Here is a 54,707-nt window from a genome sequence, read left to right on the forward strand (position 1 = left end):
ACTTCCGCCACCGGGAGCGGCGTTCGGCCCGCTGGGTGCGGATGAGGTCGGCCAGGCGGGTCAGGGTGTGGTTGGACAGGGGAATCGAGGCACGATAAGACAGCCACGAGGCTCCCGGTTGGGGCATCGGATCTTGGTCGACTGCTGTCTTACCGGGAGCCTCCTCTCATCCGCCATCGCTCCGCGCACACCCACCGCGACCAGTGCCGTCAGGGTGAAAAGAGCTCAGTGTTCAGTCCCCACTCAGCGACGATCACTCAGGGCTTGAGTCGTTAAGGAGTTCGGTCTCGACGAGGCCATCCAGCGCCCGGTGGAGTTTCGCGTCGGTGGTCAGCAGCGGAATCTCTCGATCGAGAGCAAGCTGCGCGAAGACGGCGTCATACATGCGCAACGTCAACCGCACCGCCAGAGCGGCGGCCCGCTCCAACCGGTCGGCGTCCACGGGATAGACCCGGACACCGAGCTCGTCAATGATGCGAACGGCCGCGATGAACTCATCTGCGGATAGCCGGCCCGCGAGCAGACCCTTCTTTCGCAGCACTCCGGCAACTTCAATCCGCGCGAAGTCCGCTGTCTCCAGACTTACCCGGTCGTGCAGGAAGTCGTCCCGGATCTGGCGGGCGTGCTCGAAGCCAGGTTGATCGACGAACCACCGTAGGAACACGCCGGTATCCACAACGTACGCGTCAGCCACGCGCGCCTTCCCGGAGACGGTCCAGCTCCTCGTCGACGCCCGTCACACCGCGCATCCGCTCCTGAACCCGCTCCATAATGGCCAGCGCTCGCTCACGGCGACTAGCCGTCTCAAGGTTCTCGCGGACAAGTGCGAGAACTGGCTGGACGCGGTCTTCTGGAAGCCGATCGACCAGAGCATGCAGCTCTTCACGCATCGCGCTCATGCTCGCATTCTACGCCTCGCCCATGCTCGCCTCCCTGGCTATTTATGCAGGGCGACGCAGACTGGTGGCCGTGTCCGTTGCGTGCCCGTTCGCAGAGCGATCTACGGAGACTCAAGGGGACTCACGGTCACTCGACCGGCATACGCCCAGGTCAGCGGTTCCCCTGCTCAGAGGCCATGATCGCGAAAGAGTTCCCAAGCTGACAGCGCGGGTTCGATTCCCGTCACCCGCTCCAACGTTAAGGCCCAGGTAGGGAACATGATCCCAACCCGGGCCTTGATCTTTTGTGGGCCTGTCTCCACTCGCGTACCAGATTCGTGCCAGATCAGTTGATCTTGACTGTCTAGCCGACCGGTTCCAGCACTCCCGCTTCGCCGTCGTCGCCCTCGTCACCCTTGGGCTTGAGACCTTCCTTGCCGATCTCTCCGAGGGCATCGGCGATCTTCCGGTCCCGGTCCTTCGCCGATCTTCATCTCGGAGACGGACGCGTCGATCTTGACTGCTCTGGCCTCCAGGTCGAGGTTGTTCCGCCGCAGTGCTGCCAGCTCTCCCCACCGCATGCTGCCGCAGGTGGCGAGCAGCACCAGGGCGCGGAAGCGGGGAGGTACGGCAGCTACCAAGGCGAAGACTTCCGCCACTGTCAGCACGCGCCTCTCTTCGGGACGCTCTACGCCCCGTTCTTGATCCGGCACGGGTTCTTCTTGATCAGCTCGTCTCGACTGCGGCGTTGAGAATGCCCCTCAACAGCCGGTACGCCTTGGCCACCGTTGAGGAACCAGGACTCTGCTCCAGAGCTTCGTGTGCCACTGCCTAACGGGGCGCGAGGTGATCTCGACCAGCAGCTTGTCACCGAGCGTCTGGTTGATGTGGAGCCGAAGAAGCCCCTCGTCGAGTTGTGCCGTCTTGAGCGCAAGGTCCACTCGGTCATCCACGCAGCCGCGTACACGCGAAAGAGGATCTTCCCGGAGTCCGGGTCGGTCCACTCCTGGTCGCGGATCTCCGTCTCTTTCCTCGCCGCCTGATCTCCGCGTCCGTCTTGCTCGCGAAGGTGTTCGGTGGCGTGTGTTCTTGATCAAAACTGCTAGGAGCGAGAACCGGCCTATGCCATATGGTGCTGGCTCATGACACGGGGTGCTTGGGGATGCTTAGCGGCGATCTGTGTGCCGCTCGCCGTACTGCTCGTCTTGATCATGATCCCTGTCCGGCGGGACAACGCACGTCTCGACGCCCTGTACGACCGGGCACTCAACTACCCGCTTCCACCGAAAACGCGCAACGAGTTCTGGGGCGACGGTGACGCGACCATTCAGAAGAACATGAGCGGCGGAAGCGGCGACTACTGCGACTACCGGGTCAGGATCACCCTGCACACCTCGCTCACGGAAGCCGAGATCCGCCGCTACTACAGCAAGGCCAAGATCGCGGGAGCCGAGCGCCCAGCCCACATCACCCTGTGGTTCGCGGAACCCGACGAGCGGTACGGGCGCGGATACATCCTGGAGGTCTACGACTCCCACGACAGCGACTGGGACTGGCGTTGCGCTCTATGAGACCGGATAGGCGTCTTCCAGCTCGTGACGGTCGGCCGGGAGAAGAACCTCCACCACGACGAGGGGCCGGCCGGACGCATCCCGGACCGCCCCGAAGGCCGCCAGCAGCGGCGTGTTCTTCGGCATGGCGAGCGCTCCGGCTCCGGAATATCGCCGCGCGGGACTGAGGACTACAGGTGGCTGAGATGGAAGCCTGATCGTGCTACGCAAGCATCCGGGCGGTGCTGGTTTCCTGCGGCTGCCTGCAGGCGCTCAACCTCGAGCACGCCGACGCTCGGCGAGGTGACCCCACGCTGATACGACAGCGATGGAGGCCACCAGCAACACGATGCTTCCGGCGATGTCGAGCACATAGTGGTTGCCTGTGACAAGCACGACTGCCGCCATACCCAGCGGAAAGATCCACGGCAGCAACGCCCATCTCGGATGGGAGCCCCGCAGCGCGCACCACACGGCATACGCGCACCACAACGACCATCCCACATGCATGCTGGGCATCGCCGAATACAAGTTCCGACCGTTCTCGATCTCTCGTGAGACATGGCCGCCCAGGATGTCGTGCGCGGCGATGATGTCGACGACGCCCGGTAGAGCGAACCGTGGGGGCGACATGGGCAGCGCCCAGAAAACGGGCAGCACGAGGACGGTCATCGCGACGAGGGTCCGGCGGACCTTGACGTAGACGTCGGCGTGCCGGACGAAGACCCACACCAGCACACCGATGATCGCGAGGTAGTACAGGCGGTAGTAGTACACCGCCGGCTGGATGAGGGCCGGATGCTCGGTCAGCCACTGGTTCGCCCCCAGCGCGATGTCCAGGTGGACGGCCCGCTCTATGGATTGCAGGGTCAGCGCGTTGGCAGTGGCGGCTGCGACGTCCTTCCCCGCGGCGGCATGGAGCCGCGAGAAGAGAAAGATCACAAGCAGCAGACCAGCCACTTCGACGAGCGGGGCGGGGCGCCCACCCGTCCTCCCGACCAGTACGGCTGACCGGGCATGTGCCATCAAGCGCGATAATCGGTGGGCGGCCACCTCGAGCGGGCTCACGCGGGCACCCTAACTCACCCCGCTTCGGCATGGATCATGTCAGCCGAAAGAGCCTCCGGCGGCGACGCTCCGGCTCCGGGATGATCACCGCATGCGGGGCCAGAGCCAGCCGGTAGCTGAGGTAGAACCCGGTTCATGCTTTGCACATACGACGAGCGCCCTCCAGTCGCTCTACGGCATGGTCTCCGTCACCTCGGTCCAGTCTCAGCGCGTGCCCGCCGTACCGAGTGATTGATCTTGCCTCGGAGCATGACATGCACCTGACTCTTCGCCGTCGCGTGGTCGTCGGCCGCCGGCCACAGCATGCCTTCAACTCAGCCGACGTGCCTTACCTGCCTGACCTGCAGGAAGAGGCTAAGAACCCCAGAGCACCATCGCCGCGACCAGGAGACTGCCCCTTTCGCCGCTATTTGGTCTGCGCCCCAATCTGTGGCCCTACTCCCTCGCCGTGATCTTGTGCTGCCTCGTAACCAGCGTCAGGTTTTCGTGAACGGCTTGCCATCAGGAAGCGGTCTTCCTCCGCCGCGAACGGCCCTCGACCCCGCCCCGTCCTGCCCAACAGCCGGAGAATCCGCTGCAACGATGGAGCCATGAGCACTTTCCTGACACCACAACAGCTCGCCAGCCGTACCTCCGCCGCCGTCGACGCGGCCGTCGCGGCAGGGCGCGTGCTCGGTCTGACTGTCACCGACCCCACGGTGCTCCACGACGTCTTCTCCGTCGTCGTCCACCTGGCGCCCTCGCCGGTCGTGGCCCGGATTCCCACCGTCCTGCCGCACCCAGACGACCTGGCCACCCTCGCGCGCCGCCAGCAGGATGAGCTGGACGTGACACGTTGGCTCGCCGCCCAGGGAGTCCCCGTGATCGCGCCCAGCCCGCTCGTACCGCGGGAACCCGTGCAGCGCGACGGTTTCTCGATGACGTTCTGGTCGTTCGTCCCGGAGGACCGTGACAAGGAGCCCGACTACGTGGCGAACGCCGAGAGCGTCGCTGACCTGCATGCGGCAATGCGCACCTACCCCGGCCAGCTGGAGTTTCTGGGCGCGGCCGATCCGCGGTTCATCGCGGAAAGCCTCGCCCGGCTCGACCACTACCCCACTCTGATCGGTGCGGCCGAGCTGGACCGCGCCCGCCGCGAGTGGCAGATCCTGGAACCCCTCGTGCGCTCACGGACGGCCTTCGAGGCCCGGTTCCCTGGCATCGACCTCCAGCCCATCCACGGCGACTCCCCGCCCGCGAACATCTTCTCCGGGGTGGACGGCGACCTCTACGCCGACTTCGAACTGGTCACGCTGGGGCCCGTCGAGTGGGACCTGGCCGCTCTCGGACCCGAGCACGAATCCGCCTACAACCGCGGTGCGCGGCGCAACGGCACGAGGCCGCTCAACGAGGAGGTCCTGGGCTTCGTCAACGCCCTGGGCATGCTGCGGGTCGTGGCCACTCTCACGCTGGTCCCGCAGTTGCCCGAGCTGATGGAGTACCTCAAGCCCGCCGTCGATCACTGGCAGACGATGCCCTTCGCGGGCGGCATGAACAGCTGACACCGAGCTCTTTCCATCCTGACGGCCCTGGCCATGGGTGGGCTCCCTGATTGAGGGAAAGGCATCGATCCGTCGTCGGGGAGCTAGCTTGTGAGCCACCGAACGACCGGGACTCGGACCATCCCGCCCAGGTCGGCGAGTCACCAGCTCAGGGGCCGTGATCGCGAAAGGCTTCCCATGCTGACAGCGCGGGTTCGGGCGTTCGGCCGCGGGTTTCCGGCTACCGGCGGCTCTCGACCTTTCGCAAGATGCGCGCACCTCGGGGAAGCGCCACTGGTGTGCTGGTGCCGCACGGGTAGAGATCTGGATCCGACTGTCGCCGGTCGACGACCATCCCGAGACAAAGAGTCAGGCGCTGCAAGCTCGGCACGCGCGCAGCCAGTCACCCAAGAAGCGACCCCGTGTTTGCCTCGGTGATGATCTTCCGTATGGTGCACATCGTTGAAGCGATGGCGCTCGCGGATCGGCCATCCGCCGTCCGCCCCGTGGCGCCGTCCATCACCGTGTCCGGTGCCTACCATCGTGATCCCTCCCGGCCGACAGCCAACGTCAAGGGTCGTTCCGGGCGTTGCCGGCGACCTTCGACGTTGGTGGGTGCCGGCCCGCAGCCGCGACGCCAGGCCTACGGTGAGTCAGCGGCGCCCGTACGTCAGCCTCCGCAGCGCCGCCTCAGCCGGCCCCCTTCGCCCTCGGGGTGCCAGCAGCGCGGCGAGCACCACGGTGGCCAGCCAGGCGACCACGGCGATGCCGGACGCCGCGGCGTCTCCGACACGTGTGCCGAGCCCTCCCGCGTACGGCGCGAACACCGCCACGAAGATCACTGACTGGAGGAGATAGCAGGTCAGAGACCACTGGCCGCACGCGACGAGGGCCCTGACGACCGGACCGGGATATCCGCGCCGCATCCGGCTGACGACGAGTCCGATGATCGCCGCGTACGCGAGCCCGCCGGCGATGCCCGTCACGCTGTGCAGTGCGTACGCGGACACGGCGACCATGTCCGATGGCGTCCAGATCCGGGTGTCGATCAGCATCAGCGGCACCCCTCCGACGAGGGCCAGCCCTGCGCCCACGACGGCGACCCGGGAGAGCAGGTCCCGGTGCGGCCCGGGGTCCTCCAGCATGCGGCGCCGAGCCGCCCAGATCCCGAACAGGAAGGCCGGCACCACGCTGGCGGCGAAGTACGTAGGTGTCATCCCGGACCATCCGATGAGCCGCATCACGGTCGCCTCGATCGGGTCGGCCATGGCGGCGGGCGTGTCGCCCTTCGGCGCGGAGATGGTGAGCAGCCCGAAGCCGAACAGCACCACGACGTGCAGCACGAGCCCGACGACGGCGGCCCGCAGCACGGATCGGTCCTCGCGCCGGATGAATCCGACGAGTACGAGCCCGATCAGCCCGTACGCCCCGAGGATGTCACCGAAGAACAGCAGCAGCGCGTGGCAGAAGCCGAACGCCAGCAGCCACAGGCTCCGGCGGCGCAGCACCTTGCGCACTTGTGGCCAGCTTCTGCCGGTGGCGAGCTGCCGGTTGGCGAGTTGCACCAGGCCGTAGCCGAACAGGGCGGCGAACATGGGCAGAGCGCGCCCGTCCACCAGGAGGATCTGGACGCCGCCGACCAGCCGGTCGAGCGAGCCCCCGTTGAGGGCGTAGCCGCGGAAGCCCGCCTCGTGACCCGAGAGGTACATGTGCGCGTGCGCCAACGCGATGAGCAGCAACATCAGCCCGCGCGCCAGATCCGGCGCCAGCGCGCGATGGGTGATGGGAGTGGCTCCGTCTGCAGGAGCCGGTGGGGCGATGGACATGGCTGTCCCCTTGGAATTAGATACATGAATGTAGCTAACCGCCAAGGTAAGCTACATTCGTGTAGCTATGCAAGGGGGTGGAGATGAGCGACCACAGCGCCAGGCCGCGCCGTCGCGGCGAAGAACTGATCAGGGCCATTCACGACGCCGTACTGGAAGAGGTGGTGGAGGTCGGTGCGGGGCGGCTGACCATGGACGGCATCGCCCGGCGCGCGGCCACGCCCCGCACGACCCTGTACCGTCGCTGGTCGGACCCGGTCGAGGTGCTCCTCGACGCGCTCTACCACCAGCACCCGGTCGAGGAGCCGACCCCCGGCGCCGACGACCTGCGCGGCGATCTCATCCGCGCCCTGCGCCTCATGGTCGAGTGGGCTCTCAGCCCGGCGGGCCGCGCGGTCGCCACGATCCTCACCGACCCCAAGAGCGTCGCGCTGATGTCCGAGGCGTTGTTCGAGCGGGTCTTCGCCAACAGGGGCGGCACGTTCACCCGTACCGTGCTGCAGCACTACGCCGACCGGGGCCGCTTCCCGGTCGAGTTGCTCACCCCGGTCGTGGCCGACATCGGCGAGGCCCTCGTCACCAAGCGCCTGATCGACACCGGGACGGCGCCCAGCGACGAGGACCTGTCGGCCATCGTCGACCAGGCGATCCTGCCCGCCATCGGGCTCGGACCGGGAGGGCAAGGAGCAGCGCGCGCCTGAGAAGCTGACAGCGTGGGTTCGACTCCCGTCACCCGCTCCAACCGCTTCGACTTCGCCGTGGAGCGCGCTCACCGGGGCCCCGAACGCTACTCGCTTTCTTGGCTGAAACTCGATGGCAATGAACTCTTGGCCGCCGCCATGATGTCCCGATGAACGAGGCGGCCGCTTACCATGACGCACTCGGCGATTTCTTCGCCACTAACGCAGATACGAGCCCCTACAACGCTTATACCGACAGACCCGCCATGCTCCAACTCGCGGGCGATGTCTCCGGAGCCAGAATTCTGGATGTCGGCTGTGGAGCAGGCCACTATGCGGCCGAACTCGCCGCTCGGGACGCCCAAGTGGTCGGGATCGACGGCAGCGAGACACTACTGCGCCACGCAGAAGTACGCGTGAACGGCCGCGCAGAAATACTTCTCCATGATCTGGAGAAGCCACTGGATTTCGCCGCGGACGCATCGTTCGACGGGGCCATCTGCGCCCTCGTACTCCACCATGTAAAAAACCGAGTGCAACTGCTGGACGAACTACGTCGTGTCCTGCGGCCAGGTGGATGGCTCCTGATATCGACCACCCATCCCACAGCCGACTGGCGCCGCTTCGGCGGCTCGTACTACAGCCATGACTGGAGCGACCGGCCTGTCGCAGGCGGCAAGTTCTCGATCCACTACCAGCGCATGCCGTTGGAGACGTTCCTGGGCGAGCTCTTGACCGCCGGGTTCGTGCTGGAGCGACTCATCGAACCGCGCCCTGCACCCAGCCTCCGGGAGATCGACGAAGCCGCCTACGACAAGCTCCACCAAGCGCCATGCTTCCTCGCCGTGAAGCTTCAACGCCCTTGATCTCAAACATCCCAACCCGTCGGAACAGCCGCCTCCGACCGGGCCGCGGTTGTTCTCGGAGTTGGCGGTAGCCATCAGGAATTCCAACCCGTCGGAACGGCCGCCTCCTGCTCCTGCTCCTGCTCCTGCTCCTGCTCCTGCTCCTGCTCCTGCTCCTGCTCCTGCTCCTGGATGATCACCGCGCGAACCTGACCGTACATGGCTTAAGCGGAAACCTGATCACTCCGCCGCCATCGACCCGGGACGACCCGAGGACGGGCGGAAATCTGATCATTCCGCCCGCCATTGGGCCGGGACGAGCCGAGCGGACCGGGGCCACCGGGCCAAGGAGCCGTCGCCGCGTGCGCGTCCATAGAAGGCGATGGGCAGCGGAAGGCCCCGGTTAGCCGTGACCGGATACGCTTTCAGCGGCGTCAGAGCGTGCTGCGGGCCTCTGGCCGGAGGAGGAGCGGTGGTTCGGCCGTTGGGAGCCTCGTTACGCGCCTGCTGTCACGCGGCGCACCCGGCGATCGCGCACCGGCGGCCGGCGGTGTGTGAGCCGCCGGGGCCGTCCAGGAGGCCACCGGCGCGCATCCGCAGGCAGGGTGCCGGCCTGGTGACGGCGGAGACACGGCCGGCGTCGTGCGACGTGCGCCGATCAAGGACGGTGTGATGTCGCATCCTTGGCGCGGCTGGTGTGTCCTTCGACCCGGCCTCATGCTGTACGGCGGGACGGTCGGCAGGAATGGCCTGCACGCCCACCACGCGGTTCAGTTGATCGTCTCCGCCGAGCCCTTCACCATGGCTGACGCCCACGGCGAGCGGCTGACCACGCGGATCGCCGTCGTTCCCCCCGACACCCGCCACGCGATACTCGCCGGAGCTCGTGAGACCCTGCTCGCTCACCTGGATCCCCGCAGTGCGCCGGGCCGGTCCCTGCTCGCGCGCTTCGGTACGGGGTACGGGGCTTCGGCTTGGTCACCGTCCGTCACGCGAACCAGGGATCTGCCCGTCTACGGCTCTCCGGCTCATGCGGTGACCGAACCGGTGCGCACGAGCCCGACATCGGGGCACCACAGGGGACGGCCCCTCATGTTCGCGGAGCCGCCGATCGGTCATGCGCGCTCAGCCGAGGTGACGACCGCGCTGCGGGTTGTCGAGGTGTGGACCGGCCACAGCGCCGCCGACAGCGTGCCGCTCCACCCGGCGGTGGAGGCGGCGATCACCGTGATCCCCGCGCTCCTACGAGGAGGACCGGTGCGACTGCGTACGGTGGCGGACGCGGTCCACCTGTCGCCGAGTCGGCTGGCGCACCTGTTCAGCGCGCACGTGGGGATCCCGCTGCGGCCGTACGTGCGGTGGCTACGCCTGCAGCGTGCCATCGGCCTGGTGGCCGAGGGAGAGACGTTGACGGTGGCCGCCCACAGCGCCGGGTTCACCGACAGTCCACACTTCACCCGGGCCTTCCGGGACACCTTCGGGAACGCGCCTTCCGAGCTTGCCGCCGCGATCGACTGGTTGCCCTGAACCGGAAGGCCGCTCGAGCCGCGCCGGAGCTCTGGGGTCGCCACCGGCGCCGGCCATGAGAGCCGTCGCACTGCCTCGCCGGGTGCGGAGCTCCGGTGTGTCACCGAACGGTGGCCGGCTACGTCTGGCGTAGCTCGCGCTTGAGGATCTTGCCGGTCGCCGTCATCGGCAGTGAGTCGCAGAACTCGATGGTCCGCGGGTACTTGTACGCGGCCATGTTCTCCCTGCACCAGGCGATGAGCTCGTCCTCGCTCGCCGTCGCGCCGGGCGACGGGATGACGTAGGCCTTGACCTCCTCGCCGTGCGAGGCGTGGGGCACGCCGACCACCGCCACCAGCGAGACCGCCGGGTGCGTCATCAGCACCTCCTCCACCTCACGCGGGTAGACGTTGAAGCCGCCCCGGATGATCATGTCCTTCGTGCGGTCGATGATGGCGTAGTAGCCGTCCTCGTCGCGGGTGGCGATGTCGCCGGTGCGGAACCAGCCGTCGCGCAGGACCTCCTCGGTCGCCTCGGGCCGTCCGTAGTAGCCCTTCATGACGTTGTGCCCGCGGATGGCGACCTCGCCGGGGCCCTCGCCCTCGATGGTGTTCCAGTGGTCGTCCACCAGCCGCATCTGCACGCCCCAGACGGGGAAGCCGACGGTGCCGGGCTTGGTGGGCCGCCCGAGCTGGTTGAAGCTGGCCACAGGGGAGGTCTCCGACAGGCCGTAGCCCTCCAGGATCGGGATGCCGAAGGTGGCCTCGAAGTCCTTGAGCACCTCGACCGGGCAGGAGGCCCCGCCCGCCACCGCCAGCCGCAGCGTCGAGGGCGCCTCGGCCCCGTCGGCGTGGATCTTCGACAGCAGCGCCCAGAACATCGTCGGCACCCCGGCGAACATGGTCACCCCCTCCCTGCGCATGAGTTCCAGCGTCTCGCCTGGCTCGAAACGCGGCTGGAGGACAAGGGTGGCGCGGCGGCGCAGGCTCACGCACATGCCTGGGATCTGGCCGAAGGAGTGGAAGAGCGGCAGCACGATGAGCGAGACGTCGCCGTCGGGGTCGGCGGGGAACATCTCGTCGCTGACCATGGTGTTGATCAGGATGTTCAGGTGAGTCAGCTCGGCGCCCTTGGGCCTGCCGGTGGTGCCCGAGGTGTAGAGGACGACCGCGGTGTCGTCAGGCGCGGTCTGCACCGTCTCGAACTCCCCGGACATGCCGTCCAGCGCCGCCCAGAACGACTCGCCGTGCTCCGACTCGGTGGCCAGCGGCGTGGCGGGCAGGACGAAGAAGTGCTCGCAGCTCTCGACGGCGTCGAAGGCCTCCCGCCCGCGCGCGCCCATGGGCAGCTCGGGGGAGCCCTCGAAGCAGAAGAGCGCCTTGGCGTCGCTGTCGTCCAGGTGGTAGGCGATCTCTCGCGGCTGCAGCAGCACGTTGAGCGGGACGACGGTCGCCCCTGCCTTGAGGATGCCGAAGTAGACGAAGGGGAAGTACGGCAGGTTCGGGCAGAGCAGCGCGACCTTGTCACCCTTGCCGATCCCCCGGGCCACCAGCAGGCTGGCCACCTGGTTGGCGACGGAGTTCACCATGGAGTACGGCAGGCGCAGGTCGCCGAAGACCAGCGCGGCGCGGTCTGGAACATGGTGGGCGCTGTCTTCCAGAATGATCGACAGGTTGAGCATCGCGACCCTTTCCTCAGGATGTGGGAGGGCCACTCAGCTCGCGTCGAACCCCTCGTCGCGCAAGCGCATGGACCGCTGCCACGCCCGGCGTACGCAGGGCTGTGTCCCCTGCCTCGTCCGGGACCGGAACGTCTTACGTCCCTAGGATGCGCTGAGGGATCCGGGCAGGACTTGTACGAACGTGTCGATTTCCCCTGCGGGTGCCCAGGTCAGGTCCACCAGCCTCCGACGACCTCGACGCCCTCCTTCTCCAGGGCGTCGTGCCACACCGGATCGCGCAGCAGCCGGGCCTCCCATACCCGCACGATGCCGTCAGGTCCCCTGACCGCGTCCTCGCGGGAGGGGTGCAGGAACAGCTCGCTCGTGCCCTCGGGCAGGGCCGCGAGCCGACGGAGGTAATCGTCCCGCAGTTGCTGGTAGGTGCCGAGTTCGTGTGCCGTGCGTCGATTGGTGGCGATCGTCTGCGGAATGGCCACGCCGAGAGCGTCAGCGAGGGCGACGGCCTTGGCGTGCTCCGCCGCGAGTTGCGGCGGCAGCGGCCCGCCGACGTACGGCTCCGCGTCACGAGGCAGCCGGAAGGCCAGACCATGGCGCGCACACCATTCCAGCGCCTGCGTGAGCCAGGATCGGCCGTGCAGGCCGTACAGGGTGCCGGCATGAGAGTCCGCCGCCACGGGAGCGAGGCCACGATCGCGCATCCAGCGCAGCTGGGCGTCCGCCTCCCCGATGACCTCCCGAGCCTCGCCTCGGGCTCCGAGAACGAACGGATCGTCACTGAGAGTCCCGTCAGGGTCGACGAGGCTGGCCGCGCCGTCGAGAGGTCGCCAGCGCGGGAGTCCGTGCTCGCTCGTCAGGGTCACGTGCAGCCGGGGCACCACGCCGAGCTTTCGGACGTGGTTCGCGGCCTGCTCGGCGAGCGGAGAGACGGGGATGAGGGTCGTCGCGCTGACCTGTCCTTCGGCGAGCAGGGCGGCGATGACCTCTGTGGTACCCGGCTCGCGGCCGAGATCGTCGGCCGTGATCACGAGGCGCCGGGTCACGGGGTGCGCTCCACGTCTGGCTCGTTCGCGGGACCGGCCGGCGGCGGTTCGACCGGCTCAGCAGCCTCGGGCGGCGGCTCGACCGGAACCGAGACGAGTCGCGCCGCGACCGCACCGACCGCCGTCAGGACGAACGGGTAGACGCACAGGTAGACACGGAACGCGAGCCCGGGGTCGGCGCCGGGGTCATCGCCGGAGTTGTAGCCGAAGAAGACTCCCAGCGACGTGAGGGCGAATCCCGTCACGATCCCGTTGAGCCTGGCGAAGAACCCGAATGCCGACAGGAAGAGTCCTTCACGATGCGCTCCGTTGCGCGCGGCGTCGGCGTCCAGGACACGCGCCACGATGAGGTCGTTCGTCGCGAGCATCCCCGACCATCCGGCGCCTACGAGCACCCCTGCGGCGATCGCCGTCACGAGGTCGGTGGCGAAGAACAGGGCCGCGAAGCTGACCGCCAGGATCGCGAAGGCCAGCCGCCAGGCCCACAGGGCGCCGCGGCGGGCGACGACGCGCGTCCACACCGCGAGGCCGCAGGCCGAGATGAGGATGACGATGCCCTGCAGGTAGAGCGCGTTGGCGACAGGGAGCCCGAGCGAGTAGCGCACGTACAGCTGGATGCCGGAGAGGACGAGCGCCATGGCCACCCCGTAGCAGGCGCCGGTGAGGCCGACCGTCCAGAACATCGGGTCGCGGACGATCGACCACAGGCTGGGCAGCAGTCGCGGCCTCTCGTGCGTGGCGTAGCGCGGATTCTCGCGTGCGCTGAGCGCCATGAACGCGATCACGACGAGCGCGATCACGCCGTAGATGATCGCAGTGGTCTGGAAGCCTTGGGTGGTTTCCTCGGTGCCGAACACCTGCGTCGTGAGCAGCGGGGTGATCGCCAGCGAGATCACGAGTGCCACGAGCTGGAAGCCCTGGCGCAGGCTGTTGGCGACGGCTCGGTCGCGCTCGCGCGGGTAGAGCTCGGGGAGCAGCGCGCCGTAGTTCGCGTTGAGCATCGAGTCGAAGGCCTCGCACAGGATCGCGAAGATCGCGAACCAGAGCACGAGGCCGATGCCCTCCAGCGAGGCCGGCGCGGAGAAGAACGCGACCATGCACGCCGCGAGCATGGGCGCACCCACGAGCAGCCACGGCCGGCGCCTGCCGTACCGGCTTCTGGTGCGGTCGGAGAGGTGGCCGAGCACCGGGTTGTCGACGGCGTCGATGATCGCGTAGATCACCATCACCACGCCGTAGGCGCGTACGTCGAGCCCGAGGATGTCGACGTAGAACAGGATCATCGATCCCTTGATCATGTTGATCGGGATCGACGTGCCGAACATCCCGATGGCGTAACGCCAGGCGGGAGTCCGTGCCGGGGCGGGAGCCGTACCGGACCGGGACACGCGACCACCCCTTTGCCGATGCCGACGCTGTGCGCGGCGTTACCTTCGCACTCACAGGAGAACAGCAGGTGAAGCGGAATCGTGCCGCGCCGGACGTCACTCACCGGGCACGTCGTGTCCCAGTGTTGTCCCAACGAACACCGCGGAGCAAGGCAGTCGAGGGTCAAGGTCGTTCGTCCGGTGGGCGCGCCGCCCTGACCCCGTGGCCTCGGCTCGCTTGCCCTTCGGGCGGGTGGCGGCGGACGGGGATGATCGGACAGGGTGGCGGGGCGGACCGACCGTCGGGGATCGCGTCCGTGCGGCGTCAGTGGTCCGGCGTCTCGTACCGGTCGATGTGATCGCGGAACCAGTCGAGCGTGAAGCGGTGTGAGGCGATGCCGTAGTCGAGTGTCGCGCGTTGATGGGTGACGAGGTCGCGATGCTCCTCGGGAACGTCCAGGGTGTCGAGGTGCGTGTCGAGGGCGGAGAGCGCGGCGAGGTCGGTCTCGATGCGCGCCGTGATGCGGCGGAGCACCGGCAGGCGTTCGGCCGGCTCCAGCAGGCCGAGGAAGTAGAGCCTGGACAGCGCCGCGGTCTCCAGATCGGGCCCGGTCAGCTCCCCGGTCATCCACGCGCGGAACTCCTGACGACCGGCGTCGGTCAGGCGGTACACCTTCCGCCCCCGGCCTCCGGCTTCGATGCTGGCGACCTCGATGAGCCCCCGCGCGAGCAGGCTGTCCAGCGCGCGTTTGATGCTGCCGGAGCTGGCGCTGTAGAAGAGCGCGACGCCGGCCTCGAAGCCTTTGATGAGGTCGTAGAAGGTCTGCGGGGCGATCAGGAGCAGACCGAGGATCACGTGAGCCATTGGTCAAGTCTAAAGTCGTTGACTCTCATAGACATGTCTAGTAGACAGGTCGCTAGAAAAGGGAACGGAGACAAAGGACATTCACGTGACAGCGCCACTCGCCACGACCCGTGCTCATGACAATCACGTTCCCGACGACGTCGACGCGCGGCTGACGGGCCTGCTGGAGAGCCTCGTCGCGCAACGCGGCGTGCACCACGCCAACCTCGCCCTCACCAGCGGCGACGGGAAACAGCGCTGGGCCGCCGCCTCAGGACCCGCCGACGGTCATCCGTCGCGTCCCGACACCCCGTTCTTCATCGCGAGCGTCACCAAGCGCTTCATCATCACGCTGGTACTGCAGGCGCACGAGCGCGGCGAGCTCGACCTGGCCGCGCCGATCAACCGTTACCTGCCGGCGGAGCTGATCGCCGGACTCCATGTCTTCAGGGGGATCGACAGGACCTCCGCGATCACGGTGCGCCACCTCGCGAGTCACACGTCCGGATTGCCGGACTACTTCGAGAAGCGTGGTGAAGGCCCCAGCTTGTATGAGCGCCTCGCCGCCGGCCAGGACCTGGCCTGGACCTTCGAGGACGCGATGCGGATCACGCGCGAGCAGCAGCGCCCGCACTTCGAGCCGCAGGACCTCACGGCCGCCCGGCAGAAGGCCCGCTACTCCGACACCGGCTTCCAGCTGCTCATCCGCATCGTGGAGACGGTGACCGATCGCTCGTTCGCCGAGCTGCTGACCGAGCGGATCCTCGGTCCGCTCGGCCTGACGCACACCTGGCTCCCAGGACATCGTCCGCCGGATCCGGCTATCGCAGCGCCCTCACCGCTCTACGCGAAACAGCGCCGCGTGGAGCTGACCTCGATGATCGAGTCCTGCAACGACCTGTTCAGCACGACCGGTGATCTCCTCGCCTTCCAGCGAGCGCTGCTCGACGGCGAACTCTTCCGTGACGCCCGCTCACTGGCGCTGCTCACCGAGCGGCGCAACCGGCTGCGCAACATCCCCATCCTCCGGTACGGCCTGGGCACCATGTTCTTCAAGGTCGGCCGGCCTATGTCGCTGGGTCGCCGCCCTGTCACGCTCGTCGGCCACTCGGGAGCCACAGGGACCTGGCTCTTCCACTGTCCGGAGCTCGACCTGCACCTGGTCGGCACCGTCGACCAGACCAAGGGACAGGCCATCCCCTTCCGGTTCATGGCGCGCTGCCTGGGCGTCTGGCGAACGTCAGAGGTCGCCCGTCACCGGGCCACGGCCAGGCGGTAGTTCTCGTCGGCGGTGAGGAGGTTCCGATGGGTGTCGTCCGCGGTGATGACGCCGCCGTCCAGGACGAGGACCCGGTCGGCGACGTCCAGGAGGGCCGGGCTGCTGGTGATCACGATGGTGGTGCGGTTCCGGCGTAGCTTCGCGATGTTGCGCGCGATGAGCTGTTCGGTGACCGCGTCGACGGCTGTCGTCGGGTCACGCAGGACCAGGATGTCGGCGTCGGCGGCGAGGGCGCGGGCCAGGGACAGCCGTTGGCGCTGCCCGCCGGAAAGGTTCGCGCCGCGGTCTCGGACGCCGTGATCGAGCCCTTCGCGGTGGAGGGCGACGACGTCGGTCAGCATGGACGCCTCGACGGCCTCGGAGATCATACGGCCGGCGCCCGCCGGGTCGATGTTCGTGCGGAGGGTGCCCGCGAAGATCTCCCCGTCGTACGGGTTCACCAGCAGGTGTTCGCGGACCGCCTCGATCGACAGCTCCCCCGTCTCTCGCCCGCCGACCCGCACCACACCCTCGTACGCGTCGGGCGGGACGTTCATGGCCAGGATCGACGTGAGGTCGGCCGCCGCGCGCGGCTGGTAGGCGGCGATCGCCACGAACTCCCCGGCGGAGACGTGGAACTTCAGCTCGCGCAGGGACCCGTACCGGACGCTGTCGATCTCGAGGTCTCCGCCTGCGGACAGGCGCTCTGTCCCCGGGGTCATCACCGCAGGCGCGGCCAGTACCAGCGCCATCCGCTCGGCCGACGCGCGCGCGATCATCACGTACTTCGGCATCTCCGAGAACAGCCTGAGCGGTTCCATGATGAACTGCGCCAGCCCCACGGCCATGACGAGCTCTCCGATGGTGATCCGGCCGTCGAACGCCAGCCAGCCCGCCGTCAGGGTCACGGCGGCGGCGAGGAGCGCGTTGAGGGCGAGCGCGGCGCCGGCGTACGCGCCGTTCACCCTGGCGACGGTGATCGCCTGGCTTTTCGCCTCCGTGCTGACCTTCCGGTAGGACAGGAAGGCCGCGTGGTTGCCGCCGAAGCCGTGCAACGGGCGCAGGCCGACGATCAGGTCGGCGACCTTCGCGCCCGCCCGCGCCACCCTGGCCTGCTGCTCGCGGGTGCTGGTGCCGATGCGTCTGGACATCACGCTCAGGATCGACAGGATCGCGATGGTGCCCACGATCACCAGCAGGCCGAGGTGGACGCTGGCCATGCCCAGCGCGACCGCCGCGATCAGCACCGCGACCAGTGAGCTGATCAGCAGCGGCACCACCTCGATGATGTCGGCGGTCTGGTCGGCGTCCTCGGTCGCGATGGTCAGGACCTCGCCGGACTTGAGGTCGACGTCCCTGGCCACCGGTTGGAGTCCGCAGGCCGCGACCTGCACCCGCCAGCGGTGCGCCTCGGTCGTGTTGGCCTTCTGCAGGATGCGCATCCCGAACCGCCACGACAGTGACACGGTCGTGATGATCACGGCCAGCGCGGCGATCGACAGGGCGAGCGAGCCGAGGCTCCGGTCCCGCAACGTGTGCTCGACGATCAGGCCGAGCGCGATGGGGAAGGCGGTCTCCCCGGCCTGGTACATGCCCATGAGGACGGTGCCCCAGGTCATGGCGCCCGCGTTGCGCCGCAGAGCCGTCAAGAGCACGTCGGCCCCCGCGCGGGACCTCTGCTTGTCAGGAGTGGTCATCGAGGTGTCGGGCAATCGCTTCCGGGGTTCTCGGGGTGAGCTGATGACGAACGGTGATCACGTTGCTGACTGCCTTCCTGCCACGCCATCCACAGTCGCGCGTACCGGCCGCCCGATGCCACGAGCTCCTCGTGGGTTCCTTGCTCCACCACGCGTCCCTCGTCCAGTACGGCGACGCGGTCCGCCGCCATCGCCTGGGTCAGCCGGTGCGCCACGAACAGCGTGGTGCGGCCCAGACAGGCGGCCGACACGGCGCGCTCCAACTCGGCGGCGCCCTGGCTGCCCGCCTCCGCGGTCGACTCGTCCAGCACCACCACGGGCGATCGGCCCAGTACCAGCCGAGCCAGGGCGAGCTGGGCGGCCTTGGTGCCGTCCAGGCGCTCGCCGCCCTCGCCGACCACGGTGTCCAGCCCATCGGGCAGCGCCGCGATCCACGTCTCCGCGCCGACCCTGCGCAACGCGTCCATCAGCTCGGTGTCGGTCGCCTTCGGCGCGGCCAGCCGCAGGTCGTCGGCGAGCGGACCGGAGAACACGTGCGTCTCCTGGGTCAGGATGCTCACCAAGGCCCGCGCCCCCGCCTCGTCGAGGTCCGCGAGGTCGGTCGATCCGATGCGCACCGACCCTGCCTGCGGGGTCCCGATGCCCGCGATCAGCGCCGCCAGGGTCGTCTTGCCCGCGCCCGTCGCTCCCACCAGCGCGAGCGAACCGCCCGCCGGGATCTCCAGGTTGACCTCCCGCAGGACCGGCCGCTCGGAATCGGGGTAGCCGAACGTCAGCCCCTCCACCGTCACCGCGTACGGTTCGACGTCCGCCGACGCGGCGGCCGCACGACCCACCAGCCTTTCCTCCGTGGCCTCGCCCAGCACCCCGACCAGCCGGGTCAGACTCGCGCCCGACTTCTGCGCCTCGTCGAAGGTGAACATGATGGAGCCCAGTGGGTTGAACAGCCGGTGGAACAGCAGCGGGGCCGCCGACGCCTCACCCAAGGTGACGGCATCGGCCTCCAGCAGGACGTAGCCCACCACGATGATCAGGACCAGCCCGATGAACTCGGCGCGGTTCTCTCTGCCGACGAACCGGCCGAAGAACCGGAACACCTCGACGCCGAGATCGCGCACCCGCCACGACTCGGCGGCGACCTTCTCGCGGAAGGCGTCCTCCAGACGGTACGCCCGGACCGTGTCGATCCCGTTCAGACCACTGATCAACGCCTGCGCGCGGTCGGCCTGGGCTTCCCGCTGCTTCTGGTAGAGCGGGGCGGACCGTGGGAGATACCAGCGCAGGGCCAGCGCGTACGCGGGCAGCGCGCCGGCGCCCGCCAGGCCGAGTCGCCAGTCCAGTCCGAACATGCCGCCCGTGGCGATGACGACCAGCACTCCGGCCGAGAACACCGTGGGGACGGCCATGCGGATTCCCTTGGACAGCACGGCCACGTCGTCGCCGACCCTGGACAGCACGTCCCCCCTGCCGACCTGCTCGATCCGCGCGCTCGGCATTCCCAGAACCGCCCGGACGGCGCCCTCCCGCAGCCGCGCGAGCAGATCCGCGCCCAGCCGTCCGATCAGGTACGTCGACGCCGCGGTGGCCGCCGCGCCGAGCAGCGCGGCGGCCACCATCAGCGCGCCGATCGTGATCAGTATCGACTGCGGTTCGCCTTCGATCACCCCGTCGACCACCCGGCCGAGCAGGAGGACCGGCAGCACCTGAAACACCGCCCCTGCCACCGTGGTGAGCGCGGTGGCCGTCGTCAGCCACGGCACTTCGCGGGCGTGCGCCGCGACCCATCGGGTGGCCTCGCGTCCGGTCGCCGTACGCAGGGTGGCCGGGGCGACAGGGGTGTCGGTGGTGCTCACACCCGGATCAGGGAGGGACGGGGGCGGAGCAGGTTCATCGACATCGTCAGCCGACCGACTTGACGAGTTCGTCGATCGCGTACGGCAGGGACAGCAGGGTGCCCTGCGACAGCGCCGCGCCGATCGCCGGGCCCTCGCTGTCCAGCAGGTACGACACCTTCCCGTTCTTGACCGCGGGCAGGTTGTTGAACAGCGCGAACTTCTTCAGCGCGTCCTGGTCGGCCTGGTCGTTGATGACGAAGATGCGGTCCACGTCGATCAGGTCGATGCGCTCGGGAGAGAGCACGGTGTAGAACTTGCCGTCCGCGATCTTGTCGATCTCCGTCGCGCCCTTGAAGCCGAGGCCCGTCAGGAGCCGTCCGCGCACGTCGGTGGTGGTGAACGGCGCGACCGCGTCCTTGTACCAGGACAGCGCGACGGCGGTCTGGCTGGCGAACTCCGGGTGCGCCTTACGGGCGGCGTCGAGCTTGTCCTGGATGCCCTGCACCAGCTTGGCGCCCTCGTCCGCCTTGCCGAGCGCCTTGGCGATGTGCACCGCGTTGTCCTGCCACGGCGCGCTGAACGGCTCCTTCTCGCCCTTGGTGCGGCCCACCGTCGGGGCGATCTTGGAGAGCCGGTCGTAGGCGGCCTGGTCGATCTCGGAGTAGACAGCGATGATCAGATCGGGCCGCAGGGCGGCGATCTTCTCGTAGTTCGGGCCGGCGTCCCCGTTGCTCATGATGACCTCGGGACGGGCCTCTCCCCACTTGTCCTTCACCCAGGGCCACTGGGTGTTGATGTCGGGGGTCTTGCCCGGCGGGTTCGGGTACTGGTCGACCATGCCGACCGGCTTGATCCCGAAGGCCAGGACGGCCTGGTCGTCGGTGTAGCCGACGGAGACGACCCGCTGGGGGGCCTTGGTGATCTGCGTGGACCCGAACGCGTGCTCCACAGTGACGGGGAACGCGCCACCCGTGGCGGCCGCGGTGTCGCCACTCGGCCTGTCCGCCGAGCTGGAACCGCATCCCGTCATGAGACCGGCGCTGAGGGTCGCAGCGGACAATACCGCTGCGAACCGCCGCAAGGACTTCTTGACTGTTGTTCGCTGGAGGAGCATCCGGAATCCCTTGCTTTCGTGCGATCCACTGCGACCCTGACTAGCAGCAGGAGAACCGTAGCACGTGAACTTAGGCAAGCCTAAGCTCACTTGCATGTTGAGCCCTACCGCCCCTTGAGGTTCGCCCTCACCAGCAGGTAGACGAGGAAGGGGCCGCCGATCGCGGCAGTGACCACGCCGACAGGGAGACTGACCGGCAGCGCCGTCCGCGCCACGAGGTCGGCGCCGATCAACAGCAGCGCGCCTGTCAGCGCTGAGGCCACCAACGGCGGCGTGGGGTAACGCGCCAAACGCATCGCCACCTGCGGCGCCACCAGCGCGACGAACGGGACAGGGCCCGCCGCGCTCACCGCCACGCCGGCCAGCAGCACCGCGCACAACAGCAGGACCGCCCGCACCATCGAGTACCGGACGCCCAGGCCGGCCGCGACCTCGTCACCGAAGTGCAGCGGCCTGAGCTGGAACGCGACACACGACACGACGGCCACGAGGGCGAGCGCGCACCACAGCGCCACCCAGACCTCGCCCCACGATCGGTTGTCCAGCGAGCCGACCAGCCACGCCTGAGCCCGGGCCACGTCCCGGATGTCAGCCGTGACCAGCAGCCAGATCGTGATCGCCTCCGCCACGGCGCTCACCGAGATGCCGATGAGGATGAGCCGCAGGCCGTCGATCCCGCGCCGCCAGGCCAGGAAATACACCAGCAGGCCCGTGCCGAGACCGCCCGCGAGCGCCGCCACGGACAGGCCCACGGAGTCGACGATCGCCGCGGCGGCCCCGCCGGACACCGTCACGAGGAACACCGCGACCGCGCTCGCGCCCCCTGTGATCCCCAGAATGTCCGGGCTGGCCAGCGGGTTACGCGCGATGGACTGCGTGATCGCCCCTGACATCCCCAGCGCGGCCCCCACGATGAGCCCGGCCAGGGCGCGCGGCATCCGCAGATCCATGATCACGAACTCGTCGACCCGCTCCCCCTGGCCGAGGAGCGTGGCGATCACCTGGGACAGGCCGATGGGGAAGTCCCCGACGCCGATGGACAGGCAGAACACCAGAAAGGTCGCCGCCGTCAGCAGCAGCGTGACGAACACCATCCAGGGCCGCCATACGAACGACGCGGAGCCGAGCCGCACTCCCGGCGTCACCGGCGGCTTCACCGCTGTCTCGTTCATACCGTCTTGAACTTCCCGCGCCACACCAGCGCCGCGAAGAACGGGGCGCCGACGAGGGCGACGACGACGCCTGCCTGCAACTCGCCCGGTCGTGTCACCACGCGCCCCACGATGTCGCAGACCAGCAGGACGACGGCTCCGAGCAGACCCGCGCACGGCACCAGCCAGCGATAGTCGGGCCCGGTGACATACCGGGCCACGTGGGCCACCATGAGCCCGAGAAACGCGATGGGGCCGCATGCCGCCGTCGTCGCGCCGGCCAGCAGAGTGATCGCGACGATGCCGACGGCTCGGCTCCGCGTGAGGTTCACCCCCATCCCTCGCGCCACGTCGTCACCCAGGTTGAGCAGGTTGATGGCGGGCAACGTGGTCAACGCCAACGCCAGCCCGAGCACCGTGAACGCGAGCACCGGCCAGATGACGTCGAATCCGACACCGGACACCGAGCCCGCTTTCCAGAACCGCAGCGCGTTCAGCGACGCCTGGTCCGTCAGCGAGACCGCCGTGGTCATCGCTGCCAGGAACACCGCGATCCCCTGCCCGGCCAGCGCGAGCGTCAACGGGCTGCCCGCTCCCCTGCCGATGCTCGCCAGCCCGAACACGACGACACCGGCGGCCGCCGCCCCCAGGAAGGCGAACCAGACGTACTGGTACGGGCTGGCGAACCCGAACAGGACGATCACCGACACCACGGCGAACGAGGCGCCGGTATTCACCCCCAGCAACCCCGTGTCGGCGATCGGGTTACGCGTGTACCCCTGGATCAACGCCCCGCTGACCCCCAGGGCGACGCCCGCCACGATCGCGAGCACGGTCCTGGGCACCCGCACGGTCTCCACGATGAGCGTGATCTCGGTGAGCCGCTGGTCGGAGCCCTGCGCCGTGAACAGCCCGTGCCACACCTCCGCGGGACTCAACGCGCGCGCGCCGACAGCCAGCGACACCGCCCCCGCGGCCAGGAGAACGACCGCGAGCGCGCCCAGGCCCGCAACCCGCCGCCGGCGGACCTCTGTGCCGGACGAGGGACGAGGTATCCCCACAGTCGTACTCATCGACGCACGCCATTCCTTCGATCCACCGGGGGCGTACGGCCAGAGGGGTCGCGACCTCAGCGCCGGCCGCCCAGCTTCGGACATGCCATCCGAGAAGAGCCGCACCCACCATCGCCTCGCGCGCCGCGACCGTCCGCCGTCGGCCCGCCGTTTCCGGTGGAGGTGGGTCTTGGGAGAGCGGGCCCGTGTCCACCGATCCCGCGCCTTCTCGATCTCTCTACTTAGGTGAGACTAACCTTATCTTGAGGCTCGTCTCACCGTCGATCCGGGACCGGGACCGGGACAAGCTGAGGAGGAGCGGTAGCCGTCCGGTAACTCCTGTCGATGGTGATTCTTAGGCTTCCCGCTCATGAGCAACACCGTCCGCCTGACTGCGGTATCGCCTATGTGGCGGACAAGGAACTCAACGGATATGCCGAACAACCGGCCCAGTCCGCGGACCTGACTTTCGACAGGGGTGTGAGTTGACCATCGGGGGATGATCCAACCGGCCATCCGCGACAGGCTCGCGACCATGAACACGTACTTTCCGGGACGGTGGATCGGCGGCGTGACGCTCGTCCTGGGGCCGGTCGTCCTCTGCGTCGGATACCTGCTGCGCTACCTGAGCTCGGTCACCGCGCTCACCCCTCAGCAACAGGCGTGGGCGGAGGCGCAGCCGTTCGCCGCCGCGGGCCAGCTCCTCGCCTACACCTCGGACCCCGCCCTGCTCACCCTCTCCTACGCGGTCTTCGCTCTGGGGGCGGTGCTGCTCTTCCCCGCCTTCATCGCCCTGGCCCAGCGGGTGGGGGGAAGCCTCGCGTTCTGGGGCGCCACGCTGCTGGTCGCCGGGCTCTTCGCCCGCCTGTACTTCGCCGGTGCCGACCAGACCGCCTTCCAGCTCACCGAGGTCCTCGGGCCGGAGCAGGCGACGAACGCCATCATGAAGGGGTACGTCGACATCTCCTACGGGCCGTGGCGGGTACCGGTCTGGGCCTCGGTCGGCCAGTACGCGGGTTCGCTCCTGCTGGCCGTCGCCGCCTGGCGCTCCGGCGTGTTCGGCACCGCCCGCGCCCTGATGCTGCTGCTGGCGGGAGGCACCTGGGTGGGCGTGCTGAAGGCCGCCTCGATCCCCGATGTACTGGTCACCGTCCTGCTCTGCGTGGCCTTGATCCCGCTGGGCACACGGGTGTTGCGTGAGCGGCCACCGGCCCCGACCGGCCGGTCGAAGGTGCTGAGCTGGTGAGCGGAGAGCCGGCCACCGTGGTCGCCCCCACATGTGAGCCGGCCAGGCGACCTGGTGGTTCCTATCTGGCGCATCTGCGGTCGCTTCGCGGGGCGAACCTCCCAGGCGACTACAGACCGAGGAACGCCTCGGGGGGTTGAGCGGCCGCCTTCGCAGGCTGTCGCTCCCCGGCCCTGACGGGAGCACCGGCGCAGGTGGCATGTCATCAGGAGGGGGGCTTGAAGGACAGCAGGTCGCCGGGCTGGCAGCCGAGAACCTCGCAGATCTTGCTCAGTGTGGAGAATCGGATCGCCTTGGCGCGGTTGTTCTTGAGGATCGACAGGTTCACGTTGGTGATCCCCACCTTGTCGGCCAGCTCGACCAGCGTCATGCCACGCTCCTCGAGCAGCCGGTCCAGATGCACCTCGATGGCGTGCTCGGGATTCTCGACAGGGGACATCAGACGGTTCCCGCGAGTTCCTCACGCATGTGCGCGCCGATGCGGACGACCTTCGACATCACCACGAGCCCGAGCCCGGCGATCAGGTACGCCCACGGGAAGGCCCAGCCAGACAAGGCCATCTCCCACACACCACTGACGGGGCCGGCCACCATCGACACAGCAAGGCCGATCTCGACGATGGTGGTGTAGAGCGAGCTCGCGAGCGTACCCGCGACAAGGAACACGCCGAGGAACCACAGCCTGCGGACGACCACCTCGTCGAAGCCGCCCTCCCGCCGTGCGCCCCTGATCAGCCGGTCGAGCAGGAAGAGCGCGACGAGCAGGACCAGCGGGGTGGCGAAACGCGAGGTCTGATACAGCAGCTGGGTGCCGAGACTGGAGTCGTCCTTGCAGATCTGAGGCATGGGGTGGACGAACTCGGCCCCCTCCTTCACGGGGTAGAGGGCGTCGTCTGCGGCGCTACTCGCTTCCATGGCCTTCCGGCGTTGGGGATCGTCGATGAAGTTGTTCTTCACATCGCCGAGGTTCGGCGAGGGCGCACACACCAGGCTTCGGGCGCCGAGGGAACCATAGGTGTTCTCTCCGCCGGTCAGGGCCGCACGCCCGACCTCGTAGATCATCGCTGCCGCGAACAGCACCAGGAGGACGCGTACGGTGACCGCCGTCCATCTCAGAGGGGTTGATCTGTCGAGAGGCATCGCAGGACTCCCATATCGTTGATCGATACTATCGATTGTCGATCGTATCGATAATCGATAAAGAGTCAAGGGACGCCTCGGGCTGGGCTCCGCCGTCCCGACACGGACCACGAGCTCATCCCGAGCGGCGCGCTACGGTCCCGAAACGAAGGAGACTCTGGGAGAGACGCATGTCTGCCGAGGTCACGCATCGGCAGAGTGTGTGTGCCGTTCGCTGTGGTGGGCTGTCGGCCGGTAGGTAGCGATGATCACGCCGGTGCCGGTTGTCGTGGAGTCGACCAGATGGAAGGCCGAGAGGTGCGAGCCCACGTCCGGGAACAGCCGGCGGCCCGCGCCCAGCACCAGCGGATGGATGAGCAGGACGAACTCGTCGACGAGATCGCGCGGCATGAGCGACCTGACCAGCACCCCGCTGCCGAACACCACCAGGTTCTCCGCCACCTTCTCCTTGAGCCCGGCCACGGCATCCGCGGCGTCGCCCTTGAGGAGGGTGGAGTTCCGCCAGGGCAGCGGCTCGGTCAGCGTGGTCGACGCCACGTACTTCTGGACGCTGTCGAGCGCCTCGGTGAACGGGTTCGGCGCCTGCTTCGGCCAGTAGTCGGCGAAGCGCTCGTAGGTCGTCCGGCCGGCCAGGAGGGACCACGCGCTCGACATGCGGGCACCCATGGCTTCCTGCATGACCGGGTCCTGGCGCCGGGCGGCCCAACCGCCGTGCGGGAAGCCGTCGCGAGGGTCCTCGTCGGGGTGCCCAGGAGCCTGCATCACGCCGTCGAGTGACAGGTGCTCGATCGCGATGACCTTGCCCATGTCGTACCTCCCCTGTGGTCGTCCGCCGGGATCCCGGCCTTCTCACCCTCTACACGTACGGCGGGTCGCCGGATCGACAGCGCGTGCACCTTTGCCGCACATTGTCGGCATGACAGATCAGCCCTGGATGGTTCTTATCGGCCCTGCCGCCACAGGCAAGAGCACGTTGGGCATGCTGCTGGCCGAGGCGACAGGTAGGCCGTTCGTCGACATCGACGCCGTGGCGTCGCCCTACTACGCCGAAACGGGCGGCTGGCGACCCTGACGCTGTACACCCTCGACGAGAGTCCCGAACAGAGCGCCGCGCGGCTTCTCTCTGTCTGCGACGCGGCCGAGAGGGAGTAGGCCACCGGACAGATGCCCTGGTGAAGCGGCCGACTCCACGATGCCGGATCCGTCAAGTCTTGTGTTACGACGCGAACCCGTCGATCGTCCAGAGCAAACGGGAGGAACTCCATGGTTCGCAGCAAGCTGGCGCAGTGCACCGTCGTGGCTCTGGCCGCGACCACCCTCACCGCATCACCCGCCGACGCGGTCACCGGCTACACCCCCGAAGGGGTGTGCGGCAGCGGTTTCGGCCGGGTCAAGGACGGCACCAGGGCCGTGGTGGACGACCACGGCACCGTCTTCGGCCACGTCTACCTGCTCTACAACGCGCGAACAGGAGAGAACTGCACGGTCACCATCAAGACGAAGTACGTCGGGGAGCCCACCTGGACCGGCGTCAACCTGATCCGGCGCGGCCGCGACAAACCGCAGGACGCCGGTTACTACCGGTACTACGCCGGGCCGGTGAAGGCGTACGGCAAGGGCATATGCGTCGGTTACCAGGGCCTGGTCTCCGGGATAAGACCGGGAGGAAAGTTCACCAGCAGCACCCCGGTGGGAGTCGGAGAGCGTACGACCTGGGGCAACTGCGGCTGAGCCCGCTGCCTCAGGCGGCGTAGCCCAGCACCAGGGAGACCGCCACCGGCACCAGGTACAGCAGCGGGAAGGGGACGTGGGAGTAGGAGCGCGCCCGAAGCACGGTGACGACGGCTCCGGTGAAGTACAGCACCAGGCCGATCGCGGCCAGGACGCCGATGACCGGCACGAGCAGGCCGACCAGCATGCCCACCGCCCCCGCGGCCTTGGCCACGCCGAGCCACGGCCACCACGAGCTGGGGACGCCGTACTCGGTCAGGGGCTCCACGACCCATGTGGCGCGGATGAAGATGGAGAAGGCCGAGAAGCCCACCCATGCGGCGGCCAGAACGGTGACGACCAGGTAGACAGTGGACATGAGAGATGCTCCTCATCAGGTGGGCGAGAGTACGGGGGCGCTTGTGAGCCCTTCGCTGTCTTGACCCCGCAGGGCGCGGAAGTGTGACAGGGGCAGGCGGCCCACCTCACCTGGACCGTCTCGCGTGTCCCTTGCGCCACGTCATTTGCACTTCGATGACATATTCCACCTGGCGAGGGCCAAGATGCAGGGCGGTGTGCTCAGCCCCGAAGCTTTTCAGGCGCTCGTACCTGTAGATGAGATGCTCGCGCGCATGACGGAGAAAGGCCCCGATCTCTGGAGCGAGAATGCCCTTACCGCGCCAGAATGGGAAGAGCTCCGCACCCTCGCGACCCGGGCGCTCGCGAACATCAGATAGACCCCGTTCATCGCGGTGAGGCCTACCCCCTTGTCCGGATCGTCGCCGACCGCGATCACAGGTCTCGCCGCCGCCCCCGCGGCCCAGCTGTCGCGCCGACGAGACCAGTCCGCTGAGGGACCTCGCCGGAGTCGTGCTCGCGCCGCCGCGTTCAAGGTCCGGTGACCAGGTCGCGACACAGTCTGCGTACGGGTGTCCGATATGACATGGATCACACCGTCCGTAAATCCAATTATGTCCGGAAGTTACCTGTGATATTTCTGTGACCGGACACGATCTTGTGGACATTCAGAACGGGGGTTCTGTTCATGATCGAACCGACAAGGCATCTGGAGCGGTAGACCGTTACGGCCATCCGCCCGATGGGGGACATCGGGCCGCTGTGCCGACTCTGCCGTCAACCCCATCCGCACATGGGGACACCTCTGACATTGCATGTCCGATTTATCCAAAAAGGACGCACATTGAGCATTTCTATGGCCACGCCCCTTCGCCGAGCTGCGCTCGGACTCGGAGCGGCCACCCTTCTCGTCGGCGCCACGACCCTCGACGCCGTGGCGACCGTCGACCCGGTGCAGGAGGCCCTCTCGCAGGCCGCCTCCTCGGGCGCGGCGGTCCAGGTCGCCAGCCTGACCGATGAGAACAGCACGACCGTCGCCAACCCCGACGGCAGCTTCACCACCTCCATCACCTCCGGCCCTTCGAACGTCCAGCGCGACGGCGCGTGGGTGCCCATCGACACCAGCCTCGTCGCCGAGGGCGGGGTGCTGAAGCCCAAGGCCTCCCGTGCGAAGGTGGAGGTCTCAGCAGGGGGCAACGACACCCTGGCCAAGCTGACCGACGACCAGGGCAGGGTGTTCTCGCTGCAGTGGCCGACGGCGCTGCCGGCCCCCGTCGTCAAGGACAACGTCGCGACGTTCGCCAACGCCGCGGGGCCCGGCGCCGACCTGGTCGTCACCGTCATCCCGACCGGCTTCCGCCACGACGTCGTCCTGCGCGAGCGCCCCACGGAGCCGCTGGAGCTGCGCATCCCGGTGCGGACGCAGGGCCTGACGCTGTCCGAGACGGCCGACGGCAAGCTGGAGCTGTCCGGCGAGAACGGCCAGCAGGTCGCCTCCGCCGCGCAGCCCGTCATGTGGGACTCCCGCGGTCACGGCAAGCCCCGCGGTGACTCGATCAAGAAGATCGACACCCAGGTCGAGACGCAGAACGGCACCTCGGTGCTCGTGCTCAAGCCGGACACCGCGTACCTGTCGGACCCGAAGACCGTCTACCCGGTCACCGTGGACCCGACGATCACCCTGCCGATCGTCACCGACACCGACGTCGCGACCTCCTGGGCCTCCCACCCCGGCGACCCGATGATCATCGCGGGCACCATGCCGTGGGAGAACGGCCAGGGCGGCGACATCATGCGCAGCCTGCTGAAGTTCAACACCGACAACCTCAAGGGCAAGCGCGTCGTCTGGGCCACGCTCAAGGCGTGGAACCTGGAGACCAACAAGTGCGGCCTCAAGGTGGGCTCCGGGCTCACCGCCGAGCGCATCACCAGCGCCTGGGACGAGACCAACCTCAACTGGGACAACAAGCCCTCCACCACCAGCAGGGGCGCGTTCACCACCTACGAGGGCCGCGGCCGTACCTGGACGGAGGGATGCGCCCGCGGCGCCGGCTACCTCCAGTGGCCGGTCACCACGATCGCCAGGGACTGGGCCGCCGGCGCCGCCAACCACGGCATCCAGCTGCGCAGCGCCGACGAGAAGGAGACCACCAACTGGCGTGCCTTCGCCGCGTCGGAGAACAAGGACGCCTCGGTCAAGCCCCCGACCCTGAGCGTCACCTACTGGCGCTAGTCCGCGCCACCCCCTGACCGGGTCATCCACAAGATCTCCAGCCGGGCCTGAAGCGCCTGGTCAGGCGGCCCCACCCGTGTACGCGGTGGGGCCGCCTTCCGCGTCGTGGAGCCACTTACCCAGCAGGGGAAGGCGAGGTCGCAGGGGATGGGGTCGTCCCGACGAGGGCGGCCTCACGGGCCGCCACGGCCACCGCGAGCCTCGGGGAGACCGAGATGGTGGGCTCTAGGCGCATATCGGCAAAAGAGGTACGTTCCAGGAGGCGTGATCTCGGGGGACGATCTTGCCCACCCTCAGCTTTCCTGGAGGAGCTTCATGCGCTTGTCCTTCCGTAGGGCCGTCGCCGTGGCCGCGGCCGCGGCTCTGGCCTTACCTCTCTCGCTCACCGCCCCGGCCCAGGCGACGCCCGTCGACGACGTCTTCGCCAAGCTGCTGGTCAAGCAGGTCAAGGGCGCGAACGTCAAGAAGCATCTGGACGCGTTCCAGTCCATCGCCACGGCCAACGGCGGCAACCGCGCCGCGGGTACGCCCGGCTACGACGCCTCCCGCGACTACGTGGCGAACAAGCTGCGCAAGGCCGGTTACAAGGTCACGCTCCAGCCGATCAACTACGTCGAGAGCTGGGTGGAGAACAGCCCGCCCGTGCTGGGCTCGTACGTGCCGAACGAGGACTTCTACACCTTCCAGCCGTCCCCGGCGGGCGACGTCACCGCGCAGGTCCAGGGCGTGGACCTGACGCTGCCGCCCAGCCCCGCGCCCAGCTCGACGAGCGGCTGCGAGATGTCCGACTTCTCGGGCTTCGTGGCGGGACGGATCGCACTCATCCAGCGCGGCACCTGCCCGTTCGCCACCAAGGTGCGCAACGCGGGCTTCGCGGGCGCGGCGGGGATCATCGTCTTCAACGAGGGGCAGCCTGGCAGGACCGAGGCCTACCCCCTCGACCTCGGCGAATGGCGCGCGGGAGTGCCGATGGTGTTCGCCGACTTCGCCGTCGGCCAGGCGCTGGCCGCGCCGGGGACCACCGTCCGGCTCAAGGTCGACTCCACCCTCGTGCTCGGCACCGACGAGAACGTGATCGCCGAGACCCGGTTCGGCGACCCGCGCAACGTCGTGATGGTCGGCGCGCACCTCGACAGCGTGCCCGAGGGCCCCGGCATCAACGACAACGGCTCGGGAACCGCCGCCATTCTGGAGACGGCCCTGCAGATGAAGCTCTTCCCCGTGCGCAACAAGGTGCGCTTCGCCTTCTGGGCCGCGGAGGAGATCGGCCTGCTCGGCTCGGACCAGTACGTCGAGAAGCTGTCCCAGGCCGAACGCGATCGGATCAAGCTCTACCTGAACTTCGACATGGTCGCCTCGCCCAACTACGCCTACAAGCTCTACGACGGTGACGACTCCGACGCCACCGGCTCCCCCGCGGGCCCGCCCGGATCAGCCGAGATCGAGCAGCAGCTGAAGGCCTTCTTCACCAGCCGCAGCCTGCCCACCGTCGGCACCGACTTCGACGGCCGCTCCGACTACGGCCCGTTCATCGCGGTCGGCATCCCCTCCGGCGGCATCTTCACCGGCGCCGAGCAGCCGAAGACGCCCGAGGAGGCGGCCATGTTCGGCGGTACGGCAGGCGTCGCCTACGACATCTGCTACCACCAGGCGTGCGACACGATCACCAACGTCAACGCGACCGCGCTGGACGTCAACTCCGACGCGATCGCCGACTCCGTCGCCCGCTACGCCTTCAACACGCGGAACCTGCCCGACAGGGAGGCCGCGCTGACGGCACGCGCCGCCGTACGGGCCGCCACGGCAAGCGCCGCGAGCTGACCCTCATCACGTGAAGGAGGGCGCTTCCACAGGAGCCGCCCTCCTTCCATCGCACCCTCTGTCCCACCCCCCACGGAGGAACCGATGAAATCCCGCATCCTCGTCCTGGCCGCCGCGATCGCGCTGGCCGCTCCCCTCACCGCCGGCGCTTCGACGGCGTCCTTACCACTGGCGCCACCGAACATCTCGCTGGCCAACGTCAAGGCCCACCTCAGCCAGCTGCAGTCCATCGCCTCCAGCAACGGCGGCAACCGCGCCCACGGCAGGCCCGGCTACCTGGCCTCGGCCAACTACGTCAAGGGACAGCTGGACGCGGCCGGGTTCCAGACCACCCTGCAGTCGTTCACCTACAACGGCGCGACGGGCTACAACGTCATCGCCGACTGGCCCGGCGGCAACCCCGACGACGTCCTCATGGTCGGCGCCCACCTCGACAGCGTGACGGCGGGGCCCGGCATCAACGACAACGGCTCGGGCAGCGCCGCGATCCTGGAGACGGCGCTCGAGGTGGCGCGGCAGGCGCTGCAGCCGTCCAAGCACCTGCGCTTCGCCTGGTGGGGCGCGGAGGAGCTGGGACTGCGCGGCTCGCAGTACTACGTCACCAACCTGCCCACCGCCGAACGCTCCAAGATCAAGGGGTACCTGAACTTCGACATGGTCGGCTCGCCCAACGCCGGCTACTTCCTCTACGACGGCGACAACTCCGACGGCGTCGGGTCGGGCCCCGGACCTGCGGGCTCGGCCGAGCTGGAGCGGACGCTGCAGGACTACTTCGCCTCGATCGGCGTGCCGACCAGAGGCACCGACTTCGACGGCCGTTCGGACTACGGGCCGTTCATCTCGCGAGGCATCCCCGCAGGAGGCACCTTCACCGGCGCCGAGGGCATCAAGTCGAGCGCGCAGGCCCAGCTGTGGGGCGGTACGGCGGGGCAGGCCTTCGACCCCTGCTACCACCGCGCGTGCGACACCACGAGCAACATCAACGACACGGCGCTGGACCGCAACGCCGACGCGGTGGCCTACGCCGTGTGGACGATCGCCACCGCCGTACCGCCGCAGACGGTGTGGTCGGACGATCTCGAGAGCGCCACCGCCTGGACCGCCAACCCGAGCGGGACCGACACCGCCACCCTGGGTCTCTGGGAGCGCGGCGACCCCGAGGCCACCACCTCAAGCGGGAACAAGCAGCTCGGCACGGCCGTGAGCGGCGCCAACGATCTGGTCACAGGGCGGCTGGCGGGCGCGAGCGCGGGAGCGTACGACGTCGACGGCGGGATCACCTCGATCCAGTCGCCTCCCGTCACGCTGCCGTCCAGTGGCGTGCTGAGGGTGTCGTTCTCCTGGTACCTGGCGCACGGCAGCAACTCCTCCAGCGCCGACTTCTTCAGGGTGAAGGTCGTGGGCGGCACGACCAGCACGGTGTTCCAGCAGCTGGGAGCCGCTTCGGACCGCGACGGGGCGTGGGCGGCGTCCACCGCTGACATCTCGGCGTTCGCGGGCCAGACCGTCCGCATCGTGTTCGAGGCGGCCGACGCCTCGGGGGCGAGCCTGCTGGAGGCGGGCGTCGACGACGTCAAGGTCACTCGCCAGTAGTTCACCGGCGCCGCCCCTGTGTCAGGGGCGGCGCCCCGCACCCGCGCGGCGGGCCCGCGTCAGCCGATCTGTTCGGCCAGGGCGCCGGTGGTACTTGCTAGAGCGGTCCGCGACGCCAGGGGCCGCGGATGGCGAGCGTCCGCCCGGGCGGGTCGAGCTCGGCGGTGCTGCCCAGTTGGTTGACGAACATGGTCGAGCCGTCCGGGGCGAAGCAGGCTCCGGCGAACTCGCTGTCGTCGGCGATGTTGACGGCGAACTCGAACGGCTCCCCTCTGCGAGGGTCCAAACCGATCAGCCGGTTGACGTTCGTCAGCCCTGGCGCGAGCGGGTGGGGGTCGGCGTCGGCGGACGACGCGTCGTCCTCGCAGAGCACGATGCCGCCGCGCGGGGTGAAGACGAGGTTGTCGGGTGAGTCGAGCTCCCTGCGCCCTGGCGATTCGTAGACCAGCACCAGCGTGTCGCCTCTGCCTCTCGTGCCGGGGATGAGCCGCCAGACCTGGCCGTAGCCCTCCCTGTAGCCGTCGGCGCCGGGGGCGTCGCCGTTCTTGGCGTCGCCGCCGCTGGTGGAGTTGAAGAAGACGCTGCCGTCGCCGTACCAGCAGCCCTCCAGCCGGTTGAACTTCGCCCCGCCCTTGGCCAGCCCCTGCTGGGTGCAGGTCGGGGCGCCGTTCTCCAGGTCGGGATCGGGGTCGTCGATCCGCACCCACTCGACGGGCAGGCGGGTGCCCATCGTCTGCCCCTCGCGGCAGTCGTAGTTGTCGACATTCTTGATCTTGAGCATCTCGAGGACGCCGCCCGAGGCGAGGTGGCGAGGGTTCCTGGGGCGGAAGCGGTACAACCCGTCGGGCTTGCCCGAGTCGTCCTCCGTCTCGTAGACGTAGCCCGTGCGAGGGTCGACGGCGACCGCCTCGTGGGAGAACCTCCCCATCGCGGTCAGCGGCTTGGAGGCGGCGGGCCTGCCGGGCTCGGGTCCGTCGAGCGGTACCTCGAAGATGTAGCCGTGCTTCTGCGCCCAGCCCTGACCCCGGCCGGCCGTGGTCTCCTCGCACGTCAGCCAGCCACGTCCGTGGAGCATCATGCCGCCGGCGCAGTTGATGATCGTGCCGTTGAGGCTGACGAAGTGCCGCAGCACCTCGCCGCTGCGCAGATCCACCTCCAGCGTGGTGGTGCCGCCGACGCCGAGCTCGTCGTAGCGCTCGGAACCGGGCACGTGGACCCGGCCGATGGGTGACCCCGGCGGGGTGCGGACCTCGTGGTTGCGGATCAGCCTGGCGGTGTGACGGCGGGTGCCGGGGAAGGCGGCCATGCCGTCGTGGGCGATCGGGGTCGCCACGCCGTCCGTCATGGGGGTGCCCGTTCTGCCGAGCACGACGTAGGAGAAGCCGGCGGGCAGCGCGAGCAGCTCCTCACCGGTGTTCCTGGAGGGCGTACGGCGCAGCGGGCCGTACCCCACCTGGTTCGGGTCGGTCCATGGACGGCCGGCGTCCGCCCACGACGCGTGAGCCCCCAGTGTCTCCATGGCGACGCCGCTGGCCAGCACGCCTCCTGCGGTGGCCAGGCCACGGCCGAGGAAGGATCGTCGATCGAGCTCGGTCATGGGTGCTTCCCCTCGGGACCGGACAGGAACGGGACTTCCCCCACCGTAGACGCGCTTCCGCCCGTTGAGGGGACCTATTCAGGTCGCCCGGCGCGCCGCGCCATCAGCGCCTCGACGCCGTCGAGCAGCAGGTTGAGCCCGAACAGGAAGTCGGCGTCCTCCGTCCAGCCCTCGGACTCCTTCAGCAGCCCCGAACGCATCATCGCCGACAGCACCGGATACGTCGCGGGGTCGAGCACCTCGGCGAGCACCTCGCCGTAGTCGGTGGCTCCCTTCACCCCCGCCGCCGCCAGCTCCTGGCCGGCCGCCTTCGTCGCGTACACGAGCGTGGCGTCGGTCAGCGCGTAGCCGGTGAGCGCGGTGGCGACGTTGAACTTCTCCCCGTCGTCGAGCGTGGTGTCGCCGAGCGCGTCCAGGAGACGCTCCAGCCAGTACAGCCGCCGAGGCCCCATGGGCGGGGTGAGCCCCTGGAGCGACAGCAGCCACGGACGCGAGAGCAGCAAGTCCCTGTTGGCACGGGTCCACACGGCGAGGTAGTCGCGCCAGGGCAGCTCCCCCTGCTCGGGTGGCGGCGGGACCGCGCTGTCGGACATGACGGTCAGCAACTCGTCCTTGCTGCCGACATACCGGTACAGCGCCATCGGCGCGACGCCCACCTGAGCCGCCACGCTGCTCATCGACAGCCCTGCCAGCCCCTCGGTGTCGGCGATCTCGATGGCGGCCGCGGTGATCGTCGCCAGATCCAGTCGCGGCTTCGGGCCCCTGCGCGACGAGTGCTCGCGCCCCCACATCCGCGCCACGACCGGCGGCAGCTCCACCATCGACACCTCCCTTTCCAGGAACTGTGTACGTGATATAGCTTAATAACTATGTATGCGATACACAGTACGACGCACACGGATACTGAGGTCGCGATCCACGCCCGGGGCCTCACCAAGTCCTTCGGCGGCACGCGCGTGCTGACCGGGGTCGACCTCGCCGTCCCGACAGGCTCGCTGCTGGCCCTCCTCGGACCGAACGGATCCGGCAAGACGACCACGGTGCGGATCCTGACCACCCTGCTGGCCGCCGACAGCGGCACCGCCACCGTGGCGGGCCACGACGTCGCGCGCGAGCCCGTCGCGGTCCGCCGCGCCATCGGCCTGACGGCCCAGCAGGCCACCGTGGACGACCTGCTCACGGGAAGGGAGAACCTGGAGCTGTTCTCCGGCCTGTACCACGTGGGCAGGCGGGAGGCCAGGCGCCGTACGGCCGAGCTGCTCGACCGCTTCGACCTCGGCGACGCGGCCGACCGCCGGGTCTCGACCTACTCCGGCGGCATGCGCCGACGGCTGGACCTCGCGGCCAGCATGGTGGCCGCGCCCCGGATCCTCTTCCTGGACGAGCCCACCACCGGCCTCGACCCGCGCAGCAGGGCCGAGCTCTGGACCGTCATCCGCGAGCTGCTCGCCTCCGGCACCACCATCCTGCTGACGACCCAGTACCTGGAGGAGGCCGACCAGCTGGCCGCCCGCATCGCGGTGATCAACGGCGGTCGCATCGTCGCCGAGGACGCCCCTGACGTCCTCAAGCGCCAGGTCGGCTCCGAGCGCCTGACCCTGCGCCTGTCGAGCGCCGATGACCTTTCCCGCGCCGGCGCCGTCCTGTCCGCGGGCGGTGACGCGGGCCTCCACCTCGACGCCGGCCGGTGCGAGCTCACGCTGGCGCTCCAGGATCCCGATCACCTGCGCCGCGCCCTGGACCTTCTGCACGGCGCCGCCATCGCCGTCGAGCGGGTCGAGCTGCGCACCCCCACCCTGGACGACGTCTTCTTCGAGCTGACGGCGGCGGCATGAGCACCGCCATCGCCACGACGGCGGGCGACCTGCGCCGTCTCGCAGGCAGGGCGCTGCGCCACGAGGCGCGCACGCCCGACGCCCTCATGGTGAACATCGCCCTGCCGGTGATCATCATGCTGCTCTTCGTCTACGTCTTCGGCGGCGCGATCACCACAGGGTCGAGCGGGCTGGCCTACGTCGACTTCGTGGTGCCGGCCGTCCTGCTCATGGCGGGCGGGTACGGCGCCGCGCTGACGGCCGTGAGCATCTCCCGTGAGATGACCGGCGGGATGATCGACCGCTTCCGCACCCTGCCCATCAGCGGCTGGGTGGTCCCTGCCGGATTCGTCGTCGCCTCGGTGGTGCGCAGCGTGGTGGCGACCGCGATCGCGCTGGCGGTGGCGATCGCGCTGGGCTTCCGGCCCAGCGCCTCGCTCGCCGAAGGGGCGCTGGTGCTGGCCCTGGTCTTCGGGTACGTCCTGGCGGTGTCCGCGGTCGCGGCGCTGTGGGGGCTGTTCGTCAGGTCCACCCAGGCCGCCGAGGCGTTCAGCTTCATGGTGATCTTCTTCCCGTACGTCTCGGACGGCGTCGTGCCCGCGGAGACCATGCCGGGCCCGCTGCGCGGCTTCGCCGAGCACCAGCCCACGACGCCCATCGTGGAGGCGCTGCGCGCACTGCTCCTGGACCAGCCGATGGGGAACGCGGGATGGTTGTCCGCGATCTGGCTCACCGCCGCGGTGCTGATCAGCGTCCCGGTCGCGGCGGTGCTGTTCAGACGGAGGACCGCCCGGTAGCCCTGTGCGGGCGCCCGTGAAAGCACTTCGGCACTTCGGGCAAGTAGGGGCGACCATCGTTGACCCGACCCACCGGAGACACCTGCATGGCCGTTCCACCTGACCTGGCCGACCCTCCCGACCTGCGGGTTCACTTCGAGCAGATCTTCCACGCGCACTTCGCCGAGATCCACCGCTACATCGCCAGGCGGCTGTCCGACGACACCGCCGACGACCTGGCCGCCGAGGTGTTCCTGGCGGCCTACAGGGGCGGATACGACGCCTCGCGCGGCGGCGTGCGGCCCTGGCTGTTCGGCATCGCCACCCACCTCATCTCGCGGCACCGCCGTACCGAGATCCGCAGGTGGAAGGCGCTCAGCCGGACGGCCGAGCGCCTCGAGCCCAGTCACGAGGACGCCGCCCTGGCGCGCGTGGCGGCGGGCGAGGTGGTCGGCCCGCTGGCGGGGGCGCTGGCCGCGCTCAACCGGGGGGACCGCGACGTGGTGCTGCTGAGCGTGCTCGGCGGCCTCAGCCACGCCGAGGTCGCCGCCGCCCTGAACATCCCTGCGGGAACGGTCGCCTCCAGGCTCAACCGGGCTCGCAAGCAGCTCCGCAAGGCACTCGGCGACGTCAACCCCCTGGAGGAGACCCATGGATGAGCTGACCCTCCTGGCACGGGCGCTGCCCGACGCTCCTCCGCCGTCTGCGGAGGTGGTCGAGAGGGCCCGCGCCCGGCTGGCCGCCGCCCGCGAGGAGCCGGTACGGCCATCCCGGTCGGGACGGCGCGACCGCCTCGTCTGGGCATGGACTCTGGGCACGGCCATGGCCACGGCCGCCGTCGTCATGGCCGTCGTCACGCTGGTGTCGAGCCTGGCCCCCGTGCCCGCGCCCGCGGTCGTGCCCGCAGGGGGCAACGAGGCCCTGCTCAGGCTGGCCGACGAGGTGGCGAAGCTGCCGGACGACCGCGGCGCCTACTGGCGCAGGCCATTGCTCAACAACGGGCTGATCAGGGTGAAGGCGGGTGACAAGGCCTTCAATGTGCTCTCCTCGTCGCGGATCGACCTCTGGCAGCCGCGCGACGTCCGCGACCCCGTCCACGTGGAGCGGTGGGAGCAGTTCGTCCGCCCCGCCACCCCCGCCGACGAGCGCGCGTGGCGGGCGGCCGGCGCGCCGTCCACCGTCCAGCGTGTGTGCACGCCGGGCACTCCCGCGGGCGACTGCAAGAAGATACGGATGCGGTCGAAGCCCTCCGACTGCCTCTACACGCACGCGGCCGAGCCCGGGGGCGTGCTCGGCGACCGGCGGCTGGGCGAACTCACCCTCGCCGACCTCACGGCACTGCCCGGCGACGCCGCCCTGCTGCGGGAGAGACTGCGCGCCTACTGGAAGGCCGGAGGGGGCGGCATGGTGCGGGAGAGCTTCGAGAAGTACCTCTCCCGCTCATGGGTGCTGCTGGAGCTGCCGGTCAGCCCCTCGGTCAGGGCGGCCGCCCTGCGCCTTCTCGCGGGACTGCCGACAGCCAAGGTGCGCGGCTCGGTCACCGACCCCATGGGACGCCAGGGCCTCGCGGTCACCTTCGTGAAGAGCGAGGGGTTCACCGCCGATTTCGGCGCCGACGAGGTGGCTGAGCGGTACGTCACCATCCTTCACCCTCGCACCGGCGCCGTCCTGGCCGCCAACGTCTCCATCGCGGCCGAGAGCGCCGAAGGGCTCGCTCAGGGGACGGTCATGCACTACCAGGCGTGGGCGCCCGAGGCGGGCTGGACCGACGAGCGCCCCGAGCGGCCCCGCGGCTGCAGGCTCAGCGACCGCCCGATCCCGTGAGCACGGCGAGAACCCGAATCCCGCCATCGGGAGACAGCAGGCATGACACAACCGCAACCGGTGGAGACGCTAGAGGCGGACGACGCCGAGCTGATCCGCCGGTCACACGATGACCCTGAACAGTTCGCGGGGTTGTTCGACCGCTACATCCAGCAGATCCATCGCTATGTCGCCAGGCGGCTCGGCACCCAGGCGGCCGACGACATCGCGGCGGAGACGTTCCTGACCGCCTTCCGCCGCCGCGCGTCCTACGACCTCACGCAGCGGCTGGCCAGGCCGTGGCTGTACGGCATCGCGACCACCCTCATGGCCAGGCACCGGCGCGGCGAGGAGCGGTTCCTGCGCGCGCTGAGCCGTACGGGGGTGGACCCGTTGCCCGAGCCCATGGCCGACGCGGTGGTCGGCCGCGTCGCCGCCCAGGAGGAGGACCGCCGGCTTGCGGGGGCGCTGGCGGGCCTGTCGCAGGGCGATCGGGACGTGCTGCTGCTGGTGGCGTGGGGCGATCTGACCTACGAGGAGGTGGCGACGGCGCTCGGCGTGCCGATCGGGACCGTCCGCTCCCGCCTGCACCGGGCGCGCAGGAAGGCCAGGGCCGCCCTCGGCGGCGACGATCCGACGAGAGAGGTCGCATGATGGACCAGATCAAGCAGTTCCGCGCGTCGACCCCGGTGATCACCCGCGAGGCGGAGGACAGGGCCCGCGCCGCTCTGCTGCTGGCGATGCGTGAGCCGGCTCCCGCCCCCGTACGGCCGCGCGGGCGGCGCATGCCGCGCCTGGCGTGGCGGCTCGTCCTCGCCGGGACGGCGGCCGTGGCACTTGTCGGGGGGCTGAACGCGGTCGGGGGCGGCGACCGGCCCGCCACGGTCGCCGTGGCCAACGTCCAGGAGCTCGGCGAACGGGCCGCCAAGAGCGCCGCGGCCGACCCCTACTCCGGTTACAAGATCACCCCTTCGGCCGGGCAGTGGCTGTACGTGAAGGAGACGATCGCTCCGCTGCTCGACGAGCCACGCCCGGAGGTCGATCGCGACAGGCGCATGGACCTCGAGACGTGGCACAGCCTGGACGGCAGGCAGACGGCGCTGGACGACGGGAAGGGCAAGCTCGTCGTCCACGAGGTCGGCCCCGGCATCACCGGAGCGGACCTGGCCAAGAGTCCGGTCACGCCCGAGGAGTCCCTGGCCAGAATCGGAGCGGTCATCGACGGCACGCCCGCGGGACCGTTCGAGGAGGGCGCCTCCAGGCAGCAGCGGGTCTTCCAGGCGGTCTCCCAGCTCATGAGCGAACAGGCACTCACGCCCGAGGTGCGGGCGGCGCTGTTCCGCGCGCTCCCGATGATCGAAGGCGTCACGGTCAAGCAGGACGCCGTCGACGCGGCGGGCCGCCACGGGGTCGCGTTCGCCTACACCGGCGAGTGGCAGCGCTCGGAGATCATCGTCAGCTCCGAGGACTACCGCTTCCTCGGGACGTACGGCGAGGCCGTCGCCGACAGGACCTTCCCCAGCGAGAAGGTCGGAACGGTCAGGGCGGGCACTCCCCTGGGGTGGAGCGCGCAGCTGGAGACCAGGGTCGTCGACAGGCCGGGCGAGCGCCCCTGATCCCTTCGACCCCGGCGCCTCAGGAAGGGTCGCGGATCCCCGCGGCCCTTCCCTGGGCACGGAACGAGCTACGAGCGCAGGTCGCGCAGGAAGGCGCGCAGGTCCTGGGCGAGCAGGTCGGGGGCCTCCATAGCGGGAAAGTGACCGCCCCGGTCGAACTCCGTCCAGTGCTCGATCTTCCCCGCGGGGTCCATGACCGAGCGGACCGTGGGGTCGGCGGCGAAGACGGCGACGCCCGTAGGCGGACCCACCGGCTCCGCCCACCCGCCGTCGTCGCCCGCCGCCTGGGCGGTCATCTGCCGGTAGACCTGCATGCCCTCGTAGAGGGCGTGGGCCGAGGAGGCGCCCGAGCCGGTGAACCAGAAGACGCTGACGCCGGTCAGCAACTGATCCTTGTCGACCGCGTCCTCGGGCAGCTCGGCCGACAGGTCGGTCCACTCCTTGAACTTCTCCACGATCCAGGCGAGCTGACCCACCGGCGAGTCGGCCAGCGAGTACGCCAGCGTCTGCGGCCTGGTCGTCATGAGGTGCAGGTAGCCGAGCCCGTCCTGCTGGGCGGCGTTGAACCGCTCGGCCCTGATCCGGTCGGACTCCGAGAGCCCTTCGACCTCCAGCGGCGGCGCGAAGGGGAACGTCGAGCTGGTCCCCGTCAGGTGGATGCCGGTGACCCGGTCGGGCGCGACCATCCCCAGCATCCCCGCCACTCCCCCTCCCGCGTCGGTGCCGTGGGCGGCGTACCGCTCGTAGCCGAGCCTGGCCATCAGCTCCGCCCACGCCTGCGCGACCCTGAACAGGTTGCCCCAGCCCGGCCGCATGGGAGCGGAGAACCCGTAGCCGGGCAGCGAGGGGATGACCAGGTGGAAGGCGTCCGCAGGGTCGCCGCCGTGGGAGCGGGGGTCGGTGAGACGCTCGACCACCTTCCGGAACTCGATCGGCGAGCTGGGCCAGCCGTGCGTGAGGATCAGCGGGAACGCGTCGGGCTCGGGGGAGCGGACGTGCATGGAGTGCACGTCCTGGCCGTCGATCGTGGTCATGAACTGCGGGATCTCGTTCAGCGCCGCCTCCTGGGCGCGCCAGTCGAACCCGTCGGCCCAGTAGGCGACCAGGTCCTTGAGATAGCCGAGCGGCACCCCTCGGCCCCAGCCCTGCTCGGGCGACTCCTGAGGCCAGCGAGTGCGAGCGAGCCGGTCCTTGAGGTCGTCGAGGTCGGCCTGCGGGATCTCGATGAGGAAGGGGCGGATCTGCGTGTCTGCGCTCATGGGAACCACGGTAGAACCCAATGCGGAAGGAACCGTTCCGCGATTCATCGCTGTTTTCAGCGCGACATCCAGGGCGCGGCGAGGCGGGAGGTCACCGGCGAGCCTCTCGCGGCGTGAGCACGACGGACAGGCCGTCGAGCAGGCGTTCGAGGCCGAAGGCGAACAGCGACTCCAGATCGAGGTCCGCGCCGGGCTCCGTGACCTGGGCGATCAGCGGCCCGTCGACGGGGAGCCTGGCCCTGATCCACTGCTTGCTGGTCATCCCCGTGTCCAGCTCGGCACCGGCCTCGCTCTCAATGTTCACCGCCGTCCCCCGCACGTAGTTGACCATCGTGGCGTAGACGTGCAGGCGGGTGTTCGGGTCCAGGCCGAGGCCGTCGAGCGCGCGCAGGGTCCACAGCCCGTACTCCAGCAGCCCCGGCAGCGTGACCGGCCGGGTGATGGACACGAGCCGCGGCAACCAGGGATGGCGCTGGTAGGTCGCCCACTGCAGCTGAGCGGCCACCCGCAGGTGGGAGCGCCAGCCCGGTGGCGGCTCCGGATACTCGATCTCGGCGAACGCGGCGTCGGCGATCAGCTGGGTGAGCTCGGCCTTGGCCTCGAGGTGCCGGTAGAGGGTCATGGTGGCGACCCCGAGCTTGGTCGCCACCGCCCGCATGGACAGCGCGGCCAAGCCGTCGGCGTCGGCGATCTCCATGGCCGCGCGGACGACGCGGTCGCGTTCGAGACCCCCCGCCGAACGCGAGGGCAGTCTCCTGGGAGCGACCACGGCGCCGACCCGGGCCGCGGACTCGATGGCGCCCGCCTGCTTGAGCGCCGCCAGCGCCTTGGTGGCCGTCGCCATGGCGACGCCCCACTCGCGCACGATCGCCCTGGTGGTGGGGACGGGATCGCCGGGCCGCAGCTCTCCATCGGCGATGCGCCGCTCGATGTCGGCGACGATCCGGAGGTACGGCGGTTGCGGATCGTTCACGACGCCATGCTGCCACGCCTCAACGGGCAGGCAGCCAGTTGCCGTGCAGGCCGAGCGGCACCCTCACAGGGAGGTGGACGCGCGCGACGGGCTCACCGGTGAAGTCCTGGGCCGAGAGGATCACCAGGTCGCTCGCGTTCCGGAGGGGATTGTGCAGGTACGTGAGCAGGTATCCCTCGTCCTCCCCTTGCCCCGCCGCGGCGAACACGGCTTCCCCTACCGCCTCGTCCTTGCCGAACGCGTGCACCTCGGCCGTCCCCCGTTCCAGGTCGTGCTTGACCAGGGCGTTGGTGAAGGCGCCGTCCGGCGGTGTGCCCTCGGGTGCGAACGGGATCCCGTACAAGGCGGTCGCGGCCGAGTAGCCGTACCGGTAGGGGCGGGTGGCACGCGCCTCGTTCACGCGCGGGAAGTCCTGCGGACGGTCGTCGACGCGCCGCTGACGAATCCCGTCCTGCTCGATCGTCCAGCGGTCCAGCATGGGCCGGATCGCCCCCGGGTCGGCGGGATCGAACGGCCCCTCGGCCGTGACCAGGTCGACCACGATCGAGTCTCCGTCGTCGTAGGCGTTGAGCGTGTGGCTGACATGGATCGGGTCGATGTCCAGCCAGCGCACGTCACCACCGGTCCGCGGCATGACGCCCACGCGGGTCGGGTGCTCCGGTAGCCACCCGCAGTCGAATCCGTCGAAGCCCAGCGGCGTGTCCCAGAGCACCACGTGGTTCTCGGTGAGCGCGAAGTCGTGCATGAACGGCGTCCGCGGCATGGGGATGGCGGTGGTCCTGACGACGCTTCCCCCCGCGTCGGTCACGATGTGCTGGACGAAGTCGCGGCCCGGCATGTACGACAGCGCGTGCAGTTCGCCGGTGAGCGGGTCGTGCTTGGAGTGCGCCCCCGCCGTGAACCCCTCCGCGGTCCCTCCCAGATCGCACACGCCCACGGTGTTCAGCTCCTCGTCCAGCTCGGCAGGCGGCAGACCGCCCTCCGCCATGGCGAAGGTGCGCTGGGCGTGCTCGATCACGTGCACCATGGGCGCGAATCCCGGTACGCGCACGAAGCGGTTGCGGTACCACTCGGCCCGGCCGTCACGCAGCCGCACCCCGTGCACCATGCCCTGGCCCATGCCCCAGATGTGCACGACGGGGTCCTCCACGCCCAGCGGGTTGGGCCCGTTGCGCAGGTAGCGGCCGTTGAGTTCGACCGGGATCCGCCCGGTGACCGGGAGATCGTAGGCGGTGACCTCTTCGGTGACGGGCGCGAAAGGCCCTTCCAGATATCTCATGTGGACACCGTACGCAGACGAGGCCCTGGGTCCGGGATCACCACGGAAAACGCCCTGCTGTGCACTAGTGCAACCACTCGAGCAGGCGCCGGGGCTTCGCGGGGTGCGGGGTGCTCAGTCGCCGCTCGCGGGCCTGTTGTCAGGCCGGTCCGCGAGCAGGGGGAGCCTCGGGTCCCAGCGGGTGCCGTCCGCCAGGTCGCGCCGCCGCCGCGCGATGCCCGTCAGCGTCTCGAGCACAACTCTGTTGGCCAGGAAGGAGGTGATGTCGGCCTGGTCGTACGGCGGAGACACCTCGACCACGTCGACACCCACCACGGGCAGCTCGTAGGCGATGCGGCGGACGGAGTCCAGCAGCTGGCGCGCGGTCAGCCCGCCAGGCTCCGGGGTGCCGGTGCCAGGCGCGTGCCCCGGGTCGCACACGTCGATGTCCACCGACAGGAAGACGCCGTCGCACTCGTCGACCGCGATGGCGAACGCCTCGGTCAGGCACTCGTCGAGGCCCCTGGCGACGATCTCCGACATCTCGTAGGAGCGCATCCGCTGCTCGGCCATCCAGTTCAGCGTCTCGGGCTCGGGCCAGTAGCCGCGCAGCCCGATCTGCAGGAACCGGTCACCCCGCAGCGCCCCCGACTCGATGAGGCGTCGCATCGGGTGGCCGTGCCCGATGAGGGAGCCGAACGTGATGTTCCCCGTGTCGGCGTGCGCGTCGAAGTGGATCATCGACACGCGGCCCTGCCCGAGATGCTGGGCCACCCCCGCCGCGTCGGGCCAGGCGATGGTGTGGTCGCCGCCGAGGGTCAGCGGGATCGCGCCGTTCGACGTCACGGTGTGGACGGCGTCCTGGAGGTCGCGCACCGAGCGCTCGGCGTCGCCCGAGTACATCTCCACGTCACCCGCGTCGTAGACCTTCAGATCGCGCAGCCCGTCGACCCGCATCGCCAGCGAGGGCCTCGACCCGTCGTGCGGCAGGTAGCAGGACTGCCGGATGAACTGAGGGCCGAACCGGGTGCCGGGCCGGTGCGAGGTGCCCCCGTCGAACGGCGCGCCGAGGATGACCACGTCGGCGTCCGCGTAGGTCGCGGCGTCCCGCCAGTCGCATCGCTCCACGCCGAGAAAGGTGATGTCCGGGCCGAACTGGGTTCCATAACGTGCCATGTCGGGGATCTTCCTCATTCGTCCGCCGCCGAAGCACGGCATGGCGCCACGACCGTGGCAATAGATCTACCCGCGCGTCCCCCGAAGGCAAAAAGACCGGTACGGCGGGCAGACACAGGGCCCCTGACCTGCCCTTGACGGGCCGAACTAACCCGGTCTCGGAGATTGACTCCACGGAAGTTCGCCTTTATCGGCTGAGCAGGCGCATACTGGTAACGATGAAGCCCACGAGAGCAGCCCGTCGCCCCTTGCCCGGAAGTCCCTTCAACCGACCTGCCGCGCCTCTACCTCCGCCTGAGCAGTTCGAGCTGCAGGACAGGGTGAGCCACGACAAATACGGCCTCGGCCTGGTGATCGGCGTCGAAGAGGACGTCGCCGTCCTGGTCGACTTCGGCACCGAGAAACTGCGCATCAGCGCGCCGTACCCCAAGCTTTTCCGGCTCTGAGATCACGATGGTGCCCACCGAGTGGCATGTCGGCTGAGTTCGACCGGCCACGCCCGCACTCGTGACCTTCATCGGCCAGCACTGAACGACGCGTCGACGTCGACGTGAGGGGCCCTTGCCGATGGCATGGGCCCCTCACTCGTGCCGGCCGGTTCCCGCTGTCGGAGTCCGCGCTCACCGCCTACGTCGACGCCCTTCCCGAGAAGGAGTCGTGGACGTTCGAGGAGCGGCGCGCGGGCCTGTTCACGATCACGGGGGCGCGCCGCTGGCAGGGCGTCGTCCAGCTCACCACAGGTGACGGTGGGCTGCTCGTCTCCTGTGGGCTGGCCAGGGCACCGGCCGACCGTCTGGCGGACGTCGAGGCCTCAGAGATCGAGCACCTCACCGGCGACTGGTACGCCACCTGCCTCGACCTCGACTGATCCGCCCCTCCGGCCAGGGTTCCACACCAGCCATTTGCGCTCGACCTCGTCCTCGAGGTCGACACCATGGTGGCGCGCCATCAGCAGCACTTGGCTCAGGACGTCGGCGCGCTGGTCCGTCAGCTCTCCAGATAGGCCAGGACGGCCATGACGCGGCGGTTGAGGTCGTCGTCCGGCGGGAGTCCGAGCTTGGCGAAGATGTTGGAGGTGTGCTTGCCGATCGCCTTGTCGGTGACGACCAGCTTGCCGGCGATGGCCTGGTTGGACAGCCCCTCCGCCATCATCGCCAGCACCTCGCGCTCCCTCGGCGTCAGCGCCGCGAGACGGTCGTCGCGGCGGGTCAGGAGCTGGCTGACGACCTCGGAGTCGAGCGCGGTGCCACCGGCCGCGACGCTCCTGACGGACTCCACGAACTGCTCGACGTCGCCCACCCTGTCCTTGAGCAGGTAGCCGATCCCGCCCGACCTGTCGGACAGCAGCTCCCTGGCGTAGAGCTGCTCGACGTACTGGGAGAGGATCAGCACCGGCAGCCCCTTCACCCTGCGGCGCGCCTCCAGGGCGACGCGCAGGCCCTCGTCGGTGTGGGTGGGCGGCAACCTGACGTCGATGACCGCCACGTCGGGCCGATGCTTCAGCAGCGCGGCCAGCAGCATCGGGCCGTTGTCGACCGCCTCCAGCACCTCGAAGCCGTGCGTCGTCAGCAGGCGGATCAGCCCGTCCCTGAGGAGAGCGAGATCTTCGGCGATGACAACGCGCACGGCAGCTCCATGATGAGTTCGCTCGGCCCGCCTGGGGGGCTGTGGACGGTCAACGTGCCCTCGAAGGCCGACAGCCTGCGCGCGATGCCGCGCAGGCCCGTGCCCGCTGCGGGATCGGCGCCGCCCCTGCCGTCGTCGCCGACGGTCAGGCGCAGCACGCCGTCGGCGTACGTCAGGCGCACCCACGCCGAGGAGGCCCCGCTGTGTTTCGCGATGTTGGACAGAGCCTCCGTGGCGGCGAAGTAGAGCGCGGACTCCACCGGAGCCTCAGGCCTGCCCTCCAGGTCGAGGTCGAGCCGTACGGGGACGGGGCACAGCAGCGCGGCGGCCTGGAGGGCGCCGACGAGCCCGCGGTCGGCCAGGACCGGCGGGTGGATGTTGCGCACGAGATCACGCAGGTCGGTGAGGGCCTGACCGGCCGACTCCCAGGCCTCCTCGATCAGCCCCCTCGGGTCCGGCGCGGATCTGGCGAGGCCGAGGGTCATCCTGATGGAGATCAGCCTGGCCTGCGCGCCGTCGTGCAGGTCGCGTTCGATCCTGCGCAGCTCGGCGGCCTGCGCGTCGGCCAGCTCCCTGACGCGGGTGTCGGGGTGCAGGAGCAGGTCGGCGAGGCGGGCCTGGGCCCTGGTGGCGAGGTGGCCGAAGCCGGCGGCGAGCGACACGATGGCCAGCATCGACAGCGACAGGGTGAGTGTCACGGCCATCGAGGTCTCGATCATGCGCAGGGTCCAGATCACCCCGAGCGCCGAGAGCATCACCACCACCCCCAGCAGGGCGGCGGGGCCCGTCACACCGTGCACGAACAGCCAGGCGACCAGCCGCAGGTCACCGGGGTCGGACCCGGCGAGCCTGCGCGCCGCCGCCAGCACCCTGCGCCGCGCGAACGGCAACGCGAGCAGCAGCGCCAGCGCGGCCACCCCGGTCGCCGCGTTCGTGAACAGCCTCACATCTGAAGAGTAGGTCCACCCCCACTGTGCCGGGCGCCGGTGCGCGAAAGCCTGAAGAGGTGATCGAGACGAACGCGCTGCGCCGAGCCCGAACGGCGGCTCGAGGAGGCGTTCATGGAGTCGACCGAGGGAAGTGTGGAGTTTCGATGATCGACGCGGTGCTGGCGGAGTGGCTGAAGTTCAGGTCGCTGCGCTCCAACTTCTACCTGCTCGCCTCGTCACTGCTGGCGGTGTTCCTGAGCGCGGGGGTGGCCTTCATGGTCACGCGCGGCTTCGACAACCAGACCGGCGCGGACCGGTTGCGCTTCGACAGCCTCGGCGACGGACTGGGCACCGGGCTTCCTGTGGCCTACTTCGTGCTGGGTGCGCTCGGTGCGCTGACCATGACCGCCGAGCACGACTCGAGCCTGGTGGCCGTGCCAAGGCGGCTCCTGCTGCTGTTCGCCAAGGTGCCGACGCTCCTGGTGGTGGGGCTGGTCGCCGGTGAGGTGCTGGCCTTCGGCATGCACTTCGCCACGCAGGCCGTGCTCGGCGACAGGGCGGGGCGGGTGCTGCTGAGCGGGCAGACACTCGGGACGTCGCTGTCCGAGCCCGGCGTGCTGGCCGGCGTGGTGCTCGCCGGCGCGTCGGTGTCGCTGGTGGCGCTGGTCGGGCTCGGTGTGGGCACGGTGCTCCGCTCCACGGCCGGCTCGCTGGTCGCGCTCATCATGCTGGTGTTCGTGCTGCCCACGGCGGCCATGACGCTGCCGAGCCCGTGGGGCTCACGGATCGGCGCGTACATGATCGTGGGCGGTGGCGATCTGCTGCCGCCGCTGGCCGCCTTCGCGGTGCTGGTCACCTATCCGGTCGTGGCGATGGCGGCAGGGGCGGTCGCCATCGTCGTGCGGGGACGCAGGGCCAGGCCGCTGGTCGCGGGGGTGGCGGCCACGGGCGTGCTGGTGGCGACGGTCGTGTTCGCCCAGCCCGCGGGCGCGACGTCCGCCGTCGAGTGGAAGCCGTGCCGCAAGGACATGGAGTGCGGCTCCGTCCAGGTGCCGGTGAACTGGGACGAGCCCGGGGGCAGGAAGATCAGCATCCCCGTGGCCAGGCTCGCCGCGAACGGCACAGGGCGCAGGATCGGCACCGTCTTCTCCATCCCGGGAGGCCCGGGCGGCTCGGGCGTCGACGACCTGGAGAAGTCGGGAGGCAACTTCTCCCACCTGCGCGATCGCTTCGACGTGGTCAGCTTCACCCCTCGCAACTCGCCCGCGCTGGAGATCTTCTCCTCCGAGTGTCTCGCGAAGGGCCCGTGGCTGACTCCGCCGGACGACGAGCGCGCGTACGAGAGGCTGGGCGAGGCGAACGCCGCCGCCGCGCGGCGGTGCGCGGCGCGCGACCCCGAGCTGTTCGGCCACCTCGACTCGGTCTCCGTCGCCAGGGACATCGACGCCGTCCGCGCGGCGCTCGGCGAGGAGCGGCTCAGCTTCGTGGCCACCTCCTACGGCGGCGTGCCCGCCTACGCCTACGCCAGGCTCTTCCCTCGCAGGATCAGGGCGATGTACCTGGACGGCGTGGTGAACCTGTTCCGCAGGGACGAACGCCACCAGGTCATGGAGGCGCAGTTCGACCGGTTCGTCACCTGGTGCGCCGCCAGCACCGCGTGCAAGCTGCACGGACGCGACGCGGGTGAGGCGTGGCGCGCTCTGGTGGCCGCCGCCGACCGCAGGCCGATCCCCGCGGACGGCACCGCCTACAGCGGGTTCGACCTGCAGATCGCCGCCGCCCCGCACCTCGTCTCGCCTGGCGACGACCACGCGAGGTGGAAGCAGCTGGCGGAGAGCATCGAAAGGGCCGAACGTGGCGACGCCTCGGGCTTCTCCGGCTACGTCGAGGCGGGCATCGGCAGCCCGAAGCCCATGGCCTTCGTCGGGATGAACATGACCCACTGCCTGGACGGCTTCCGCTTCCGCGACTACGCCGACTACCGCGGCGTCAGAAGGGACGGCGAGCGCCTGTCGCCGAACCTGTCGGGCAACGTGGTCTGGCACCGGCTCGGCTGCGTGGGCTGGCCGCGGCCCGTGAAGAACCCGCCCGCACCGCTGCCCACGGCCGGGCTGCCGCCGTTCCTGGGCGCGGGGACGTGGACCGACTACGACGACACCGCCGACCTGGCGATGCGGGTGCCTGGCTCGTCGGCGGTCCGCTTCGAGGGACACGGGCACGGGCTCTACCTCACAGGCGACGCCTGCACGATCGCGCACGCCAACCGCTACCTCATCGACCTGCGACTGCCCCCTCGGGGAACGGTGTGCAGGCCGGAGAGCGAGTGAGCCGGTCGTGCAGGCGGACGCGCCGTACGGGGGCGACGCCGGCGGCGAGGGCGGCCAGGGGCGAACCGCGGCCCGGGAGGCACCAGACCTGTGTGGTCGCGACCATGGGGACGAGCGCCGACAATGCAGTGGTGGACATCAGAGAAGGCGCGGCCGCCGACGCGGAGCCGATCGCGGCGCTGCACACCAGGAGCTGGCGGACGGCCTACGCCGGGATCTTCCCCGCCGACTACCTCGAAGGGCCCGTCGAGGAGCAGCAGGCCGCCATGTGGCACGAAAGGCTGGTCAACGGCGCCAAGGGCGAGCTGCTGGTCGCCGACGACGGCACGAGCATCGCGGGGTTCGCCTATCTCATCCCCGAGGACGGCCGGGTCCTGCTGGACAACCTGCACGTCGACCCCGCGCTCAAGCGGTCGGGCATCGGCGGCGTGCTGCTGCGCCACGCCCTCGACAGGGCGGCGGGCCAGGAGCTCTACCTCGAGGTGCTGAAGGAGAACAGGCCCGCCATCGCCTTCTACGAGCGCCATGGCGCCACCAGGGCCAGGCAGTTCGTCGAGCGCTTCCCCGGCTTCGAGGTGGAGGTGCTGGAGTACTACTGGAGCGGGATGCGCAGCGACACCGTCCCCCGCAGGTCGAGCCAGGCCTCCTGAGGCCCCCTGACCAGGCGCATCACCACCTCCTCGCACCCAGGGCAGCGGGCAACGAGCCCGGGGCCCGCGTCGTAGACCATCAGCTCGGCGACGGGGCCCTTCAGGCCGCAGGCGGCGCATCTGCCGACCGCCGAGGTGAGGTCCACGGCGAAGATCTCGCCCAGCGGTCCCGCGAGGGCGTTGCCGTCCAGGTGCATGTCAGCCTCCAAAGCGCTCGGTCCTGATCCGCGCGGAGTCGTGACCGACGTCGAGCAGCAGGTCGGCGGCGGCCTCGACGAAGCCGGTCGGCCCGCACACGAACACGTCGGGTCCGGGGCCCGGCACGTCGTCCTTGGTGATCCTGCGGTGCGGCGCGAGCCTGGTGTGGACCCAGGTGATGGTCAGCCACGGGTCGGGCGCGTCCAGCTCGGCGGCGTAGTAACGGCGGGCGGGCTCGCGCAGCGAGTAGACCAGGTGGAACGGCGTGTCGCCGCCCGCCAGCCGCCTGGCCCTGATCATGGCCATGAGCGGCACGATCCCCGACCCGCCCGCCACGAGCAGCACGGGCGTCGTGACGGCGGGCCGCCACACGAACCAGCCGCCGACGGGCCCGCGCAGCTCGATCTCGTCGCCGACCGTCAGCTCGTCGACGAGGTACGGCGAGACCTCACCGTCCGGCAGCCCCTCCACGGTCAGCTCGACGCCCTCGGGGGTGGCCAGGGAGTAGCTGCGCTGCGCCGTGTAGCCGTCGGGCGCGGTCAGCCGCACGTCCACGTGCTGACCTGCCAGGTGACCCGGCCAGTCGGGCACCTCGAAGACCAGCGTGCGCGCTGTGGGGCTCTCCTCGCGCGCGGCGGTCAGCCGCGCGCGCCGCCACCTAATCACCCTCGTAGCGCTGCTCGCGCCACGGGTCGCCGTAGTTGTGGTAGCCGGCGCTCTCCCAGAAGCCGGGCCAGTCCTCGTTCAGCAGCCTGATGCCGCGCACCCACTTGGCCGACTTCCAGAAGTAGAGGTGCGGCACGACGAGCCTGGCGGGGCCGCCGTGCTGGGGTTCCAGCTCCTCGCCGTCGAAGCGGTGACAGATCCACGCCTTGCCGTCGAGCAGGTCCTCCAGCGGCAGGTTGGTGGTGTAGCCGCCGTAGGAGTGGACGAGCGCGTACTCCGCCGCGGTCTCGACGTCCTCGAACAGCACGTCGAGCGAGACGCCCTGCCAGGTGGTATCGAACTTGGACCACTTGGTTACGCAGTGGATGTCGGCCGTCGGGCTCTCCTGAGGCAGCGCCATGAGCTCCTGCCACGACCAGCGGTGGGTCTGCCCGGCCTCGGTGTCGATGGCGAACTCCCACCGGTCCTGCTCGATCCTGGGCGTGGGCCCGGCGGAGAGCACGGGAAAGTCGTGCACCTGGTACTGGCCTGGCGGCAGGCGGCCGTGGTCGTCCCGCGGCCTGCCGCGAAAGCCCCGCGAAATTATCCCCATGGGGCGATCCTGCCCGAACGGGGGTCAAGCGCATCGCATGGGGGGTGCGAGATCTACCCGACGGCGTAGCCGGCGACCGAGGGCCAGCGGACGGTCATCACCACAGACTCCTCCTCGGCGACCCAGGAGTGGTCCACCCCCACGCCCCACACGACGTAGTCGCCCTGCCGTTCGAGAACCACGCTGCGGCCGGGGAACTCCAGCCTGAACCTGCCGCTGATCAGCACGAGAAGGGCGGTGCGCTTCTCGCCGTGCACCCACTGGGCGCGCTCCTCGCCCTTGGGGTGGACGCCCCACTTGATCTCGACGTCCTGGCTGTGCCGTACGTCGTCCTCGGGCTTGAAGTGCCCCAGCAGCCAGCCCCTGTCGCCGGGGGCGTCGGCCTGCGCGTGGCCGACGTAGATGCTCTCCGTCACGATCGGTGACGTTAACACGCAGGTAGGCTGCGCGCGTGATTCGTACTGCAACCGTCCAGGACGTCCCAGAGATCATCGCCATGATCCGCGAGCTCGCCGACTACGAGAAGGCGCTGCACGAGGTGCGCGTCACCCAGGAGCAGCTCGAGAGCGCCCTCTTCGGGCCCAGCCCCGCCCTGCACGCCCTGATCGCCGAGCAGGACGGGCGTGTCGTGGGCTACACGCTCTGGTTCCTCAGCTTCTCCACCTGGCGCGGCACCCACGGCATCTACATGGAGGACCTCTACGTGCGCCCCGACGCCAGGGGCGGCGGCCACGGCAAGGCGCTGATGAAGGAGCTGGCCAGGATCTGCGTGGAGCGCGGCTACCATCGCCTGGAGTGGTCCGTCCTCGACTGGAACCAGCCCGCCATCGACTTCTACAAGTCGATCGGGGCGGTCCCGATGGACGAGTGGACCGTCTACCGGCTTACCGACGAGCCGCTGCGGAGGCTGCCCCAACAGGCCGGATAGGGTGGCCTGACGTGCGAGACATCACTGTTTTCAGCGGCAGCGCCCACCCTGAGCTGGCCGCGGAGATCTGCGCCCACCTCGGCACCCCCCTCCACCCCGTCCGCCTCCACCGCTTCGCCAACGACTGCCTGGAAGTCCAGCTGCAGGCCAACTGCCGCGAACGGGACGTCTTCCTCATCCAGCCGCTCGTCCCTCCCGTGCAGGAGCACCTGGTCGAGCTCCTGCTCATGATCGACGCGGCGCGCGGCGCGTCGGCCGCCCGCACCACGGTCGTCATGCCGCACTACGCCTACGCCCGCTCCGACAAGAAGGACGCACCTCGCATCTCCATCGGCGGCCGCCTGGTCGCCGACCTCCTGGTGGCCGCGGGCGCCGACAGGGTGCTGGCCATGACCCTGCACTCGCCGCAGGTGCACGGCTTCTTCAGCGTCCCCGTCGACCACCTGCACGCACTGCGTGAGCTGGCCGCCCACTTCCGCCGGTACGACCTGTCCAACACCGTCGTCGTCTCCCCCGACCTCGGCAACGCCAAGGAGGCCGCCGCCTTCGCCAGGCTCCTGGGCGCCGAGGTCGCCATGGGCGCCAAGCAGCGCCTGAGCGACGACAAGGTGACGATCAGCTCGGTGATCGGTGAGGTCAAGGGCAAGGACGTCATCGTCCTCGACGACGAGATCGCCAGGGGCACGACGGTCATCGAGCTCCTCGACAGGCTGCGCGAGCGCGAGGTCAACTCGATCAGGATCGCCTGCACCCACGGGCTGTTCTCGGCCGGAGCCGTGGAGCGGCTCACCGACCGCGACGACGTGCTGGAGATCGTCTGCACCAACACCGTCCCGATCCCCGAGCCCAAGCCCGACGCCAAGCTGCGCGTGCTGTCGGTGGCGCCCGCGCTGGCCGAGGCGATGCGCCGCATCCACGAGGGCGAGTCGGTCTCCGCCCTCTTCGGCTGACCTCCCCTCCTCACGCGACCACCGCGCGGGCCAGGCGGGCCAGCGCGGCGCTGATCTGGGACGGCATCAGGCCCCGCTCCTCCCGCTGGTAGGTGTAGACGTCGGGGGCCAGGGGCGCCAGCAGGGTGTCGACCAGCGCGTCGGCGTCCCGTACGCCGTCCAGCAGCGATCTGACGTGGACGCGCCAGAAGCCGTACGCGCCCGTCTCGAAGCGGGAGCGGCCCACCTCCGATCCGAGGATCAGGTGGGCGTGCTCCTCCAGCAGCTCCACCATCGCCGCGTAGAAGGCGGCCATGCGCTCGGCGGCGGGCGCCCCAGGTCCGAGCGGCGGCTCGCCGCGGATCAGCTTCTCCTGCAGCACGCGTTCGTGCTCGTCGAGCAGGGCCACGGCGATCGAGGCCCGGTCGGGGAAGCGGCGGTAGAGCGTGCCCCGCCCGACGCCCGCGGCCTTCGCGATGTCGTCCATGGTGACGTTCGGCGCGCCCTTGGCCCTGAACAGTCCTGCAGCGGCCTCCAGGATCCTGGCGCGGTTGCGGGCGGCGTCGGCTCTCTCCATA

Annotated in this window: 56 protein-coding genes; 24 read left to right on the forward strand and 32 right to left on the reverse strand. The window is 69.6% G+C overall.

Translation table 11 applies throughout. The features are described from left to right. Nucleotides 1-253: 253 nt before the first annotated feature. Both ABFX50_RS11450 and ABFX50_RS11455 read right to left on the reverse strand, forming a co-directional pair. Nucleotides 254-694, reverse strand: coding sequence for a type II toxin-antitoxin system VapC family toxin (locus ABFX50_RS11450; RefSeq protein WP_346145714.1), 441 nt, complete (start codon nucleotides 692-694; stop codon nucleotides 254-256). Then, nucleotides 687-899: a hypothetical protein gene (locus ABFX50_RS11455; RefSeq protein ID WP_346145716.1), complete on the reverse strand. Its 213-nt coding sequence runs from the start codon at nucleotides 897-899 to the stop codon at nucleotides 687-689. The genes ABFX50_RS11450 and ABFX50_RS11455 overlap by 8 nt, the downstream gene beginning before the upstream one ends. 1,190 nt (nucleotides 900-2,089) lie before the next feature. Here ABFX50_RS11455 and ABFX50_RS11460 point away from each other — a divergent pair. Next, complete coding sequence (locus tag ABFX50_RS11460) at nucleotides 2,090-2,449, forward strand: hypothetical protein (protein ID WP_346145718.1); 360 nt, start codon at nucleotides 2,090-2,092, stop codon at nucleotides 2,447-2,449. Here the strand turns inward: ABFX50_RS11460 and ABFX50_RS11465 are convergent. Further along, nucleotides 2,444-2,575, reverse strand: coding sequence for a hypothetical protein (locus ABFX50_RS11465; protein ID WP_346145720.1), 132 nt, complete (start codon nucleotides 2,573-2,575; stop codon nucleotides 2,444-2,446). The two genes, ABFX50_RS11460 and ABFX50_RS11465, sit on opposite strands and share 6 nt — an antisense overlap. A gap of 126 nt (nucleotides 2,576-2,701) precedes the next feature. Next, complete coding sequence (locus ABFX50_RS11470) at nucleotides 2,702-3,496, reverse strand: phosphatase PAP2 family protein (RefSeq protein ID WP_346145722.1); 795 nt, start codon at nucleotides 3,494-3,496, stop codon at nucleotides 2,702-2,704. A gap of 590 nt (nucleotides 3,497-4,086) precedes the next feature. Between ABFX50_RS11470 and ABFX50_RS11475 the strand changes: the two genes are divergently transcribed. Beyond that, on the forward strand, nucleotides 4,087-5,037 hold the full coding sequence (locus tag ABFX50_RS11475; RefSeq protein WP_346145724.1) for a phosphotransferase: 951 nt from the start codon (nucleotides 4,087-4,089) through the stop codon (nucleotides 5,035-5,037). A 632-nt stretch (nucleotides 5,038-5,669) separates the two neighbouring features. Here the strand turns inward: ABFX50_RS11475 and ABFX50_RS11480 are convergent. Continuing rightward, nucleotides 5,670-6,842, reverse strand: coding sequence for a DUF418 domain-containing protein (locus ABFX50_RS11480; RefSeq protein WP_346145726.1), 1,173 nt, complete (start codon nucleotides 6,840-6,842; stop codon nucleotides 5,670-5,672). Nucleotides 6,843-6,925: 83 nt separating this feature from the next. On the opposite strand from ABFX50_RS11480, the gene ABFX50_RS11485 reads away from it, so the two are divergent. Beyond that, on the forward strand, nucleotides 6,926-7,543 hold the full coding sequence (locus tag ABFX50_RS11485) for a TetR/AcrR family transcriptional regulator (protein WP_346145728.1): 618 nt from the start codon (nucleotides 6,926-6,928) through the stop codon (nucleotides 7,541-7,543). A gap of 149 nt (nucleotides 7,544-7,692) precedes the next feature. Then, nucleotides 7,693-8,388, forward strand: coding sequence for a class I SAM-dependent methyltransferase (locus tag ABFX50_RS11490; RefSeq protein ID WP_346145730.1), 696 nt, complete (start codon nucleotides 7,693-7,695; stop codon nucleotides 8,386-8,388). Between the two features lie 74 nt (nucleotides 8,389-8,462). Here the strand turns inward: ABFX50_RS11490 and ABFX50_RS11495 are convergent, their stop codons facing one another. Next, the gene (locus ABFX50_RS11495; RefSeq protein WP_346145731.1) at nucleotides 8,463-8,588 is read right to left on the reverse strand and encodes a hypothetical protein; all 126 of its coding nucleotides are present in this window, start codon (nucleotides 8,586-8,588) and stop codon (nucleotides 8,463-8,465) included. A gap of 451 nt (nucleotides 8,589-9,039) precedes the next feature. Between ABFX50_RS11495 and ABFX50_RS11500 the strand changes: the two genes are divergently transcribed. Continuing rightward, a complete protein-coding gene (locus ABFX50_RS11500; RefSeq protein ID WP_346145733.1) occupies nucleotides 9,040-9,894 on the forward strand; it encodes a helix-turn-helix transcriptional regulator in 855 nt (284 codons plus the stop codon). Nucleotides 9,895-10,012: 118 nt separating this feature from the next. Here the strand turns inward: ABFX50_RS11500 and ABFX50_RS11505 are convergent, their stop codons facing one another. The 4 genes from ABFX50_RS11505 to ABFX50_RS11520 form a co-directional block, all read right to left on the reverse strand. Then, nucleotides 10,013-11,554, reverse strand: a complete 1,542-nt coding sequence (locus ABFX50_RS11505; RefSeq protein WP_346145734.1) for a long-chain-fatty-acid--CoA ligase — start codon at nucleotides 11,552-11,554, stop codon at nucleotides 10,013-10,015. A gap of 209 nt (nucleotides 11,555-11,763) precedes the next feature. Then, nucleotides 11,764-12,594: a carbohydrate deacetylase gene (locus tag ABFX50_RS11510; protein ID WP_346145736.1), complete on the reverse strand. Its 831-nt coding sequence runs from the start codon at nucleotides 12,592-12,594 to the stop codon at nucleotides 11,764-11,766. Further along, complete coding sequence (locus ABFX50_RS11515; protein ID WP_346145738.1) at nucleotides 12,591-13,982, reverse strand: MFS transporter; 1,392 nt, start codon at nucleotides 13,980-13,982, stop codon at nucleotides 12,591-12,593. The genes ABFX50_RS11510 and ABFX50_RS11515 overlap by 4 nt, the downstream gene beginning before the upstream one ends. 304 nt (nucleotides 13,983-14,286) lie before the next feature. After that, the gene (locus ABFX50_RS11520; protein ID WP_346145740.1) at nucleotides 14,287-14,826 is read right to left on the reverse strand and encodes a PadR family transcriptional regulator; all 540 of its coding nucleotides are present in this window, start codon (nucleotides 14,824-14,826) and stop codon (nucleotides 14,287-14,289) included. An 85-nt stretch (nucleotides 14,827-14,911) separates the two neighbouring features. Here ABFX50_RS11520 and ABFX50_RS11525 point away from each other — a divergent pair, with 85 nt between their 5' ends. Continuing rightward, complete coding sequence (locus ABFX50_RS11525) at nucleotides 14,912-16,084, forward strand: serine hydrolase domain-containing protein (protein ID WP_346145742.1); 1,173 nt, start codon at nucleotides 14,912-14,914, stop codon at nucleotides 16,082-16,084. Here ABFX50_RS11525 and ABFX50_RS11530 read toward each other — a convergent pair. The 5 genes from ABFX50_RS11530 to ABFX50_RS11550 form a co-directional block, all read right to left on the reverse strand. Next, complete coding sequence (locus ABFX50_RS11530; protein WP_346145743.1) at nucleotides 16,060-17,760, reverse strand: ABC transporter transmembrane domain-containing protein; 1,701 nt, start codon at nucleotides 17,758-17,760, stop codon at nucleotides 16,060-16,062. The genes ABFX50_RS11525 and ABFX50_RS11530 overlap by 25 nt on opposite strands. After that, complete coding sequence (locus ABFX50_RS11535; RefSeq protein WP_346145744.1) at nucleotides 17,757-19,613, reverse strand: ABC transporter ATP-binding protein; 1,857 nt, start codon at nucleotides 19,611-19,613, stop codon at nucleotides 17,757-17,759. The genes ABFX50_RS11530 and ABFX50_RS11535 overlap by 4 nt, the downstream gene beginning before the upstream one ends. Before the next feature lie 46 nt (nucleotides 19,614-19,659). Beyond that, the gene (locus tag ABFX50_RS11540; protein ID WP_346145746.1) at nucleotides 19,660-20,625 is read right to left on the reverse strand and encodes an iron-siderophore ABC transporter substrate-binding protein; all 966 of its coding nucleotides are present in this window, start codon (nucleotides 20,623-20,625) and stop codon (nucleotides 19,660-19,662) included. A 188-nt stretch (nucleotides 20,626-20,813) separates the two neighbouring features. Beyond that, nucleotides 20,814-21,881 carry a FecCD family ABC transporter permease gene (locus tag ABFX50_RS11545; protein ID WP_346145748.1) on the reverse strand — a complete coding sequence of 356 codons (1,068 nt, stop codon included), beginning with the start codon at nucleotides 21,879-21,881 and terminating at the stop codon, nucleotides 20,814-20,816. Beyond that, nucleotides 21,878-22,933, reverse strand: coding sequence for a FecCD family ABC transporter permease (locus tag ABFX50_RS11550; RefSeq protein WP_346145750.1), 1,056 nt, complete (start codon nucleotides 22,931-22,933; stop codon nucleotides 21,878-21,880). Before ABFX50_RS11550 ends, ABFX50_RS11545 begins: the two co-directional genes overlap by 4 nt. Before the next feature lie 514 nt (nucleotides 22,934-23,447). Between ABFX50_RS11550 and ABFX50_RS11555 the strand changes: the two genes are divergently transcribed. Further along, nucleotides 23,448-24,158 carry a hypothetical protein gene (locus ABFX50_RS11555; protein WP_346145751.1) on the forward strand — a complete coding sequence of 237 codons (711 nt, stop codon included), beginning with the start codon at nucleotides 23,448-23,450 and terminating at the stop codon, nucleotides 24,156-24,158. A gap of 205 nt (nucleotides 24,159-24,363) precedes the next feature. Here the strand turns inward: ABFX50_RS11555 and ABFX50_RS11560 are convergent, their stop codons facing one another. The 3 genes from ABFX50_RS11560 to ABFX50_RS11570 form a co-directional block, all read right to left on the reverse strand. After that, on the reverse strand, nucleotides 24,364-24,597 hold the full coding sequence (locus tag ABFX50_RS11560; protein WP_346126544.1) for a helix-turn-helix domain-containing protein: 234 nt from the start codon (nucleotides 24,595-24,597) through the stop codon (nucleotides 24,364-24,366). After that, complete coding sequence (locus tag ABFX50_RS11565; RefSeq protein WP_346145753.1) at nucleotides 24,597-25,298, reverse strand: DUF2975 domain-containing protein; 702 nt, start codon at nucleotides 25,296-25,298, stop codon at nucleotides 24,597-24,599. Before ABFX50_RS11565 ends, ABFX50_RS11560 begins: the two co-directional genes overlap by 1 nt. A 183-nt stretch (nucleotides 25,299-25,481) precedes the next feature. Continuing rightward, on the reverse strand, nucleotides 25,482-26,105 hold the full coding sequence (locus ABFX50_RS11570; protein WP_346145755.1) for a dihydrofolate reductase family protein: 624 nt from the start codon (nucleotides 26,103-26,105) through the stop codon (nucleotides 25,482-25,484). 109 nt (nucleotides 26,106-26,214) lie between these two features. Between ABFX50_RS11570 and ABFX50_RS11575 the strand changes: the two genes are divergently transcribed. Both ABFX50_RS11575 and ABFX50_RS11580 read left to right on the forward strand, forming a co-directional pair. Further along, on the forward strand, nucleotides 26,215-26,370 hold the full coding sequence (locus ABFX50_RS11575; protein ID WP_346145757.1) for a shikimate kinase: 156 nt from the start codon (nucleotides 26,215-26,217) through the stop codon (nucleotides 26,368-26,370). A 191-nt stretch (nucleotides 26,371-26,561) separates the two neighbouring features. After that, nucleotides 26,562-27,029, forward strand: a complete 468-nt coding sequence (locus tag ABFX50_RS11580) for a hypothetical protein (protein WP_346145759.1) — start codon at nucleotides 26,562-26,564, stop codon at nucleotides 27,027-27,029. Nucleotides 27,030-27,039: 10 nt separating this feature from the next. Here the strand turns inward: ABFX50_RS11580 and ABFX50_RS11585 are convergent, their stop codons facing one another. Then, nucleotides 27,040-27,387 carry a DoxX family protein gene (locus tag ABFX50_RS11585; protein ID WP_346145761.1) on the reverse strand — a complete coding sequence of 116 codons (348 nt, stop codon included), beginning with the start codon at nucleotides 27,385-27,387 and terminating at the stop codon, nucleotides 27,040-27,042. Between the two features lie 834 nt (nucleotides 27,388-28,221). Between ABFX50_RS11585 and ABFX50_RS11590 the strand changes: the two genes are divergently transcribed. From ABFX50_RS11590 to ABFX50_RS11600, 3 genes are all read left to right on the forward strand, one after another. Further along, a complete protein-coding gene (locus ABFX50_RS11590) occupies nucleotides 28,222-29,598 on the forward strand; it encodes a DNRLRE domain-containing protein (protein WP_346145763.1) in 1,377 nt (458 codons plus the stop codon). 315 nt (nucleotides 29,599-29,913) lie between these two features. After that, entirely contained in the window at nucleotides 29,914-31,419 is a 1,506-nt protein-coding gene (locus tag ABFX50_RS11595) for a M28 family metallopeptidase (protein ID WP_379504830.1), read from the forward strand. Nucleotides 31,420-31,503: 84 nt separating this feature from the next. Continuing rightward, the gene (locus ABFX50_RS11600) at nucleotides 31,504-33,012 is read left to right on the forward strand and encodes a M28 family peptidase (protein ID WP_346145767.1); all 1,509 of its coding nucleotides are present in this window, start codon (nucleotides 31,504-31,506) and stop codon (nucleotides 33,010-33,012) included. Between the two features lie 97 nt (nucleotides 33,013-33,109). Here ABFX50_RS11600 and ABFX50_RS11605 read toward each other — a convergent pair whose 3' ends face one another. Next, nucleotides 33,110-34,609, reverse strand: coding sequence for a PhoX family protein (locus tag ABFX50_RS11605; protein ID WP_346145769.1), 1,500 nt, complete (start codon nucleotides 34,607-34,609; stop codon nucleotides 33,110-33,112). A gap of 74 nt (nucleotides 34,610-34,683) precedes the next feature. Beyond that, a complete protein-coding gene (locus tag ABFX50_RS11610; RefSeq protein ID WP_346145771.1) occupies nucleotides 34,684-35,430 on the reverse strand; it encodes a TetR/AcrR family transcriptional regulator in 747 nt (248 codons plus the stop codon). A gap of 48 nt (nucleotides 35,431-35,478) precedes the next feature. Here ABFX50_RS11610 and ABFX50_RS11615 point away from each other — a divergent pair, with 48 nt between their 5' ends. The 6 genes from ABFX50_RS11615 to ABFX50_RS11640 all read left to right on the forward strand — a co-directional run bounded on the left by ABFX50_RS11615 (nucleotide 35,479) and on the right by ABFX50_RS11640 (nucleotide 40,618). Continuing rightward, the gene (locus ABFX50_RS11615) at nucleotides 35,479-36,444 is read left to right on the forward strand and encodes an ATP-binding cassette domain-containing protein (protein WP_346145773.1); all 966 of its coding nucleotides are present in this window, start codon (nucleotides 35,479-35,481) and stop codon (nucleotides 36,442-36,444) included. Beyond that, nucleotides 36,441-37,220, forward strand: a complete 780-nt coding sequence (locus tag ABFX50_RS11620) for an ABC transporter permease (RefSeq protein WP_346145775.1) — start codon at nucleotides 36,441-36,443, stop codon at nucleotides 37,218-37,220. Before ABFX50_RS11615 ends, ABFX50_RS11620 begins: the two co-directional genes overlap by 4 nt. An 86-nt stretch (nucleotides 37,221-37,306) precedes the next feature. After that, entirely contained in the window at nucleotides 37,307-37,858 is a 552-nt protein-coding gene (locus tag ABFX50_RS11625) for an RNA polymerase sigma factor (protein WP_346145778.1), read from the forward strand. After that, nucleotides 37,851-39,023 carry a CU044_5270 family protein gene (locus ABFX50_RS11630; protein ID WP_346145779.1) on the forward strand — a complete coding sequence of 391 codons (1,173 nt, stop codon included), beginning with the start codon at nucleotides 37,851-37,853 and terminating at the stop codon, nucleotides 39,021-39,023. Before ABFX50_RS11625 ends, ABFX50_RS11630 begins: the two co-directional genes overlap by 8 nt. A gap of 42 nt (nucleotides 39,024-39,065) precedes the next feature. Then, nucleotides 39,066-39,656: an RNA polymerase sigma factor gene (locus tag ABFX50_RS11635; RefSeq protein WP_346145780.1), complete on the forward strand. Its 591-nt coding sequence runs from the start codon at nucleotides 39,066-39,068 to the stop codon at nucleotides 39,654-39,656. Next, nucleotides 39,653-40,618 carry a CU044_5270 family protein gene (locus tag ABFX50_RS11640; protein WP_346145782.1) on the forward strand — a complete coding sequence of 322 codons (966 nt, stop codon included), beginning with the start codon at nucleotides 39,653-39,655 and terminating at the stop codon, nucleotides 40,616-40,618. Before ABFX50_RS11635 ends, ABFX50_RS11640 begins: the two co-directional genes overlap by 4 nt. A 68-nt stretch (nucleotides 40,619-40,686) precedes the next feature. Here the strand turns inward: ABFX50_RS11640 and ABFX50_RS11645 are convergent, their stop codons facing one another. From ABFX50_RS11645 to speB, 4 genes are all read right to left on the reverse strand, one after another. Then, a complete protein-coding gene (locus tag ABFX50_RS11645) occupies nucleotides 40,687-41,877 on the reverse strand; it encodes an epoxide hydrolase family protein (RefSeq protein ID WP_346145783.1) in 1,191 nt (396 codons plus the stop codon). Nucleotides 41,878-41,968: 91 nt separating this feature from the next. Further along, nucleotides 41,969-42,850 carry a TetR/AcrR family transcriptional regulator gene (locus tag ABFX50_RS11650; RefSeq protein ID WP_346145784.1) on the reverse strand — a complete coding sequence of 294 codons (882 nt, stop codon included), beginning with the start codon at nucleotides 42,848-42,850 and terminating at the stop codon, nucleotides 41,969-41,971. 19 nt (nucleotides 42,851-42,869) lie between these two features. Further along, nucleotides 42,870-44,129 carry a carotenoid oxygenase family protein gene (locus ABFX50_RS11655; RefSeq protein WP_346145786.1) on the reverse strand — a complete coding sequence of 420 codons (1,260 nt, stop codon included), beginning with the start codon at nucleotides 44,127-44,129 and terminating at the stop codon, nucleotides 42,870-42,872. Between the two features lie 114 nt (nucleotides 44,130-44,243). Further along, on the reverse strand, nucleotides 44,244-45,284 hold the full coding sequence (gene speB / locus ABFX50_RS11660; RefSeq protein WP_346145788.1) for an agmatinase: 1,041 nt from the start codon (nucleotides 45,282-45,284) through the stop codon (nucleotides 44,244-44,246). A gap of 320 nt (nucleotides 45,285-45,604) precedes the next feature. Between speB and ABFX50_RS11665 the strand changes: the two genes are divergently transcribed. Continuing rightward, a complete protein-coding gene (locus ABFX50_RS11665) occupies nucleotides 45,605-45,730 on the forward strand; it encodes a hypothetical protein (protein ID WP_281388177.1) in 126 nt (41 codons plus the stop codon). Between the two features lie 104 nt (nucleotides 45,731-45,834). Further along, nucleotides 45,835-46,152, forward strand: coding sequence for a hypothetical protein (locus ABFX50_RS11670; RefSeq protein ID WP_346145790.1), 318 nt, complete (start codon nucleotides 45,835-45,837; stop codon nucleotides 46,150-46,152). Nucleotides 46,153-46,271: 119 nt separating this feature from the next. Here ABFX50_RS11670 and ABFX50_RS11675 read toward each other — a convergent pair whose 3' ends face one another. Together ABFX50_RS11675 and ABFX50_RS11680 are read right to left on the reverse strand one after the other, a co-directional pair. Next, nucleotides 46,272-46,910, reverse strand: coding sequence for a LuxR C-terminal-related transcriptional regulator (locus tag ABFX50_RS11675; RefSeq protein ID WP_183651542.1), 639 nt, complete (start codon nucleotides 46,908-46,910; stop codon nucleotides 46,272-46,274). Further along, nucleotides 46,862-47,857: a sensor histidine kinase gene (locus ABFX50_RS11680; RefSeq protein WP_346145792.1), complete on the reverse strand. Its 996-nt coding sequence runs from the start codon at nucleotides 47,855-47,857 to the stop codon at nucleotides 46,862-46,864. The genes ABFX50_RS11675 and ABFX50_RS11680 overlap by 49 nt, the downstream gene beginning before the upstream one ends. Before the next feature lie 146 nt (nucleotides 47,858-48,003). Between ABFX50_RS11680 and ABFX50_RS11685 the strand changes: the two genes are divergently transcribed. After that, nucleotides 48,004-50,166 (forward strand): alpha/beta fold hydrolase, encoded by a 2,163-nt coding sequence (locus tag ABFX50_RS11685; RefSeq protein ID WP_346145794.1) that lies wholly within the window; start codon nucleotides 48,004-48,006, stop codon nucleotides 50,164-50,166. Between the two features lie 131 nt (nucleotides 50,167-50,297). After that, entirely contained in the window at nucleotides 50,298-50,816 is a 519-nt protein-coding gene (locus ABFX50_RS11690) for a GNAT family N-acetyltransferase (RefSeq protein ID WP_346145796.1), read from the forward strand. Here the strand turns inward: ABFX50_RS11690 and ABFX50_RS11695 are convergent. From ABFX50_RS11695 to ABFX50_RS11710, 4 genes are read right to left on the reverse strand one after another with little or no spacing between them, the layout of a single operon-like run. Beyond that, nucleotides 50,759-51,013: a DUF6510 family protein gene (locus ABFX50_RS11695; RefSeq protein WP_346145798.1), complete on the reverse strand. Its 255-nt coding sequence runs from the start codon at nucleotides 51,011-51,013 to the stop codon at nucleotides 50,759-50,761. The two genes, ABFX50_RS11690 and ABFX50_RS11695, sit on opposite strands and share 58 nt — an antisense overlap. 1 nt (nucleotide 51,014) lies before the next feature. Beyond that, nucleotides 51,015-51,680: a ferredoxin reductase gene (locus ABFX50_RS11700; protein WP_346145800.1), complete on the reverse strand. Its 666-nt coding sequence runs from the start codon at nucleotides 51,678-51,680 to the stop codon at nucleotides 51,015-51,017. Further along, on the reverse strand, nucleotides 51,673-52,272 hold the full coding sequence (locus ABFX50_RS11705; protein WP_183651555.1) for a sulfite oxidase-like oxidoreductase: 600 nt from the start codon (nucleotides 52,270-52,272) through the stop codon (nucleotides 51,673-51,675). The genes ABFX50_RS11700 and ABFX50_RS11705 overlap by 8 nt, the downstream gene beginning before the upstream one ends. A gap of 53 nt (nucleotides 52,273-52,325) precedes the next feature. Then, entirely contained in the window at nucleotides 52,326-52,688 is a 363-nt protein-coding gene (locus ABFX50_RS11710) for a cupin domain-containing protein (protein ID WP_346145802.1), read from the reverse strand. Nucleotides 52,689-52,723: 35 nt separating this feature from the next. Here ABFX50_RS11710 and ABFX50_RS11715 point away from each other — a divergent pair, with 35 nt between their 5' ends. Further along, entirely contained in the window at nucleotides 52,724-53,200 is a 477-nt protein-coding gene (locus tag ABFX50_RS11715; RefSeq protein ID WP_183651561.1) for a GNAT family N-acetyltransferase, read from the forward strand. Between the two features lie 11 nt (nucleotides 53,201-53,211). Continuing rightward, complete coding sequence (locus tag ABFX50_RS11720; RefSeq protein WP_183651564.1) at nucleotides 53,212-54,150, forward strand: ribose-phosphate diphosphokinase; 939 nt, start codon at nucleotides 53,212-53,214, stop codon at nucleotides 54,148-54,150. A gap of 10 nt (nucleotides 54,151-54,160) precedes the next feature. Here the strand turns inward: ABFX50_RS11720 and ABFX50_RS11725 are convergent, their stop codons facing one another. Continuing rightward, entirely contained in the window at nucleotides 54,161-54,706 is a 546-nt protein-coding gene (locus ABFX50_RS11725; protein ID WP_346145805.1) for a TetR/AcrR family transcriptional regulator, read from the reverse strand. Nucleotide 54,707 lies beyond the last annotated feature (1 nt).

The organism is Nonomuraea recticatena (assembly GCF_039533245.1).
GTDB lineage: Bacteria > Actinomycetota > Actinomycetes > Streptosporangiales > Streptosporangiaceae > Nonomuraea > Nonomuraea roseola.

Excerpts from the sequence above, each read along its gene's own strand:
- ABFX50_RS11685 (WP_346145794.1), top strand. The coding sequence starts at position 48,004 with ATGATCGACGCGGTGCTGGCGGAGTGGCTGAAGTTCAGGTCGCTGCGC.
- ABFX50_RS11555 (WP_346145751.1), top strand. The coding sequence starts at position 23,448 with ATGAACACGTACTTTCCGGGACGGTGGATCGGCGGCGTGACGCTCGTC.
- ABFX50_RS11475 (WP_346145724.1), top strand. The coding sequence starts at position 4,087 with ATGAGCACTTTCCTGACACCACAACAGCTCGCCAGCCGTACCTCCGCC.
- ABFX50_RS11480 (WP_346145726.1), bottom strand. The coding sequence starts at position 6,842 with ATGTCCATCGCCCCACCGGCTCCTGCAGACGGAGCCACTCCCATCACC.
- ABFX50_RS11455 (WP_346145716.1), bottom strand. The coding sequence starts at position 899 with ATGAGCGCGATGCGTGAAGAGCTGCATGCTCTGGTCGATCGGCTTCCA.
- ABFX50_RS11500 (WP_346145733.1), top strand. The coding sequence starts at position 9,040 with ATGTCGCATCCTTGGCGCGGCTGGTGTGTCCTTCGACCCGGCCTCATG.
- ABFX50_RS11640 (WP_346145782.1), top strand. The coding sequence starts at position 39,653 with ATGATGGACCAGATCAAGCAGTTCCGCGCGTCGACCCCGGTGATCACC.
- ABFX50_RS11595 (WP_379504830.1), top strand. The coding sequence starts at position 29,914 with ATGCGCTTGTCCTTCCGTAGGGCCGTCGCCGTGGCCGCGGCCGCGGCT.
- ABFX50_RS11545 (WP_346145748.1), bottom strand. The coding sequence starts at position 21,881 with ATGAACGAGACAGCGGTGAAGCCGCCGGTGACGCCGGGAGTGCGGCTC.
- ABFX50_RS11560 (WP_346126544.1), bottom strand. The coding sequence starts at position 24,597 with ATGTCCCCTGTCGAGAATCCCGAGCACGCCATCGAGGTGCATCTGGAC.
- ABFX50_RS11505 (WP_346145734.1), bottom strand. The coding sequence starts at position 11,554 with ATGCTCAACCTGTCGATCATTCTGGAAGACAGCGCCCACCATGTTCCA.
- ABFX50_RS11570 (WP_346145755.1), bottom strand. The coding sequence starts at position 26,105 with ATGGGCAAGGTCATCGCGATCGAGCACCTGTCACTCGACGGCGTGATG.
- ABFX50_RS11565 (WP_346145753.1), bottom strand. The coding sequence starts at position 25,298 with ATGCCTCTCGACAGATCAACCCCTCTGAGATGGACGGCGGTCACCGTA.
- ABFX50_RS11460 (WP_346145718.1), top strand. The coding sequence starts at position 2,090 with ATGATCCCTGTCCGGCGGGACAACGCACGTCTCGACGCCCTGTACGAC.
- ABFX50_RS11490 (WP_346145730.1), top strand. The coding sequence starts at position 7,693 with ATGAACGAGGCGGCCGCTTACCATGACGCACTCGGCGATTTCTTCGCC.
- ABFX50_RS11725 (WP_346145805.1), bottom strand. The coding sequence starts at position 54,706 with ATGGAGAGAGCCGACGCCGCCCGCAACCGCGCCAGGATCCTGGAGGCC.
- ABFX50_RS11550 (WP_346145750.1), bottom strand. The coding sequence starts at position 22,933 with ATGAGTACGACTGTGGGGATACCTCGTCCCTCGTCCGGCACAGAGGTC.
- ABFX50_RS11630 (WP_346145779.1), top strand. The coding sequence starts at position 37,851 with ATGGATGAGCTGACCCTCCTGGCACGGGCGCTGCCCGACGCTCCTCCG.
- ABFX50_RS11635 (WP_346145780.1), top strand. The coding sequence starts at position 39,066 with ATGACACAACCGCAACCGGTGGAGACGCTAGAGGCGGACGACGCCGAG.
- ABFX50_RS11590 (WP_346145763.1), top strand. The coding sequence starts at position 28,222 with ATGGCCACGCCCCTTCGCCGAGCTGCGCTCGGACTCGGAGCGGCCACC.
- ABFX50_RS11495 (WP_346145731.1), bottom strand. The coding sequence starts at position 8,588 with ATGTACGGTCAGGTTCGCGCGGTGATCATCCAGGAGCAGGAGCAGGAG.
- ABFX50_RS11695 (WP_346145798.1), bottom strand. The coding sequence starts at position 51,013 with ATGCACCTGGACGGCAACGCCCTCGCGGGACCGCTGGGCGAGATCTTC.
- ABFX50_RS11600 (WP_346145767.1), top strand. The coding sequence starts at position 31,504 with ATGAAATCCCGCATCCTCGTCCTGGCCGCCGCGATCGCGCTGGCCGCT.
- ABFX50_RS11585 (WP_346145761.1), bottom strand. The coding sequence starts at position 27,387 with ATGTCCACTGTCTACCTGGTCGTCACCGTTCTGGCCGCCGCATGGGTG.
- ABFX50_RS11610 (WP_346145771.1), bottom strand. The coding sequence starts at position 35,430 with ATGGTGGAGCTGCCGCCGGTCGTGGCGCGGATGTGGGGGCGCGAGCAC.
- ABFX50_RS11625 (WP_346145778.1), top strand. The coding sequence starts at position 37,307 with ATGGCCGTTCCACCTGACCTGGCCGACCCTCCCGACCTGCGGGTTCAC.
- ABFX50_RS11645 (WP_346145783.1), bottom strand. The coding sequence starts at position 41,877 with ATGAGCGCAGACACGCAGATCCGCCCCTTCCTCATCGAGATCCCGCAG.
- ABFX50_RS11705 (WP_183651555.1), bottom strand. The coding sequence starts at position 52,272 with ATGGGGATAATTTCGCGGGGCTTTCGCGGCAGGCCGCGGGACGACCAC.
- ABFX50_RS11605 (WP_346145769.1), bottom strand. The coding sequence starts at position 34,609 with ATGACCGAGCTCGATCGACGATCCTTCCTCGGCCGTGGCCTGGCCACC.
- ABFX50_RS11465 (WP_346145720.1), bottom strand. The coding sequence starts at position 2,575 with ATGCCGAAGAACACGCCGCTGCTGGCGGCCTTCGGGGCGGTCCGGGAT.
- ABFX50_RS11530 (WP_346145743.1), bottom strand. The coding sequence starts at position 17,760 with ATGACCACTCCTGACAAGCAGAGGTCCCGCGCGGGGGCCGACGTGCTC.
- speB (WP_346145788.1), bottom strand. The coding sequence starts at position 45,284 with ATGGCACGTTATGGAACCCAGTTCGGCCCGGACATCACCTTTCTCGGC.
- ABFX50_RS11520 (WP_346145740.1), bottom strand. The coding sequence starts at position 14,826 with ATGGCTCACGTGATCCTCGGTCTGCTCCTGATCGCCCCGCAGACCTTC.
- ABFX50_RS11580 (WP_346145759.1), top strand. The coding sequence starts at position 26,562 with ATGGTTCGCAGCAAGCTGGCGCAGTGCACCGTCGTGGCTCTGGCCGCG.
- ABFX50_RS11575 (WP_346145757.1), top strand. The coding sequence starts at position 26,215 with ATGACAGATCAGCCCTGGATGGTTCTTATCGGCCCTGCCGCCACAGGC.
- ABFX50_RS11540 (WP_346145746.1), bottom strand. The coding sequence starts at position 20,625 with ATGACGGGATGCGGTTCCAGCTCGGCGGACAGGCCGAGTGGCGACACC.
- ABFX50_RS11485 (WP_346145728.1), top strand. The coding sequence starts at position 6,926 with ATGAGCGACCACAGCGCCAGGCCGCGCCGTCGCGGCGAAGAACTGATC.
- ABFX50_RS11620 (WP_346145775.1), top strand. The coding sequence starts at position 36,441 with ATGAGCACCGCCATCGCCACGACGGCGGGCGACCTGCGCCGTCTCGCA.
- ABFX50_RS11615 (WP_346145773.1), top strand. The coding sequence starts at position 35,479 with ATGTATGCGATACACAGTACGACGCACACGGATACTGAGGTCGCGATC.
- ABFX50_RS11655 (WP_346145786.1), bottom strand. The coding sequence starts at position 44,129 with ATGAGATATCTGGAAGGGCCTTTCGCGCCCGTCACCGAAGAGGTCACC.